Below are 46217 nucleotides of genomic sequence, written 5' to 3' on the forward strand. Positions count from 1 at the left end.
GTTCAAAAAATCACCGCCTCTATATCATTAGGGTGTGTCATTATTTTAACCTTTATCCATATAAAATTCTATATTAATATGATAAAAAAATTATGAGTATAATGCATTTGAACTGAGCGATAGAGAGAGTTGACAAATAAAAAGCGATGCCTCGCCTGAAAGCTACAACGGTTGGAATATGTTAATCGCCTCAATTCCACCATGCTCAGTCAACGAAGCATCGCTAATTATTTTATTGTTTTGTTGTTCGACGGAGCCACCAACGATAAACGATCGCACCGAAGATACCTAATACCGTGATGAAGCTTAAAATACGCCAATAAGGGAGTGCATAAGTCAATGTCACTTCACGATCGCCTTTTTCTACTGGCACGATGGTCATTAATCCATTGCCTTGTAGAACAGGGCGTGCCTCTCCATTGACTTCAGCGTTCAATCCTTTTCTGTAAGGTGTTGGTAATACGAGATATTGGTCTTTCTCTGATTTAAAATGTGCAGTCAATTGGCGGTTGTCTGTTTCAACCTTTACAGGTGTCACTTTTGAGGCTGCACGTTTCAGTGTACTGTAATCTTCTCCGTATATGCCTTTCAGTTGAAAACGGTAATCGCCTTGTTTTAGCTTCAGTTGGACCTTATCACGAGCGGGTACACGTACTGTAATCGGTGTGACGTAACGACGATAAGCGTAATCCAGTTTCGTTCGTCTTTGATAAAAGTCATCCAGTTTTAAATAATGTGGTTGATTCGGTGATAACAATTCGATGTCCATTTCCACATAATAATCGTGATAACGTTGCTGTACATCTTTAGGCAATTGAATATCCACGCCGCCATCTTGTTGACGCACTTTTAACATTTTTCCTTTCATCGATGCGTCGCGTGGTGTCACTGTCGCTTTTGATAATAGGTTTGGATTCGCTTGAAATGATTGGTTTGCTTGTTGATGATCGAGCACGACACCTTGTAACATCGCTTGTTCACGGTCTAACGGTGACTTTAAATCGTTTTTATCATAGACACGAGACGTTAAATGCGCACTCGGATAATCCATCGTTTGTTTGGAATGGGTCCAGGTATGGTTTTGGTCTTCAATCGTTTGTACTTTTTTCATTCCATACGGCAAATTGCGGTCCGGCGCATCTTTAATACGGTCCGTGATGCCCCACAATGCGTATAAGTTTTCGCGATCACCTAATAAGCGATATGTACTATTGCTATCATATTCCATGTTGATTTGCATTTGGCGTTCATAATAATCATAAATCGTGCCATCGAAAATACTGGAATACAATGCGACCCCATTAAAGTCGTATATCATACTGGAATTCACCGCATAAGTACTCATATAATCTATGCGTTGTAATGGCGACTGGTCCTGCTTGATCGTATCAATGTGCTGTTGCAACGTGTCGCTATGATAATTCGGTGCTTTCAAATCGTCCATGGTCGACTGATACGGTGCAATATTGTTGTGATGATAGTTGAGCAATAAGACAAATTGTTGCACGACAAACAGCATGAGCACGACACCACGCATCCAATCTGATAGCGGGCGACGTTGGTATATCAGATAGCCCACTACGATTAAAATGATCACACTAACAATCATCCACCACATGGCACCGCGTGAAAAGCATACTGTTGCTATCGTGAGTATCACAATCGGAACCAGTGATTGTAAAAATGATTTCATAGTCAGCTCGGTCAAATATTTGAGCCATAATGCGATTAAAGCACTTGTTGTTAATGCAAGGATATACACCCAACGACGCTGTGGAAATGAAAACCCATTAAACGCACTATCAAAATAAGGCGAAAACGAGCCGATGAGCAGTATCCAAGTGAAAATCGCGACCATTTTATAATGATAATGGCGATAAAGTTTGAACGAAAACAGTGCAACGAGCGCTATAAACGTGACTGTAATGTAAAAACCATTTGTGAAGATATGGTACTTTTGCGAAAAATCGATAATCGGTGAAATAAAGACATCATTCGTTTGACGATCATTATTTAAAAACGAGCGTACGCCGGTCACAAAGCCCAGCGCTGCGATACATAAGCTACACAGAACTGCTGGAATGAGTAAATACAATTTTTGCCAACGACCGACCTGATCTTCAGGATGCGGCCAAATCATGCGGTAAACGAGGTAAACGGTTAAAATCAGTGCTTCATAATAACTAAAGTAAAAGTTTGAAAATAGCGTTAAAGCAATTGCAATGATGAATAATCCAATACGTCGTTTTCTAAAAAAGCGTTCGATGCCCCAAATGGAAAGGGGTAAATAAATTAAAATATCGCCAAAAAATGACCATGTAAAATTGAAATAATAGACGACAGTAGAAGTGGCATAAAGCATAGCGCCTAAGTAACGATAAAAACGTTCGAGTTTAAATTCACGAAACATACCATAGGCGGCAAGAAATGTGATGACACAACGTAAATAAGCCGTAAAGATTTGGTTGCCTGGCCAAAATTCAATGTCACTCGGATTGAGATGGAATAGCCATTGCCCGAGACCTACAAAGATGAAGTTCAAATACATCATCGGTGAGGTCGTATAATAGTAGGCGAGGTCAGTAAAATAATCGCCACCGAGCCCAAAACCACTGTCATAAAGCGCATGATGTTGTGAAAAATGGTCATACAAAAAGCGTTGGAAAGGCATCATTTGTTTAAATCCATCGCCATTTCCACTGTATATGATGCCATCTTGTATGAAACGGAAAGCGACAGGCACGTACACGATACATCCGATGAGACATGCGACGATAAAGACGGTTAAAAAGTGTGATAAATGAATTTTTTGTTGCTGTTTTTTCAATATTTTTCACTCTTTCTTGATTGTTTATGTTGATACCATCGACTATAAAAGACACTGCAGATGATACTGATCAGTGACAAGACGACCATCGTAATGAAATAAGGTGGACGATAGTGAATGTCGATTTGTTTTGCATTTGGTCCTACTTTGACACCTGTCATCATGCCGTTGACGCTCTGCGGTGTGACTGGCTCCCCATCAACAAAAGCAGTCATGCCTTTACGATAAGGGATGTTGATGACTGCCATCCCCCCTGAATGATCGGCGAAATGGACTTTAATTTTACCTTGATGTTCTTCATAACGGTGTGGTGCACTATTTTGATATGCCCGTTTTAATGGATCATAATCTTCGCCATACACACCTTGAATGTTGAATTGGTACGTGCCTGTGGGTGAGATGCTGAGATGTATTTGTCCGTTGTTGTCAGGTTGCACGCGGTACAGTAATGTATTTTGGCCTGTACGATATTTGGACGCGTTAAATAAACGATGATTTTCATAGCCGTTGACATCGAGTGTACTGTTACTATCTGGCGCTTTCCGCTTAAAATAGACAACGACGTAAAAGTCTTCATACTGTTCTCGCAATGATTTTGGAAGTTGTAGGGTCACGCCGCCATTTGGTTCAGTGACGGTAAATGCATCCGAGTGCGTCCGTTTTGCATCGCGGGTGGTCATTTCAATATCATGTACGAGATTTCGAGCTTGATGTGGGTAAGCTTGTCCTTGGTGCTCCAAGACGACGCCATCTAACATCGCATGTTCACGGTCAATCGGTGTCGTTAAATCCTCAGCACGATAATATTGACGGCTGACACGTACGGCAGGTAAAGGATATTGATTTTCATAGATGATATACTGACCATTTTGCTGCACTTTTTTAAAATTGGCAGGTTGTCGGTGTTGATAATCTTTTTCCATCAGGTAACGTACGGACAAAAGACTCGCAATATTTGAACGCGCCCCTGTAGATTGATAACGACTGACAGATTCTTCTTTTAAGTTAATCATTAAGTAGCGATAATAAAATTCAATGAGTTGTTGATCGAAAATGCTCGAATACAAACTCAGTCCTTTAAAATGTTGATACATCGGTGTATTATCTTGCTCGTTCACACGCCAATCGATCCGTTCGTCTGCTTGTTTATCCGCATTCATTTGGTCGACGAGTGATTGCTGTAAAGGCGTATGGTACAAACTGGCATTCGCATAAAATGTATTGGCGCGCTTTTCGTGATCCGTATGGAAAATTTGATTTTTAATAAAAACTGTAGATATGGCAAACTGTAAAATAATGAGTGCACATGCAAAACTCAATGATACGAAAATGTGGCGCTTGTTATCATGACGTGCAATCGTTAGGACCAGTAATCCAATAAGACAGACGAGCGGTACGAGATAGACCCACCAGACGACGCGATCGTATATGTAGGCACTGATGAAAACAACGGCCATCGCAGGGATTGCAGTCATGAGATATGTAAGACGTGATAATGATTTGAAATATTGTACATAAGTCGCAACTAAACCACTCGTCACAAAGGCTAATAAATAGTGCGAACGTTTTTGTGGCGCTGAAAAGCCATTGAAAATACTGTCCACATAAGGGATAAATGCTGCGATGATGGTCATGATGCTGAGTATTGCGAACAGTCTGTAGTAGAAGTGACGGTACAATTTAAATGTAAGTAATGCTTGAATCACAACAAATGAAATCACGATTAAATAGTTGTCATAGAAAAGATTCGTATTTTCATTGAAAGATTCCACTAACGGTATGTCACCATCAAATGGAATACGTTGATTGTTGAAAAAACTGCGTACCCCATGAAAGAAAAAGAATAAACTTGAACCTACACCTAAAACTGCTGCAACACCTAATGGCAAAACAGTGCCAATGCCTCGTTTTTGATCATCAGGATGTGCGTGAAATACTCTCAGACTATAATAAATGAGTCCCATCAGTACTTGGTAATAGGCAAAGTAAAAATTATTCGCAAATGAAACCGCTGTAATGATAATGAATAGTCCTAGCTTGCCCGATTTCAAAAAGCGTTCAATACTGAGAAAGAGCAATGGTAATAAAATCAATACATCACTAAAAAAAGGTCAGTACACGGTAAAACGAAAATAAAGCGGTGACATGGCGAATAACACTGCAAAGACGACCGATGCGACGTGATGGAATCTCAACTGACGAGCATAATAATACGTGGCGAGCATGATGCCGGTACATTTCAAAATCGAAACGACCCATGCTTGAGTAAACCAATACATCATGTCTTTAGGATCCACGAGATGTATGAGGGATAATAACCAAGTAACGCCTGCAGTTAAAATAAATATGAAGTTGGTCGAAAAATAATATGATAAATCAGTAAAGAAATCACCACCAAGACCAAAATCAGTGGCATAAAAAAAGGTACCTTCAGACCATTTTTCGTATAAAAACATCTGAATAGGTACCATTTGTTCCATACCATCATTTGGACCTGTAAATAACAGACCGTCTGTGAAAAAACGATATAGAATATAAGCATGCCCTAGAAGCGACATACATAAAAATAAAACAATAAAGCTCAGTGGTTGCAAGTAACGTCTCATAATTCGAACCTCACTTTGATTATCGATCTTTAAGAATATATTTAGATAACATATAAGTAATCGGTATCGTAACGATGAGTCCGACAAATGGTGCAAAAGTTGCGTCGAATTGCATGAGATCCACAAAGATAAAGATGAGCAATGTCTGTGTCCCCATATTGACCACTTGAGTGAGTGGAAAAGCTAAAAATTTCTTTAATGTTGGTCGTACTTTATAAACAAAATAACAATTTAAATAGTAAGAAACGACGAACGAAACTATAAAACCTATGATATGACTCACAAGATAATGGACATCAAATAAGCGCAATAATATTAAATAGACGATATAATAATTGAGCGTATTCATGCCACCTACTAATATAAAGCGAAAAATTTCAAAAAAACGTGCTGAGTTCACCATTCAATAGACCTACCTTTGTTCAACGATATGTGATTGTAAATAGCTATTGACGATAAAGTTGATTATACTTAAAGTGGTGTATATCAAATTTTGTTATACAATTCATGATGCGGATGCTTTAATTCGTCATTCAATTTCGTATGTTTATATCTTTAAAACTAACAATTAATATAACATATAACATTTAAAAAAACGATTGTAAGAATATTTAAGAGGAGTTAAAACTATGGTAATTCAATGGTATCCAGGTCATATGGCCAAAGCAAAACGAGAAGTGACTGAACAACTAAAGAAAGTGGATGTGGTCTTTGAATTGGTCGATGCGCGCATTCCTTTTAGTTCGAGAAATCCAATGATAGATGAGGTGATTCAACAAAAACCACGCGTCGTCATTTTCAATAAAAAAGATATGGCCAATTTAAAAGAAATGGAAAAATGGTATGCCTTTTTTAGAGATAAAGGGGCGTATCCTGTAGCTGTAGATGCCAAACATGGTAAAGGCTTGAAAAATGTGGAGGCGGCTGCGATAGAAGCAACACGTGAAAAATTTGAACGTGAGAAAGCAAAAGGATTAAAACCGAGAGCCATACGTGCCATGATTGTGGGTATCCCGAATGTCGGTAAATCAACGTTAATTAACAAACTTGCAAACCGTGCGATCGCGCAAACAGGAAATAAACCAGGTGTGACGAAACAACAGCAATGGATTAAAGTAGGCAAATCATTACAGTTATTAGATACACCAGGGATTTTATGGCCAAAGTTTGAAGACCAACTGATCGGTAAAAAGTTAAGTTTAACGGGTGCAATTAAAGATAGCATTGTGCATTTAGATGAAGTGGCGATTTATGGGTTAGAATTTCTCATTGAACATGATTATGAAGCATTATTAGCACACTTTAAAATCGATGTGCCACGTGATGCGGAAATGTTGACATGGTTTGATGCGATAGGACGTAAGCGTGGTCTGTTACAACGTGGAAATGAGGTCGATTACGAAGCGGTAATTGAAGCATTGATCTATGACATTAGAAATGCGAAAATCGGGACATATTGTTTTGACTTATATTCCGAATGGCAGGCTGAAACAGATGCGTAAAGGTAAAACGATACAAGCGATTAAGGAAGAATTACAATTAGTAACAACCCTGGAAGACTTAGCACAGCATCCTGACTTTCAAGATGCACGTAAAGGGGTGCAACAAGCGTTCTTGCAGCGTCAACGTCAACTTGAAAAAATAGTGTTACAAAAACAAAAGTATCGTGACATGTGTCAATACGAGACAGAGATTTTAAATGCAAATCCAGAAGCGCTGATTTGTGGCGTGGATGAGGTAGGACGTGGACCTCTGGCTGGACCAGTTGTCGCAAGTGCAGTGGTTTTACAGCCTGAGCATGATTTTGTGGGTATCAATGACTCCAAACAATTGTCTGCCACGCAACGAGATTTGTTGAACACAGCGTTAAAAGCGCAAGTACGTGCGTGGGCAGTGGGCATTGCAACACCGGAAGAAATTGACGCACATAATATTTATGTGGCAACACAAATCGCCATGTATCGGGCTATTGAAAATTTGGCAGTGACACCGACACACTATCTCATTGATGCGATGAAGCTCGATCAACTGACGGCATCACAACAAGCGATCATTAAAGGTGATGCCAAAAGTGTATCTATCGCTGCCGCCAGTATTATTGCAAAAGTGTATCGGGATGACTTGATGGCTGAATATGCCGAGCGCTATCCGGGTTACGATTTTGCACAAAATGCTGGATATGGCACACAAAAACATTTAGATGGTTTGAAACAATATGGTGTGACCCCGATTCATAGAAAATCTTTCGAGCCCATTAAATCAATGGTTTCAAAGCTTTAAGTGATATGAATGGGGAGATAATAAGTTTTCAAAAAGTTAGAATTATGTTTTACTAGTAGTAATTTCTAAATAAAGAAAGGAAATGAAACCCATGGATGAAACATTACGAAAATTATATAAAGTTTTAGTACATTTTGAAGAAAAAGAAGTAGAAATTACTGAAGACGAAAAGAAGTTGAAAAAGATTAAAGAAGAAATTGAAGAGAATTTGAATGTTTCAATTGAAGATGAACAGCAGGCGGATTTGATTCGTTTGTTGAAGGAACATCAGTTTGTCGTGGAGTCCACTGAGGAAGAGCAGAAGATTGTGAATGTGCCAATGGATGAGGATACGCAAATTTCGTTCCAGGTAACTGAAGAGAATTAGTTTGATGTATGTATGGTTGTGCTAGGATGAAGCGGGAGTGTTTCCGTTTTGTCCTAGTTTTTTGTTTGTGGACAGTCCGGACATATTTACTTTTGGGAGTGCGAATTGCCAGATTGCTTAAATCGCGCTGCGCTTTCCTAGGGACTGGCCCTTCAACTCAATTCGGCTTGATTGAAATAGACACTTGTTTGAAGCCGAATTGGATTTTGGGAGCAGTACAGAAATCTCATGTATAACAAAGATTTCGTCGTACTGCCCCCGCAAGGCTGACTAGACTTCTCAAAAGCATGCGTATTGAGAAGTCAGACAGCTACTGCGTTAACCAGTAACCACTATCAAAGTTAAATGCCGACATTTTGTTTTCAACTTTATCCCTCAGGAGTCTTGCGCGATTTTTGCAATCTGAGTGTGGCACTTAAACTGAGATGGGGAGGAATTCGAGATGTGCTAAAACAAAAGCTTCTTCACAATATTCTTCTTTATAGAGAGGAGAGGGAGTAATGATATATAGTACTTTCTTCTTTAAAAGGAGATGCAGGTGAATGCGTGACATGTTAATAAATCTTCCTTCTATCAGTTTTCTTTATAGTTTATAGAGTGAATAACATAGCGATTTGTTATTTGTTCTAAATCGGATGCAAAAAATAATTTTTATAATTTGATATTGGCTGAAACAATGTATTGCATGTGTTCTATGGGGATAGGTGCGATAAAACATTTGGATACTAGAGGGAATCTGTTTACAATAGCGCTTACATTTTCTATAATTGTACTTGAACTTAACCTTAAGAAACAGGAGGATGGAGTATGAATATCCATGAGTATCAAGGAAAAGAAATTTTTCGCTCAATGGGCGTAGCAGTACCAGAAGGGCGTGTGGCTTTTTCTGCTGAAGAAGCTGTTGAGAAAGCGAAAGAGTTAGACACAGATGTATATGTTGTTAAAGCGCAAATCCATGCGGGGGGACGTGGTAAAGCTGGTGGTGTTAAAATCGCTAAGTCTTTATCAGAAGTTGAAACATATGCAAATGAGTTGCTTGGAAAAGTTCTCGTAACACACCAAACTGGCCCTGAAGGTAAAGAAGTAAAGCGTCTTTACATCGAAGAAGGTGCAAACATCCAAAAAGAATATTATGTTGGATTTGTTATCGACCGTGCGACAGACCGTGTGACTTTAATGGCGTCTGAAGAGGGTGGAACTGAAATTGAAGAAGTTGCAGCGAAAAACCCTGAAAAAATCTTCAAAGAAACAATCGACCCAGTAGTTGGATTAGCGCCATACCAAGCACGTCGTATTGCGTTTAACATCAATATTCCTAAAGAATCAATTAACAAAGCGGTTAAATTTTTAATTGCTTTATATAATGTGTTCATTGAAAAAGATTGTTCAATCGTTGAAATTAACCCACTTGTATTAACAGGTGAAGGTGATGTTTTAGCGCTTGACTCTAAAATCAACTTTGATGACAACGCGTTATTCCGTCACAAAGATATCGTTGAATTACGTGATTTAGAAGAAGAAGATCCAAAAGAAATCGAAGCTTCTAAGTACGATTTATCATATATCGCGTTAGACGGTAATATCGGTTGTATGGTAAACGGTGCCGGTTTAGCGATGGCAACAATGGATACAATCAATCACTTTAATGGTAACCCAGCTAACTTCCTTGACGTAGGTGGCGGTGCAACTAAAGAAAAAGTTACTGAAGCGTTCAAAATCATCTTAGGTGACGAAAACGTTAAAGGTATTTTCGTTAATATCTTTGGTGGTATTATGCGTTGTGATATTATCGCTGAAGGTATCGTAGCGGCAGTAAAAGAAGTAGAATTAACGTTGCCATTAGTTGTACGTCTTGAAGGTACAAATGTTAAAGAAGGTAAACAAATCTTAAAAGACTCAGGTTTAGCAATTGAACCAGCGAATACAATGGCTGAAGGTGCACAAAAAATTGTTAAACTTGTAAACGAAGCGTAAGGAAAGGATGGGACAACTACAATGAGTGTATTTGTAGATAAAAATTCAAAAGTAATCGTACAAGGTATTACAGGGTCAACTGCCCTTTTCCATACTAAACAAATGTTAGAATATGGTACGCAAATTGTTGCAGGGGTAACACCAGGTAAAGGTGGACAAGTGGTTGAAGGCGTACCTGTATTCAATACAGTTGAAGAAGCAAAAAAAGAAACTGGCGGTAACGTATCTGTCATTTACGTGCCAGCACCATTTGCGGCAGATGCAATTTTAGAATGTATCGACGCAGAATTAGATTTAGCAATTTGTATTACTGAACATATTCCTGTTATCGATATGATTAAGGTTAAACGTTATCTCGAAGGTAAAAAGACACGCTTAATTGGACCAAACTGCCCAGGTGTCATTACTTCAGATGAAACGAAAATTGGTATTATGCCAGGATACATCCACAAAAAAGGCCATGTCGGCGTTGTTTCACGCTCTGGTACTTTAACATATGAAGCGGTACATCAATTAACTGAAGAAGGTATCGGTCAATCTACAGCTGTAGGTATCGGTGGTGACCCAGTTAACGGGACAAACTTTATCGATGTGTTAGAAGCATTTAACAATGACGATGAAACGAAAGCCGTTGTAATGATCGGTGAAATTGGTGGTACTGCAGAAGAAGAAGCTGCAGAATGGATTAAAGCGAACATGAAAAAACCTGTAGTTGGTTTCATTGGTGGTCAAACTGCGCCTCCAGGAAAACGTATGGGTCACGCAGGTGCGATTATTTCAGGTGGTAAAGGTACTGCTGCAGAAAAAATCAAAACATTAAATGAATGTGGCGTTAAAACAGCAGCGACACCTTCTGAAATTGGTTCAACTTTAATTGAAGCAGCAAAAGAAGCGGGCATTTACGAGTCATTACTTACAGTTAAGTAATCAATTGTAAACATATATGAGCGGTGTGTTGGCATAAGCTGCACATCGCGATTTGAAGCTATACAAGTATGGACTGATAGCACAATCAGGCGCTATCGGTCCATGATTTGATAGCTTGATTTTGATTCTCTTTTTTAATCCTTTCTTAAACATGCATTGATATTAACTTCGCAACAACTTTTCTCACTTTCACACAACACGCTTATTCTACATCTAGAGGTGATCCCAATTCATGAAACAATTTCTACTATTATTATTGTATGCAGGATTTTCCACGCAACAGATTCGTCCGTATTATCTTCAACTTTGCCATCAAGCAGGAAACTTACCGCAGTTGATTCAATCCTTCAAAAAGTTACAATCACTCACGGCACACTCTCATTTTCAACAAAAGCTAGAACGACTCGAAACGTTAAAAATTCACGCCATTGAAGCGTTATTACATGAACATCAAATTGTCCCAATAGCGATTGATGATCCCCTTTATCCACCGCTACTAAAAGAAATTTATGATCCCCCCTTGATGTTATTTTGTAAAGGACGCCTTGAACTTCTTCAACATGCAGCACAAAGTCTTGGTATTGTAGGCGCAAGACAACATACCACATACACCCCTCGCGCGCTCGAATGGCTATTCAACACATTTCAACATTATCCATTGACCATCGTTTCAGGACTCGCACACGGCACAGACGCACTCGCACATCAGTATGCCATCCAACATCAACTACCTACCATTGGGGTACTTGGCTTTGGTCATTTTCACCATTATCCAAGAGCGACACGACCATTACGCCAAACGATGGAGCAACACCATTTGACGATGAGTGAATATCCACCCCATACCCCGATTGCTAAGTTTAGATTTCCAGAACGTAATCGTATTATTAGTGGTTTGTCGAAAGGCATATTGATAACGGAAGCGAAAGAAAAAAGTGGCGCCCTCATTACGTTAGACCAAGCATTAGAACAAAATCGTAACGTCTATGTGTTGCCAGGTGACATGTTTAATGCGCATACAAAAGGCAATATGCTGCGTGTCAAAGAGGGCGCAGAAATTGTATTATGTGCCCAAGATATTTTGAAAGATTTTGGCGCTTCAAATGTTAAGGCTTTGTGAAATAAATACAAAAGATTGACAAATATAAAAATAACCGTTTATCATTTATCTTTGTAAACAGAAAAAGCAAGGGGGTAACTACTTTGGCAGATAATCTTGTCATTGTTGAATCGCCTGCAAAAGCGAAAACTATAGAAAAATATTTAGGCAAAAAATACAAAGTCATCGCATCAATGGGTCATGTGAGAGATTTACCACGTAGTCAAATGGGCGTGGATGTTGAGCATGATTATGAACCTAAATATATTACTATCCGAGGTAAGGGGCCAGTTGTTAAAGATTTAAAGAGACATGCGAAAAAAGCGAAAAAAGTTTTTCTCGCAAGTGACCCCGATCGTGAAGGTGAAGCAATTGCATGGCACTTGGCAAACATTTTAGAACTAGAAGATAGTAAAGAAAATCGCGTTGTGTTTAATGAAATTACGAAAGACGCTGTAAAAGAAAGCTTTAAACATCCACGCGGTATTGAAATGGATTTAGTCGATGCACAACAGGCGCGACGTGTATTAGACCGTTTAGTGGGATATAATATTTCACCGGTACTTTGGAAAAAGGTAAAAAAAGGTTTGTCAGCGGGACGTGTACAATCAGTTGCATTGCGTCTTGTGATCGACCGTGAAAATGAAATTCGTAACTTTAAACCTGAGGAATATTGGTCAATTGAAGGCGAATTTCGATATGGAAAATCAAAGTTTAATGCCAAGTTTCTTCATTATAAAGATAAACCGTTCAAGTTAGCGACGAAAGATGATGTGACAGTCATTACGAAAGCATTAGACGGTAATCAATTCACAGTAACGAATGTGACCAAAAAAGAAAAGACACGTAAACCTGCCAACCCATTTACGACTTCCACTTTGCAACAAGAAGCGGCTCGAAAATTGAATTTCAAGGCACGTAAAACGATGATGGTGGCACAACAACTTTACGAAGGTATTGACTTAAAGCGTAAAGGTACCATTGGACTCATCACATATATGAGAACGGATTCGACACGTATTTCAAAAGATGCACAAAATGAAGCGAAACAATATATTGAGTCTGAATACGGTAGTGAATATTTATCTAAAGTGACGAGAAAAGGTAAGCAAGGTGATCAAGACGCCCATGAAGCGATTCGTCCAACAAGCACATTAAGAACACCGGCTGAGATGAAAGACTTTTTAACACGCGATCAATATCGTTTATACAAATTGATTTGGGAACGTTTTGTTGCGAGTCAAATGGCACCAGCAATTTTAGATACGGTTGCTGTCGATTTAACGCAAAATGATGTGAAGTTTAGAGCGAATGGTCAGACGATTAAGTTTAAAGGTTTTATGACGCTTTATGTCGAAACAGATGATGACAAAGGTAAAGAAAAAGAAAACCGTTTGCCGAAGCTTGAAGTTGGCAATGAAGTGTTGGCAACAAAAATTGATCCGGCACAACACTTTACACAACCACCACCGCGTTATACAGAAGCACGTCTCGTTAAAACATTAGAAGAGCTTAAAATCGGACGTCCTTCAACTTATGCACCAACGATTGATACGATTCAGAAGCGGAATTATGTGAAAAATGAAAGTAAACGTTTCGTCCCAACTGAATTAGGTGAAATCGTCCATGAACAAGTGAAAGAGTACTTCCCTGAGATTATCGATGTGGACTTCACTGTGAACATGGAAACGTTACTTGATAAAATTGCTGACGGAGAAGTGGCGTGGAAAAAAGTAGTAGGTGACTTTTTCAATAGTTTCAAACAAGATGTTGAGCGTGCGGAAGAAGAAATGGAAAAAGTTGAAATTAAGGATGAACCTGCTGGCGAAGACTGTGAAGTATGTGGCAATCCAATGGTCATTAAAATGGGACGCTATGGTAAGTTTATGGCATGTTCTAATTTCCCTGATTGCCGTAACACGAAAGCGATTACGAAGCCGATTGGTGTGACTTGTCCGAAATGTAAAAAAGGCGATGTCGTTGAACGTAAATCCAAGAAAAACCGTATCTTCTATGGCTGTTCGAATTATCCAGAATGTGATTTTGTGACATGGGATAAACCGATTGGACGTGACTGTCCGAAATGTCAACATTACTTGGCAGAGAGTAAGAAAGGACGTACAACACAAGTCGTATGTTCAAATTGTGATTATAAAGAAGCAGCTCAAAAATAATATGAGTATTAAAGTGAGGTAAAAACCATGACATCTGTTAATATTGTCGGCGCTGGTTTAGCAGGGTCTGAAGCAGCATTTCAACTGGCGGAACGAGGCATTCACGTGAATCTTTATGAAATGCGACCAGTGAAACAAACACCGGCGCACCATACGAATCAATTTGCTGAGCTCGTATGTTCCAATTCATTAAGAGGAAATGCGCTCACGAATGCGGTCGGTGTATTGAAAGAAGAAATGCGCCGTCTGGATTCATTAATTATTGCAGCAGCAGATCATGCCCGTGTACCTGCTGGCGGTGCGTTAGCGGTAGATAGACATGACTTCGCAGGATACATTACTGAAAAGTTAAGAAATAATCCGAATGTTACTGTAAGCAATGAAGAAGTGACGATGATTCCAGAAGGGCCAACCATTATTGCAACCGGTCCATTAACAACGGAACCACTTGCAAAAGAAATCGTTGCCTTAACAGGAGAAGACCAACTGTATTTCTATGATGCAGCTGCACCAATTATTGAAAAAGATTCTATCGATATGGATAAAGTGTATTTAAAATCACGTTACGATAAAGGTGAAGCCGCTTATTTAAACTGTCCGATGACAAAAGAGGAATTTGATCGTTTTTATGAAGCCGCACTTGCAGCTGAAGTCGCGCCGATGAATGACTTCGAAAAAGAAAAGTATTTTGAAGGGTGCATGCCGTTTGAAGTGATGGCAGGCAGAGGCGAAAAGACGTTATTGTTCGGACCAATGAAACCAGTTGGATTAGAAGATCCAAAAACTGGTAAACGTCCATATGCGGTCGTTCAATTAAGACAAGATGATGCTGCAGGCACGCTTTACAACATTGTAGGGTTCCAAACGCGTTTAAAATGGGGCGCACAAAAAGAAGTGATTCGTCTCATACCGGGTCTTGAAAATGTGGATATTGTGAGATATGGCGTGATGCATCGTAATACGTTTATCAACTCTCCTGAAGTGTTAAGCGAAATTTATGAATTTAAAAATCGCAAAAACTTATTCTTTGCAGGTCAAATGACGGGTGTAGAAGGCTATGTAGAAAGCGCAGCAAGTGGGATGATTGCAGGGATTAACTTAGCACATCGTATGTTAGGTAAAGCAGATGTCGTATTTCCCCGTGAAACGATGCTCGGAAGTATGGCTTACTACATTTCACATGCGTCGAACAATAAAAACTTCCAACCGATGAATGCGAACTTCGGATTGGTACCGGCACTTGAACAACGTATCAAAGATAAAAAAGAGCGATATGAGACTTTAGCGCATCGTGCTTTAGACCATTTGGATCATTTTAAACAAACGTTGTAATGAAACTGTAAATAATGGCAAAATAAGCAAAATTTTGATAAATATAAAAATTCAATGTATAATCAATGCAGTTCCCCTCATCATTATGCTACAATGCTAATGATGGAGGGGTTTTTGAATTGAAACAAATCCAAGAACAATTTTTAGAAATGTTAAAAAGGGAACGTTTTTTCTCAGATCACACGTTGAAAGCCTATCATGATGATCTCGTTCAATTTAATCGATTTCTTGCGCAAGAGCAACTCGAACTCACAGATTTTAAATATCTGGACGCAAGAAATTATTTACAGACACTTTATGATATGGGACTGCAACGGACTACAGTTTCGCGTAAAATATCTACATTACGAAGTTTTTATGCATTTTGGATGACCCAAGACCATGAGATCGTAAATCCATTTGTACAGCTCGTCCACCCGAAAAAGGAACGCTATTTACCGACATTTTTTTATACCGAAGAGATGGAAGCTTTGTTTCAAACTGTGATGCAAGACGCGCACAAGGGATTGAGAGATCGAGTCATCCTAGAGTTGTTTTATGCAACGGGTATTCGTGTCTCTGAATTAGTGTCTTTAAAGGTAGAAGACGTTGACCTTGAAATGTGTTGGATCAAAGTGTTAGGTAAGGGTGGCAAAGAACGTATCGTACCTTTTGGAGAATTTTGTAGACAAAGCATCGAACAGTATTTGGCAGAGTTTACTCCGATTCAAAATGTACAACACCCTTATTTGATTACGAATTTAAAAGGTCAACCGATAACAGAACGAGGCGTACGATATGTTTTAAATGATATTGTCAAACGTACGGCGGGTGTGACATCGATTCACCCTCATAAATTGCGACATACATTTGCGACACATTTGCTGAATGAAGGGGCAGACCTTAGAACTGTTCAAAGTCTACTGGGTCATGTTAATTTATCAACAACCGGACGTTATACCCACGTGACGAATCAGCAATTAAGAAATGTTTATTTAAAGGCACATCCACGTGCGAAAAAAGGAGAGTAATCATACATGAGTTCATCAATACATGCAACAACGATTTATGCCGTGAGACATAATGGCGGCGCAGCAATGGCAGGTGATGGCCAAGTCACTTTAGGTGAAAAAGTGATTATGAAACAAACAGCTAAAAAAGTAAGAAAGTTATATCACGGTAAGGTCATTGCTGGTTTTGCAGGTAGTGTGGCAGATGCATTTACACTTTTTGAAAAATTCGAAGCCAAACTACAACAATATAGTGGCAACCTTGAAAGAGCCGCTGTAGAACTTGCGAAAGAATGGCGAGGAGATAAACAATTACGTCAACTTGAAGCCATGCTTATTGTGATGGATAAAGACAATATCCTTGTAGTGAGTGGGACAGGTGAAGTCATTGCGCCAGATGATGATTTGATTGCAATCGGTTCAGGTGGTCATTTTGCATTAAGTGCAGGTCGTGCATTGAAAAGACATGCGTCAAATTTAAGTGCACGTGAAATGGCATATGAAAGCTTGAAAGTCGCTTCAGAAATATGTGTATTCACGAATGACCATATCACAGTGGAAGAACTTTAATGGAGGTATCGTGCATGGAACGTAATGCGATTAAATTTACACCGAAAGATATTGTAGATCGATTAAATGAATATATTGTAGGCCAAGAAGAAGCTAAGAAGAAGGTTGCGATAGCGTTAAGAAATAGATATCGTCGTAGCTTACTCGATGATGAAGTGAAACAAGAAATTGCGCCTAAAAATATTTTGATGATGGGGCCTACAGGTGTCGGGAAAACTGAAATTGCCCGTCGTATGGCTAAAATTGTCGGGGCACCATTTTTAAAAGTAGAAGCAACGAAGTTCACTGAAGTCGGCTATGTCGGTCGCGATGTCGAAAGCATGGTGCGAGACCTTGTAGATGTTGCTGTTCGCTTAGTAAAAGATCAGAAAAAAGCGAATGTTGTTGAGGAAGCAACACAAAAAGCGAACGAAAAATTAGTGAAATTACTTGTACCGAGTCTGAAGAAAAAAGCAAGTCAAAATACCAACAATCCATTAGAATCTTTATTTGGTGGTGCCATCCCTAACTTTGGCCAACACAATGAAGAAGAGGAAGAAGAGCCACCAACTGAAGATATTAAAACAAAGCGCTCTGAAATTCGTGCACAGTTACTTAACGGACAGCTTGAAGAAGAGAAAGTTAAAGTCAAAGTAGAACAAGACCCGGGTGCGCTCGGTATGCTTGGCACGAACCAAAATGAGCAAATGCAAGAAATGATGAATCAATTAATGCCAAAGAAAAAGGTTGAAAAAGAAGTGCCGGTAAAAACTGCACGTAAAATCTTAGTCGACCAATTTGCGGATGAGATGATTGATCACGAAACAGCGAATCAGGAAGCACTAGATTTGGCAGAGCAAATGGGAATCATTTTCATTGATGAAATTGATAAAGTTGCAACGTCACATCAAAATGGTGGTCAAGATGTTTCGAGACAAGGGGTACAGCGCGATATTCTGCCTATTCTTGAGGGTAGCGTTGTTAAGACGAAATATGGTACTGTTAGTACGGAACATATGCTTTTTATTGGTGCTGGCGCATTTCATGTATCAAAGCCAAGTGACTTAATTCCAGAGTTACAAGGACGTTTTCCGATTCGCGTAGAATTACAAGACTTATCAGTGGATGATTTTGTGCGTATTCTTAAGGAACCTAAACTGTCCTTAATCAAGCAATATGAAATGTTATTAAAAACAGAAGAGGTTGTTGTGAACTTTACAGATGAAGCGATTTATCGTCTTGCAGAAATGGCTTATCATGTTAACCAAGAAACGGATAATATCGGTGCGCGTCGTTTGCATACCATCTTAGAGAAAATGTTAGAAGATTTGTCATACGAAGCGCCTAATATGCCGCATGCACAAGTGGACATCACACCACAATATGTTGATGATAAATTAAAAACGATTTCGACAAACAAAGATTTAAGCGAATTTATTTTATAAGAAAAAAAGGAGTAATGACATGAGCTTATTATCGAAAACAAGAGAATTGAGTAGTTTGTTACAAAAACATAAAGGCATCTCAGTAGATTTCAAAGATGTTGCACAGACAATTAGTAAAGTGACTGTAACTAATGTGTTCATCGTTTCTCGTCGCGGTAAAATATTAGGTTCTAGTTTAAATGAATTACTTAAGAACGAACGTATTATTAAAATGTTAGAAGACCGACATATCCCGGAAGAATATACAGAAAAGTTAATGCATGTTTATGAAACATTATCTAACATTTCAATTGATAACGAATTATCTGTATTCCCACCAGAAAATGAAGATGTATTTAAAAACTCAAAAACGACCGTTTTCCCAATTATCGGTGGTGGTGAGCGTCTAGGTACACTCGTTTTAGGCCGTGTGTCAGACGAGTTTGAAGATAATGACCTTGTCTTAGGTGAATATGCAGCAACAGTGATCGGAATGGAAATCTTGCGTGAGAAACATTCAGAAATTGAATCTGAAGCACGTGATAAAGCTGCAATTTCTATGGCAATTAATTCGTTGTCATATTCAGAAAAAGAAGCGATTGATCATATTTTTGAAGAGCTTGGTGGCAAAGAAGGATTACTCATTGCTTCTAAAGTGGCTGACCGCGTTGGTATTACACGTTCAGTGATTGTTAACGCATTAAGAAAATTAGAAAGTGCCGGCGTCATCGAGTCTCGTTCGTTAGGAATGAAAGGGACATTTATTAAAGTTAAAAAAGAAGCATTTTTAGACGAGTTATCACGCACAGAATAAATGGCTTGACTAGTTGCAATTTGTCACATGTTGTGATATATTAATATGCGGCTGAAAAAGTCAAAACACACACGTGCATCAAAGTATAAAAGGGTGCGATAAACTGATTTATCGTTTTTATATGAGTGGACGTGGCGGATGTAAACCAATAGGAGGAATTTATATTATGGCAGTAATTTCAATGAAACAATTATTAGAAGCTGGTGTTCACTTCGGTCACCAAACACGCCGTTGGAACCCAAAAATGAAAAAGTACATTTTCACTGAAAGAAATGGTATTTATATCATCGACTTACAAAAAACAGTGAAAAAAGTTGAAGAAGCTTACAACTTTGTTAAGCAAGTTTCTGAAGAAGGCGGTAAAGTTTTATTCGTAGGTACGAAAAAACAAGCGCAAGAATCAGTGAAAGCTGAAGCAGAACGTGCTGGCCACTACTATGTCAACCAAAGATGGTTAGGTGGTATCTTAACAAACTACAAAACAATTTCTAAACGTGTTCAACGCATTAATGAAATTGAAAAAATGGAAGAAGACGGTACTTTCGACGTACTTCCTAAAAAAGAAGTTATTGAACTTAAAAAAGAATATGACCGTTTAATTAAATTCTTAGGCGGTATTCGTGATATGAAATCAATGCCACAAGCATTATTCGTTGTTGACCCACGTAAAGAGCGTAATGCAATTGCAGAAGCGCGCAAATTAAACATTCCTATCGTAGGTATTGTTGATACAAACTGTGATCCAGACGAAATTGACTACGTTATTCCAGCGAACGATGACGCAATCCGTGCGGTTAAATTATTAACTGGTAAAATGGCAGACGCAATCTTAGAAGGTCAACAAGGTGTATCAAACGAAGAAGTGGCTGCTGAACAAGACATCGACTTAACAGAAGATGAATCAGCAGAAAGCGAATCAACTGAAGCGACAGAAAACACTGAAGCAACTGTTGAGTCTAACTAAGACGCATCTTGAAATGGGTGATAAGATAAATATGCTTATCACCTTTTTTTAAAATAAATCTAGCATTTTTAAATATTGGAGGAATTATGAATGGCAATTTCAGCTAAACTTGTTAAAGAATTACGCGAAAAAACTGGCGCGGGTATGATGGACTGTAAAAAAGCTTTAGAAGCTACTGATGGAGATATTGATAAAGCGATTGACTACCTTCGTGAAAAAGGTATTGCAAAAGCAGCTAAAAAAGCTGACCGTATTGCAGCTGAAGGTATTACACACGTTGAAGTAAAAGGTAATGAAGCAGTTATCGTTGAAATCAACTCTGAAACGGACTTCGTTGCTCGTAACGAAGGTTTCCAACAACTTGTAAAAGAAATTGCTAACCAAATTCTTGATACAAAAGTTGCAACTGTAGAAGAATTAAATGAAACAACATTACCAAATGGTAAAAAAGTTTCTGAACATATGACTGAAGCAATTTCAACAATCGGTGAAAAATTAAGCTTACGTCGTTTCGAAATCAAAACTAAAACTGATAACGATGCATTCGGTGCTTATTTACACATGGGTGGTCGTATTGCAGTACTTTCTGTTGTTGAAGGTACAACTGATGAAGAAGCAGCTAAAGACGTTGCAATGCACATCGCAGCAATCAACCCTAAATATGTATCTTCTGAACAAGTAAGTGAAGAAGAACTTAACCACGAAAGAGAAGTTTTAAAACAACAAGCTTTAAATGAAGGTAAACCAGAAAACATCGTTGAAAAAATGGTTGAAGGTCGTTTACGTAAATATTTACAAGAAATTTGTGCAGTGGATCAAAACTTCGTTAAAAATCCTGATCAAACAGTTGAAGCATTCCTTAAATCTAAAGGTGGCAAACTTGTTGACTTCGTACGTTACGAAGTAGGTGAAGGCATTGAAAAACGCCAAGAAAACTTTGCTGATGAAGTTAAAGGACAAATGAAATAATCAACACGGTTTTGTATAAGAAAGAAGACACCTTTCGTGTCCTCCTTTGCATGACTTCAATGCATGATTGAAGCCGTGTGCAAGGAAGATACTTATTGTGTCTTCTTTACTTGTATTGTTTTACATATTACGAATAGAGAGGTTAAAATAATGACTGAAACTTCAAAATATAAGCGAGTAGTTTTGAAATTAAGCGGAGAAGCATTAGCAGGTGACAAAGGTTTTGGTATCAATCCAATGATTATCAAGAGCATCGCAGAACAAGTGGCAGAAGTTGCTAAAATGGACACTGAAATTGCTGTTATCGTAGGCGGTGGCAACATTTGGCGTGGCAAAACAGGTAGCGATTTAGGTATGGATCGTGGTACAGCTGACTATATGGGGATGTTAGCAACTGTTATGAACGCCTTAGCTTTACAAGATAGTCTTGAACAATTGGATTGTGATACACGTGTATTAACATCTATCGAAATGAAACAAGTTGCCGAACCATACATTCGTCGTCGTGCAATTCGTCACTTAGAGAAAAACCGTGTCGTTATTTTTGCAGCAGGTATTGGAAACCCTTATTTCTCAACAGACACAACAGCAGCATTACGTGCAGCTGAAGTGGAAGCAGATGTGATTTTAATGGGTAAAAATAATGTGGATGGTGTCTATTCAGCAGACCCTAAAGTTGACCCGAATGCTAAAAAGTATGATCGCTTAACTTACATTCAATTATTACAAGAAGGTTTACAAGTAATGGATTCAACAGCCTCTTCATTCTGTATGGACAACAATATACCGTTAAAAGTCTTCTCTATCATGGAAGAAGGCAATATTAAACGTGCTGTTCAAGGTGAAGATATCGGTACAATCATTACAAAATAATATAGAGGTGCGAACAAATGAAAGAAATTATCCAAGATGCAAAAACACGTATGAAAAAATCAACTGAGAATTTATCTCGTGAATTAGCTCAAATCAATGCGGGACGTGCGAACTCTAACTTACTTGCTGGTGTTCAAGTCGACTATTATGGTGCACCAACACCTGTACAACAACTTGCAAGTATTAACGTTCCTGAAGCACGTTTACTCGTTGTATCTCCTTATGACAAAACTTCTTTAGCTGACATTGAAAAAGCAATCATTGCGGCAAACTTAGGTGTTAACCCTTCAAGTGACGGTGATGTCATTCGTATTATGGTACCTGCTTTAACTGAAGAACGTCGTAAAGAGATTGTTAAAGAAGTGAAGAAAACAGGTGAAAATGCCAAAGTATCTATTCGTAATATTCGTCGTGATGCAAACGATACATTAAAGAGACAAGAAAAAGATGGCGAAATTTCTGAAGATGAGTTACGTAACGGGTCTGACGAAGTGCAAAAATTGACTGACAGCGCTATTAAAGAAATCGATCAGTTAGTGGCAGACAAAGAAAAAGATATCATGTCAGTCTAAATCATGCTGTCATCTCCCTTATGATGTTGTTCAAAGCATATAAGGAAGAAGAACTCAGTCCAATTTAATAGGAAGACTGTAGAAAAAGTTTGTCTACTTTTAAGCTGTACCGAATACGACTTTGGTACAGTTTTTTTCTTTGTTTATTCAATGCAGGTATTGAGTGTGATAAAATGGTAGATAATTGTACGCTTATGAGATTATAATATTTTAAGAGACGAAATAGGCTCGGAGGAACGCGCATGTTTAAGAAATTTAAGAAAAATAATGACACTCAAAACCATATCGAAGCGCTCGATTTACATAATATGCCTGAACACATTGCAATTATTATGGATGGCAATGGACGTTGGGCGAAACAGCGTAAAATGCCAAGAATTAAAGGGCATTATCAAGGCATGCAAACGATCAAGACCATTACGCGTGCGGCAAGTGACTTAGGAATTAAGTATTTGACCCTTTATGCTTTTTCAACAGAGAATTGGTCGCGACCAGATGAAGAAGTAAATTACATCATGGGCTTACCTGTTAACTTTTTAAATACGTTTTTACCAGAATTAATTGAAAAGAATGTGAGAGTCGAAACAATTGGCTTTATTGATGAATTGCCTGATAAAACGATTCAAGCAATTGAAGAAGCAAAAATTAAAACGGCAGATAATACAGGATTGACCTTAATATTCGCGATTAACTATGGGGGACGTGCAGAGATAATTCATGGTATTCAAACAATGATGAAAGAGATGCGCCATGCGTCTGAACAAGATATTGATGCGTTAACAGAACAACATTTTCAAAAGTATCTCATGACGCGTGATTATCCGGATCCAGAATTATTGATTCGTACGTCTGGTGAACAACGCATTAGTAATTTTCTGATTTGGCAATTATCATACAGTGAATTTATTTTTAATTCTAAATTTTGGCCGGATTTTGATGAGGCAGAGTTAAAAGCATGTATTAAAACATATCAATCGCGACAAAGACGATTTGGAGGATTGTAGATAGGAGAAGTGAGATGAAGGTTAGAACAATCACAACGATAGTAGCACTCATTGTTTTTTTACCTATTTTGCTCATTGGTGGATCAACATGGATGTATTTTACATTTTTACTAGCATTAATCGCTTTAAAAGAGCTTTTAAACATGAATAGAATCCAATTATTGTCAATACCTGGTGTTTTGAGTGCATTGGGATTAATCATTATGATGCTCCCGCAAGATTTTGGAGACTGGGTCATCGTGTTGCAACAAAAATCACTGATTGCAATGAGTTTTATTATTTTAAGTTATACCGTGATGTCAAAAAACAGATTTAGTTTTATGGACTCCGCATTTTGTTTGATGTCTGTCGCATACGTAGGTATTGGTTTTATGTATTTTTATGTTACGCGTGAAGCAGGATTAGAGTTTATCCTATTTGGTTTACTCATCGTATGGTTGACAGATACTGGGGCATACATATTTGGACGCCTTCTAGGAAAAAGGAAATTATGGCCGACGATTAGTCCCAATAAAACGATTGAAGGCTTCATCGGCGGGTTAATTTGTAGCTTGATTGTACCAATAGTATTTATGTTATTCGTTGATTTTGATTATCCAATGGTAGGACTGTTACTCATCACAGTCGTATTGAGTATGTTTGGACAATTGGGTGACCTAGTCGAATCAGGGTTTAAACGTCATTTTGGTGTCAAAGATTCAGGTCGTTTACTACCAGGACATGGTGGGATTTTAGACCGTTTTGACAGCTTTATGTTCGTATTACCATTAATGAATATTTTCTTAATTCAAATGTAAAGAGAAGTGAGAAATGATGAAAAATATCGCCATTTTAGGGGCGTCTGGCTCAATTGGTCAACAGGCGATTGATGTCATTGAACGCCATCCTGAAAACTTTAATTTAATTGCGTTCACTGTAGGAAAAAATATTGATTTTGCGATTGACGTAATTCAAAAATTTAATCCTGACATCGTCGCAGTACAAGAAGAAAGTGCAGTAGCACAATTAAAACCTTATCACAGTCATATCGTTAGTGGTCGCGAAGGCTTAATCGAAGTTGCAACTTATGATAAAAACGATTTAGTATTGAATTCATTGCTCGGTAGTGTTGGGCTCGAACCGACAATGAAAGCCATTGAAGCAGGGAAGGATATCGCATTAGCCAACAAAGAAACGTTAGTCGTTGCAGGTGAATTGGTGATGGCACATGCACGTCAACATGGTGTCAATATTTTGCCGGTTGACTCTGAACATGCGGCCATCTTCCAATGTTTAAATGGTGAAGATATGCGTAAAGTGAAAAACGTCGTCATTACGGCAAGTGGCGGGTCATTCCGTGACTTAACTCGTGATCAATTGGCTTCCGTAACGGTAGAAGATGCACTGAATCATCCAAACTGGTCAATGGGCCATAAAATTACGATTGATTCTGCAACGATGATGAATAAAGGCTTTGAAGTTATTGAAGCGAAATGGCTTTTTGACTTAGATATTGATCAAATACAAACCATTTTGCACAAAGAAAGTATCATTCATTCAATGGTCGAATTTGTTGATACGAGTGTGATGGCGCAATTAGGAACACCAGATATGCGCATGCCGATTCAGTACGCGTTCACTTATCCTGAACGTATCGAACATCGAGCGCCATCATTAAACCTTGCTGAAGTGGCGCAGTTAAACTTTAAACCTATGGACTTTGATCGTTATCGCTGTTTACAATATGCCTACGATGCATTGCGTATCGGTGGCACGATGCCAGTTGTATTGAATGCGGTGAATGAAGTGGCTGTCGCTAAGTTCTTAAACCGTGAAATTGCATTTTTGGATATTGAGAAAATGATTGAACGTGAAATGGCAGCGCATGAAGTGATTCAAAATCCAACACTTGAACAAATTTTAGACTTAGATCATTACTATAAAACAAAAGAATATGAGGTGTAAGAAACTGTGCTCATAACCCTTATTGCATTTATTATTGTCTTTGGTGTCCTCGTATTTGTACACGAATTTGGTCACATGTATTTCGCAAAACGCGCTGGTATTATGTGTCCAGAGTTTGCGATTGGTATGGGACCAAAGATTTTTAGTTTTCGTAAAAATGAAACGCTCTACACAATCCGCTTATTACCAGTGGGTGGTTATGTACGAATGGCGGGTGACGGGATGGAAGAATCCCCTGTGCAACCCGGAATGCACGTCAGAATTAAAACGAATGACGCGAATGAAGTGACACATATCATTTTAGATGATCAACATAAATTTCAACAAATTGAAGCTTTAGAAGTGAAACAAGTCGATTTAACTGAAGGCTTATTTATTGAAGGTGTGACTGCGGATGATGACACACGCCATCGCTTTAATATTGCTGAAAAAGCGTTCTTTGTACAAAATGGGAGTTTAATTCAAATTGCTCCACGTCATCGTCAATTCACACATAAAAAGCCTTATCAAAAGTTTTTAACCCTTTTTGCAGGTCCGCTATTCAATTTTATTTTAGCTTTAGTGTTACTGATCGGTTTGGCGTATTATGAAGGTGCCCCGGTACCTAAAATTGCGCAAGTTGCTGAAAATGCACCAGCACAACAAATTGGGTTACAAAAAGGTGACGAAATTAAAAAAATTGGTAATCATGATATTCATCATTTTAATGATGTGAAAAAGCAACTTGAAGCAACAGGAGGCAAACCGACAACCATCGTCATCGAACGTGACGGTAAAACGATTGAAAAAGAATTCTCACCGAAAAAAGTAGAAATTCAAACATCAAAAACGAGTAAACAAACAGATTATCAACTTGGTTTTATGCCAGAAAGAGAACGTTCACTGATTGAACCGCTATTATTTGGTGCTCAACAAACCATCGAATACGGGAAAATTATTTTCGTTGCTGTTGTGAGCATGATTGCAAGTATTTTTACAGGTGACTTTAGTTTTGATATGTTAAACGGTCCAGTCGGTATTTATAAAAATGTCGATACGGTCGTTAAAACGGGAATTATTAATTTAATAGGTTGGACGGCTGCATTGAGTGTCAACTTAGGGATTATGAATTTATTACCGATTCCTGCACTGGATGGCGGACGGATTTTATTCGTGATTTATGAAGCGATATTTAGAAAACCTGCCAATAAAAAAGCAGAAACTGTTATTATTGCAGCGGGTGCAGTATTTGTATTAATCATCATGGTGCTCGTCACTTGGAATGATATACAACGTTATTTCTTATGATAGGACAAGGAGGAACAATCTAGGATGAAGCAATCAAAAGTTTTTATTCCAACATTGAGAGAAGTGCCTGCTGAAGCTGAGGCGATTAGCCATCAATTGTTATTAAAAGCAGGCTTAATTAAACAAAATGCTGCGGGGGTATACAGTTATTTACCTGTAGCGACGCGCGTAATCCATAAAATTTCAGATATCATTCGTCAAGAAATGGAACGTATTGACGCAGTTGAAGTGGTGATGCCAGTATTGCAACAATCTGAACTGTGGAAAGAATCAGGACGTTGGGATGCGTACGGTATGGAGCTCATGCGTTTACGTGATCGCAATCAACGTGAATTTGCATTAGGACCAACACATGAAGAAGTGGTCACATCACTCGTGCGTGACGAATTACGTTCATACAAACAGCTTCCATTAACGTTGTTCCAAATTCAAACAAAATTCCGTGATGAAAAGCGTCCACGTTTCGGCTTATTACGTGGTCGAGAATTCATTATGAAAGATGCGTATTCATTCCATACTGATGAAGATTCACTCATGGAAACGTATCAAAATATGTATAACGCATACAGTACGATTTTCAAACGTGTCGGCTTAAATGTACGACCAGTTGTTGCGGATTCAGGTGCGATTGGTGGTAACCATACACATGAATTCCATGCATTAAGTGCGATTGGTGAAGATACAATTGTGTATAGCGACAACAGTGATTACGCGGCGAATATTGAAAAAGCAGAAGTGCCGTATTATGAAACAGCGAATACTGACGAACCGTTACAACCGATAGAAAAAGTGGCAACACCAAATGTAAAAACAGCCCAAGAGCTTGCAGACTTTTTAGGTCAACCATTAGATCATATCGTTAAAACAATGGTCTTTAAAGTAGACGGCGAATTTATTTTATTACTCGTTCGTGGTCATCATGAAGTGAATGACGTGAAAATTAAAGATTACTTCAAAACAGATGATGTCACAATGGCAACAGATGACGAAATTCGTAATCTGTTAGGTGCCTCACCAGGTTCGTTAGGCCCGGTAACTGATAGAGATGTCAAAGTGTATGCGGATCAATTCGTTCAATCATTGCGTAATTTAGCGATTGGTGCGAATGAAGATGGTTACCATTTCATCAATGCAAATGTTGAACGTGACTTCCAAATTGATGGTTATGGTGATTTCCGCTTTATTCTTGAAGGTGAGCCCCTTGCAGATGGTTCTGGTCCAGCGAAGTTTGCTGAAGGGATTGAAGTCGGTCAAGTGTTCGTATTGGGCGAAAAATATTCTGAGGCGATGAAAGCAACAGTCTTGAATCAACAAGGCCGTGAACAAAACTTAACAATGGGTTGTTATGGTATTGGTGTCTCAAGAACGTTAAGTGCGATTATTGAACAACATCATGATGAGAATGGTATTATTTGGCCGAAATCAGTCACGCCATTTGATGTACATTTAATTACAGTGAATCCGAAAAAAGATGAACAACGTGAATGTGCAGATCAATTATACGACACATTGTTATCAAAATATGATGTGCTTTATGATGATCGAAATGAACGTGCAGGTGTGAAATTTAACGATGCTGACTTAATTGGTATTCCAGTACGTGTTGTAGTGGGTAAAAATGCAGCAGAAGGTATCGTAGAAGTGAAGCGTCGTGACACCGGCGATAGCGAAGATGTGCATGTCGAAGATTTAGTCGCACACCTTGAAAAGTTATACGAACAAATTTAGTAACAATAGCGACTGAATTTGTTATAATACGATTAATCGTTGAACAAAGTGAAGTATGATGGATGAACATTTGAAGTTTTGGCTTGCTTGTTTGTTCACTATAAAGATTAATATAAATTTTTCTGATTGCTAAACATGCCCTTGCTTTCCGAGGGGCTGGCGTCTCAACGCAATTTGGCTTGATAAGTGGAACCATTATATTGATACCAAATTGGATTTTCGGCACCCGCTGTTCCCTCAGACATCTCGGGTAGTTCATGCAAACATAGAGATTTGTTATTGAAATTCAAAAGTTGATAGGGTGAATGGATGCATTGTTAATAACTCGAACAGCCCTAGCATAGTATAAGACTCGAATTGATTTTAGAGGCTGGGACATTCAGTTTGTCCAGCCTTTTCTATTGGTTCATGTGCCCTTAAGTATCGGATAAGACATGGGACTGGGACATAAAATTTTTGATGCTATTAATACAGTATTTTGTTTACTTGCCCTCTCTATGAAATGTATGTTTGATTGCCTTCATGGCTTCGCGTTTCCTAGGGGCTGGCCCTTCGACTAACTAACGCATGGTTAAACTATTACATATGTTGAGGCGTTAGTGGATTCTGGGAGCAGTACAGAAATCTTATGTTCGACAAAGATTTCGTAGTACTGCCCCCGCAAGGCTGACTAGACTTCTCAAAAGCATCAGCAATGAGAAGTCAGACAGCTACTGCGATAAACATCATCCACTATTAAAGTAAAGAAGGAACTGTTAGCAGTATGTATGCATACCCTCAGGAGTCTCAGCCTTCAGGCAATCTCGTTCCAAATATAGGAACAGAGGGCAAGTCACTGAAATGAAGACAATCCATATCATCAATGTATTCTGTCCAATTCATTCTCGTTTTTCGACGATGTTATCATCAATAATGGAAATAAATCCGTCAATTGATATAGATTAGGATAACTCAATGTCCTACCCCGTTTTCATATTTATGTCAATCTCGATTTCCAAAGTATGATGTTATTTTTTGTTTTTGAAGTGAGATTGCTAAAATGAGCGAGACTCCTGAGGGATAAGACGCAGCCGAAAATCCAATTCGGCAATCATCACGTGGACACTTCAGTTAAGCCGAATTTAGTTGAGGCAAGTCCCCTAGGAACGCGAGCTCATGATAGCAATCGTGACAGTTCAAAATGGTGATTAAATGGACAAGTTTAGCAATTTGGAGTAAAAACACCCTAAAATGATCCAATAGTACTCATCAAAATTGTTCAACATTAACGTATATTATGCATACACGGCAATTCAAATAAGGTGGTTAGGAAAGTGACATTACAGAATCAAGAAAAATTTAAGATTCTTCTTAAACAAATGAATATGTTAGACCATTTTGATCAGGAATTCGTTGATCAAGGCCAATTGACACGTGTAGATGTATCTCAGAAATCTCGAAAGTGGACGTTTCATATCCAATTACCACGATTGTTAAAATATGAAGACTACGCTGTTTTTACCCATGCGATGAAAGAAAGTTTCCAACATATTGCAGATGTAGATTGGAAAATTACCGTCAATGATACATCCCAACAAGATGAATATTTGCTGAAATATTTTGGTGACTGTATTGAACAAACACAATTGTCGCCTAAAGTGAAAGGACAATTAAAACAAAAGCGTATGATTGTCTCAGGTGATGTCGTAAAAATTCTAGTCCAAAACGATATTGAAGGGAACCATTTCAATAAAGTATGCAATGGCAGCTTAGTGCGCGCGATGCAACGATGTGGTTTTAATGTGCAACAAGTGGTATTTGAAACGGACGAAAGCGGTCATGATGAAGATTTAGCCTCATTGGAAGCACACATTCAAGAAGAAGATGAACAAAGTGCGCGTGAAGCAACGGCTAAAATTGAAAAAATGAAAGAGCAACGTGCCCAACAAGATGATGGTGTGACTGTCGATCGTTGTCAAATTGGTAAACCGATTCAAGTTGAGCATGTTCGACCGATCGAATCGATTATTGAAGAAGAATTTAAAGTGGCCATTGAAGGTGTCATTTTCGATATCAATTTAAAAGAACTGAAAAGTGGCCGTCACATTGTCGAATTAAAAGTGACAGACTATACCGATTCCTTGGTGCTTAAAATGTTTACACGCAAAAACAAAGATGATTTAGAGCATTTTAAATCATTAAAAGAAGGGCAATGGATTCGTGCGCAAGGTCGTATTGAAGAGGACATGTTCATTCGTGACCTTGTGATGATGATGTCTGATATTGAAGCGATTAAACGAACACCAAAAACGGATAAAGCGCCAGAAAAACGTGTGGAATTCCATTTGCATACGTCTATGAGCCAAATGGATGGTGTGACACACATTGGTGACTATGTCGCGCAAGCTGCACAATGGGGTCATGATGCGATTGCGGTGACGGACCATAACGTTGTACAGGCTTATCCTGATGCGCATGCTGCAGCCGAAAAACACGGCATTAAAATGATTTATGGTATGGAAGGGATGCTCGTTGATGACGGTGTACCGATTGCTTATAAACCGAGTGACATCATGCTGCAAGATGCGACCTATGTTGTATTTGACGTCGAGACAACGGGTTTATCCAATCAATACGATAAAATTATTGAGTTAGCCGCGGTGAAAGTGAAAAATGGCGAAATTATTGATAAATTCGAGCGTTTTAGTAATCCACATGAAAAGTTAACTGAGACAATTAAAAACTTGACGCACATTTCAGATGATATGTTAAAAAATGCACCTGAAATTGAAGAAGTGCTCACTGAATTTAAAGAATGGGTGGGCGATGCGATTTTCGTTGCACATAACGCATCATTCGACATGGGCTTTATTGATACTGGATACGAACGTCTTGGTTTCGGTCCATCGACAAATGCTGTCATTGATACGCTTGAGCTCTCTCGTACGATTAATACGAGTTACGGTAAACATGGCTTGAACTTTTTAGCGAAAAAATATGGTGTTGAACTCACACAACATCACCGTGCAATTTACGATACAGAAGCAACGGCATATATATTCGTGAAAATGTTAGCGCAATTAAAAGCGTTAGATGTGCATAACCATCAAGATATTAATAAAAAGTTATCAAACGAAGATGCCTATAAACGTGCGCGTCCACAACACGTTACGTTAATTGTACAAAATCAAACAGGTCTTAAAAACTTGTTCAAAATTGTCAGTGCGTCACTCGTTCAATACTATTACCGTACACCACGTATCCCGCGGTCATTACTTGATGAACATCGAGAAGGTTTGTTAGTCGGGACGGCTTGTGATGAAGGTGAAGTATTTACTGCAGTGATGCAACGGGATCAGTCAGAAGTGGAACGAATCGCGAAGTACTATGATTATATTGAAGTACAACCGCCTGCGTTATATCAAGATTTACTCGATCGTGACTTGATTCGTGATAATGAAACGCTTGTTGAAATTTATGAACGGATTTTAAAAGTAGGGGAAACGAATCAAATTCCTGTCATCGCAACGGGAAATGCCCACTACTTACACGAACATGATGCGATTGCACGTCGTATTTTAATTGCAGCACAGCCTGGTAACCCACTGAACCGTTCGACGTTACCAGAAGCTCATTTTAGAACGACGGATGAAATGTTAGATGCATTCCATTTCTTAGGAGAGGAACGTGCACATCAAATCGTCGTTGAAAATACACGTGCGTTGGCAGAGCGAATCGAAAAAGTCGTTCCAATTAAAGATAAACTGTATACGCCAAACATGGACGGGGCCAATGAAGAAATCCGTGAAATGAGTTACCGTAATGCGAAGAAACTGTATGGTGAAGATTTGCCACAGATTGTTATCGATCGTTTAGAAAAAGAGCTAGAAAGTATTATCGGTAATGGATTTGCGGTCATTTATTTAATTTCACAACGTCTCGTTAAAAAATCATTAGAAGATGGCTATTTAGTTGGTTCTCGTGGTTCGGTCGGTTCGAGCTTTGTGGCGACGATGACTGAAATTACAGAAGTGAATCCATTGCCACCGCATTACATTTGCCCAAGCTGTAAAAAAAGCGAGTTTTTCGATGATGGTTCGGTCGGTTCCGGCTTTGACCTGCCAGATAAAACGTGTGAATGCGGTACAGCGATGATTAAAGAGGGACAAGATATTCCGTTCGAAACGTTCTTAGGTTTTAAAGGAGATAAAGTTCCCGATATCGACTTGAACTTCAGTGGTGAATATCAACCGAAAGCCCATAACTACACGAAAGTCTTGTTCGGTGAGGAGTATGTCTACCGTGCAGGAACAATTGGTACAGTCGCTGAAAAAACAGCATTTGGTTTCGTTAAAGGTTACTTAAATGATCAAGGCATTCATAAGCGTGGTGCAGAAGTAGATCGTCTCGTAAAAGGGTGTACAGGTGTGAAACGGACAACAGGTCAACACCCGGGTGGGATTATCGTTGTTCCAGATTATATGGATATTTTTGACTTTACACCGATTCAATATCCCGCAGATGATCAAAGCTCAAGTTGGATGACGACGCACTTTGACTTCCATTCGATTCATGATAATGTTCTGAAGCTCGATATTCTCGGGCACGATGATCCAACCATGATTCGGATGTTGCAAGACTTGTCAGGTATTGATCCGAAGACAATTCCAGTGGACGATCAACAAACGATGGGGATTTTTAGTTCTCCTGAAGCGCTCGGTGTGACAGAAGAGGAAATTTTGGCGAAAACCGGCACGTTCGGTGTGCCAGAATTTGGGACAGGCTTCGTACGTCAAATGTTAGAAGATACGAAACCAACAACTTTCTCAGAGCTCGTACAAATTTCTGGACTTTCACACGGAACAGACGTATGGCTTGGAAATGCGCAAGAACTGATTCGCAGTGGGACTTGTACGCTATCAAGCTGTATCGGTTGTCGTGACGACATTATGGTGTACTTGATGTATGCTGGTTTAGAGCCGTCACTTGCCTTTAAAATTATGGAAGCCGTACGTAAAGGTAAAGGTTTAACTGAAGAATTTGAACAAGTGATGAGAGAAAACAATGTGCCGGATTGGTATATGGATTCTTGTAAAAAAATTAAATACATGTTCCCAAAAGCCCACGCCGCAGCTTATGTATTAATGGCTGTACGTATTGCTTATTTCAAAGTCCATCATCCGCTTTATTATTATGCAAGTTACTTTACTGTACGTGCATCAGACTTTGATTTGATTACGATGGTGAAAGACAAAGATAGTATCCGCCAAACAGTCAAAGATATGTATGCACGATACATGGATTTGGGCAAAAAAGAAAAAGACGTATTAACCGTATTAGAAATTATGAATGAAATGGCGCATCGTGGTTATCGCATGCAGCCGGTTAACCTAGAAAAGAGTCAAGCATACGAATTCATTATTGAAGGTTATACATTAATTCCACCATTCGTTGCTGTACCAGGTCTTGGTGAAAACGTGGCGAAACGTATAGTTGAAGCACGTAACGAAGGGCCATTCTTATCGAAAGAAGATTTAAACAAAAAAGCCGGCGTATCGCAAAAAATCATTGAATACCTTGATAGTTTAGGTTCATTACCGAACATGCCAGACAAAGCACAGTTGTCAATCTTTGATATGTAGAGATAAATTTGTCGGGAAAAGCAATCTATGGTATAATGATGTTGCTTATAAAATTAGACTCAAGTAGGAAGAGTGGGTATTACCCGCTCTTTTCTATTTGTTTGTCAGTCATAAGGGGGCTCGTATGAGTAAAGTTACAGAGCAAGTTGAAACCATAATACAACCTGTCCTTGACGAATTAAACTTTGAATTAGTAGACATTGAGTTTGCTAAAGAAGGTCGCGATCATTATTTACGTATCGCAATTGATAAACCAGGCGGCGTCGATTTAAATGATTGCACACTCGCATCAGAACGCATTAGTGAAGTGATGGACGAACAAGATCCGATTTCACAAGCGTATTATTTAGACGTCTCATCACCAGGTGCAGAACGTCCAATTAAAAATGAAAAAGGTTTTCAAAATGCGATTGAACAACCGATTTTTGTATCATTATATGCACCTATTGATGGTGACAAAGAATGGTTAGGTCATTTGAAGTCAGTTACTGAAGATACCATTACTATGGAAGTAAAAGTCAAAGCGAAGACAAAAACCATCACGATCCCACGTGATAAAATCGCTAAAGCACGTCATGCAGTGATGCTTTAAAGACGTAAGGAGGAAAATGAGTGGAAAGCAACGAATTATTATTAGCAACAGAATATTTAGAAAAAGAGAAGAAAATTCCTAGAGCAGTTTTAGTAGATGCAATTGAGGCAGCTTTAATTACGGCATATAAGAAAAACTATGACAGCGCACGTAATGTCCGTGTTGAATTGAATTTAGACAGTGGGACATTCCGCGTGATTTCTCGTAAAGAGGTTGTAGAAGAAGTATTTGATCACCGTGAAGAAATCGATTTATCGACAGCATTAGTGAAAAACCCAGCGTACGAAATTGGTGATATTTATGAAGAAGACGTGACACCAAAAGACTTTGGTCGTGTGGGTGCACAAGCGGCGAAACAAGCTGTCATGCAACGTTTACGTGATGCTGAACGTGAAATTTTATACGAAGAGTTCATTGATAAAGAAGATGACATTATGACTGGTGTCATTGACCGTGTGGACCATCGTTATGTTTACGTGAATTTAGGTCGTACGGAAGCGGTATTATCTGAAGCAGAACGTAGCCCGAATGAAACGTATCTTCCAAATGAACGCATCAAAGTGTATGTGAACAAAGTGGAACAAACGACAAAAGGGCCACAAATATTCGTATCACGTAGTCATCCAGGTTTATTGAAACGTCTTTTTGAACAAGAAGTCCCTGAAATTTTCGAAGGTACTGTTGAAGTGAAGTCTGTAGCGCGTGAAGCGGGAGACCGTTCAAAAATTAGTGTGTACTCAGAAAACCCAGATATCGATGCAGTCGGTGCATGTGTTGGCGCGAAAGGTGCTCGTGTAGAAGCGGTTGTTGCTGAATTAGGCGGCGAAAAAATCGATATCGTTCAATGGAGTGAAGATCCAAAAGTATTCGTACGTAATGCCTTGAGCCCTTCACAAGTCATTGATGTCATTGTAGACGAAGAAAATCAATCGACTACAGTGATCGTTCCAGATTATCAATTGTCATTAGCTATTGGTAAACGTGGACAAAACGCAAGACTTGCTGCGAAATTAACAGGCTGGAAAATCGATATTAAATCAGAAACAGATGCCAAAGCGCTAGGAATTGGTGAAGAAGAAGTGGCTACACCAGTTGCTGAAACAGAGCCAGAAGCGATGACGGCTGAAGATATTGATTTAGTAGCAATGACAGATGAACATATTGAAAACAATGCAAGCTTAGAGGATGAAAGTAAAGAGAACTAGGAGGGATTTTTATGAAAAAGAAAAAAATTCCTATGAGAAAATGTATTTTATCTAATGAGATGAAACCTAAAAAAGATATGATTCGTGTGGTCAAAAATAAAGAAGGCGAAATTTCAGCAGACGTATCAGGAAAAATGCCAGGACGTGGGGCTTACGTGTCTAAGGACATTGCTTTAATTGAAAAGGCACAACAAGCGCACAAATTAGAAGACTATTTTAAAGCGTCAGCAGAAACACTTGATCCTGTTTACAAAGAAATTATACGTCTCATTTATAGAGAAGAGATTCCGACAAAATGAATGAACAACAATTTTTGAATTTTTTAGGTTTGGCGATGCGTGCGGGCAAAGTGAAGACGGGCGAATCTGTCATCATTACTGAAGTGAAAAAGCGTCGTTTAAAGCTTGTATTGATTGCAAGTGACGCGTCAGAGAGTACGAAAAATAATATCATCAATAAATGTAACAGTTATCAAACACCTTATCGCATTGTCAGCAACCGTAACGATTTAGGAGATGCGTTAGGTAAAGGTACACGTGTCAATGTCGGTATTACTGATCAAGGGTTTGCTAAAAAGTTGATGTCAATGATAGATGAATAATGTTAGGAGTGGTTTAATGAGTAAACAAAGAATTTATGAGTATGCCAAAGCATTAAATGTTAAAAGTAAAGATGTAATTGATGAGTTAAAGAAAACGGGAATTGAAGTGTCCAACCACATGCAAACTTTAGAAGATGACCAAGTGAAAGCGTTGGATAAAGTATTCAAAAAAGACCAAGCTCCGAAACAACAAAAAGAGCAAAAAAATACTCAATCAAATCACAAAAACCAAAAACAAGGTAGTAACCAAAAGCAAAGTAACAACCAAAAACAAAGTAATAACCAAAAGCAAGGCAACAACAATCAGCAACAAAAGGGTAAAAACAACGCCCCTAAACAAAACAAGAAAAACAACAAAGGCAATAAAAAACAAAACAAGAAAAATGCACCACAACAACCAAGTGAACCTAAAGAACTTCCTTCAAAAATCACTTATACTGAAGGCATTACGGTTGGTGAATTATCAGACAAACTAGGTGTAGATTCATCAGAAATTATTAAAAAGTTATTCTTGCTTGGAATTATGGCAAACATCAACCAATCTTTAGATATTGAAGCACTTGAGTTAGTCGCATCAGATTACGGCGTTGAACTTGAAGAAGAAGTGGTCATTGACGATAACGACTTATCAATTTATTTTGATGATGTAGAAGAAGATGAAGATGCGATTGTGCGTCCAGCTGTTGTGACAATTATGGGACACGTTGACCATGGTAAAACGACATTGCTTGACTCAATCCGTAATACACGTGTGACTGAAGGAGAAGCAGGCGGTATCACGCAACATATCGGTGCTTACCAAATCACGAACAATGGCAAAAAAATCACGTTCTTGGATACACCAGGACATGCAGCATTCACAACAATGCGTGCGCGTGGTGCGCAAGTGACGGACATTACTATTTTAGTTGTAGCGGCTGATGATGGTGTGATGCCTCAAACAATTGAAGCGATTAATCATGCGAAAGAAGCAGACGTACCGATTATCGTAGCAGTCAATAAAATGGATAAACCAACAGCAAATCCTGACCGTGTGATGCAAGAATTGGCTGAATACAACCTCATCCCTGAAGACTGGGGTGGTGACACAATTTTCGTACCACTATCAGCATTAAACGGTGACGGTATTGATGATTTACTTGAAATGCTGATCTTAGTTTCTGAAGTGCAAGAATTGAAAGCGAACCCGAATAAAGCAGCAGTCGGTACAGTAATCGAGGCTGAATTAGACAAATCACGTGGTCCTGCCGCTTCATTACTTGTCCAAAACGGTACATTAAATGTCGGCGATGCACTTGTTGTCGGTAATACACATGGTAAAGTACGTGCGATGGTGAATGACCTCGGTAAACGTATTAAAACTGCAGGTCCATCAACACCGGTTGAAATTACTGGTTTAAGCGATGTACCACAAGCAGGTGACCGCTTCGTTGTATTCAAAGACGAGAAAAAAGCGCGTCGTATTGGTGAAGCACGTGAACAAGAAAACATTATCCAACAACGTCAAGAAAGCAAAAACGTGACATTGGATAACTTGTTCGAACAAATGAAACAAGGCGAAATGAAAGACTTGAATGTCATCATCAAAGGTGACGTACAAGGTTCAGTGGAAGCATTAGCTGCGTCATTAATGAAGATCGATGTTGAAGGTGTCAACGTGCGTATCATTCATACAGCAACTGGTGCCATCAACGAATCTGACGTAACATTAGCGCATGCGTCAAACGGTATCATTATCGGCTTTAACGTACGTCCAGATGCAGGGGCAAAACGGGCGGCAGATGCTGAAAATGTCGACATGCGTTTACACCGTGTCATTTACAACGTCATTGAAGAAATTGAATCTGCAATGAAAGGAATGCTTGATCCTGAATTTGAAGAAAAAGTCATCGGTCAAGCTGAAGTCCGTCAAACATTCAAAGTATCGAAAGTCGGTACAATTGCGGGTAGTTATGTGACTGAAGGTAAAATCACACGTGATGCCGGTGTACGTATCATCCGTGACGGTGTCGTATTATTTGAAGGTGAGTTAGATACATTGAAACGTTTCAAAGACGATGCGAAAGAAGTTGCGCAAGGTTACGAATGTGGTATCACAATCGCAAAATTCAATGATATCAAGGAAGGCGATATTATAGAAGCATTTGTGATGGTAGAAGTAGAAAGATAATGAACTGAATGAAACCTCCTTTAGTCTATTTTATGGATTGAAGGAGGATTTTTAATGGGGAACAAAAGGTTGAATTTAAATACGTGATATCAAAAGCGAGTGAAAGAGGATGGAAATTTTGATGGTATTGATACATTATTTTGTTTAACTTGCCCTTCCGCTATGAATTGTGTGTTTGATTGCCCTCATGGCTTCGCGTTCTTAGGGGCTGGCCCTTCAACTAACTAACGCTTGATTAATCTGTTACATTTGTTGAAGCGTTAGTGGATTTTAGGAGCAGTACAGAAATCTGATGTGCAACAAAGATTTCGTAGTACTGCCCCCGCAAGGCTGACTAGACTTCTCAAAAGTAAAACATTGAGAAGTCAGACAGCTGCTGCGATAAACAGTAGCCACTATCAAAGTTAATTGACGTTATTTTGTTTTTTACTTCATCCCTCAAGAGTCTCAGCCTTCTGGCAATCATACTCCAAATACTGAAACAGAGGGCAAGTTTCTGATGTGAAGACAATTCATATCATCCACTTTTTATGTCCAATTCTTCCTCTTTTTCGTCGTTATTATCATCAACTGTAGATATAGATCCACGATAAATAGGACCGGCATTTCATAATGTCCCACCCCCACTCACTTGTTTTTTTACTGTTAATTCAGCATTGAAATATGAATTTTTTTAAATTAGCAAAAAAACTAAAATGTTATTCCTATGAATTTTAAACTTTTGTATAATAAAGAAAAACAAAGGAGGAAATTTATGGGAAAGCTGATTAAGGATTTTGTCATTACATTTGCCATTGGTGTTGGCGTCGTATTATTGGTGTATTGGATCGGTTATGTGCCACCGAATCCGCGAATATTCAATGCGGTTGACAAAATTACGTTTACACATTTCTTTGAGAATCGTATATATGACAATTGGCTCATGATTGCATTTTTATTTGCCATAGTAGTGACTGTGATTGATGCAGGGAGTTCAAAGAAAGAGGAGAAGTAAACATAGAGCTGATTCCGATAATGATTTTACAAATTGAGACTGAGTTAGAAGTTATACAAATAAGTCTGTAATGATGCAAAACTGACAACGGTTTGAGGCTTGGATATTGAGTTATCCGAGTCTTTATATTTTTCTAGGTCTAAAAATTTGTTTGATACTTAGATACATATTGTCAGGTTATATTTAGAAATGATTTGTACCATGGTGCTTAATGTCAAAATAGTATTTAAAATTACATTATTGTTATCAATAAACTTTTAAAATGAATGAAATGCGCGTATAATACATCTATAAAAACATAGGAGCCTATGAGTCATATGTTTTCACCTACAGCTTGTTAAATTTGTAATAGTAGGGGGTGATACATATGGTGACGATCATTATACACTTAGATATATCTATCTGTTTAAGTATCATTGTCTATTTTTTGATAAGATATCATCATAAAAAGACAAAAAAATAACCCCCGTTATCCGCAAAATAACGAGGGTACCTAATCATAGGCTGTAATAGTAAAACATATGTCGAGCTGGAACTCACTCATATGTGCTATGTTTTTAGCTCCTAATCGCTCCTCAAAAGTTGGTTAGGAGTTTTTTCTGTTTTTAATCATAGCATGCGCTTGAAATAAATACAAGAATCACGCAGGTAAATTGACAATTGCTAACAATCAAATACAAATTCAACAGTGCCTTTTGAAAACGACTTAAATCAAATCATCTTTCCCACTCTGTTTCATTGACGCCTAATCCTACTCTCCTTTATAATGGTGTATTGAGGATAACGCTACGACACTATTGTGAAAGGAGGCACTCTTTATGAATATGCGTGCAGAACGTGTTGGCGAACAAATGAAAAAAGAATTAATGGATATTATTAATAACAAATTAAAAGATCCAAGAGTCGGTTTTCTAACGATTACAGATGTACAGCCAACGAACGATTTATCATTAGCAAAGGTTTATTTAACAGTACTTGGTAGTGATAAAGAACGCGAAAATACATTCAAAGGTCTTGAAAAAGCAAAAGGGTTCATTAAATCTGAAATTGGTCAGCGTATGCGACTCAGAATCGTCCCTGATTTGCAATTTGAATATGATGAATCGATTGAATATGGTAACCGTATCGAGCGATTGATTCAAGATTTAAATCATAACGACTAACAATGTGCGCTAGAGTGCGTGAGATGATCTGCAATTGTAGAGTCCACGTAGTCTAGCTTATTTTATGAAAAGGAGTGTTGGCGGATGTATCATGGTATTTTACCTGTTTATAAAGAACGAGGATTGACGAGTCATGATGTCGTTTTCAAATTGCGTAAAATTTTAAAGACGAAAAAAGTCGGACATACTGGGACGTTAGACCCTGAAGTAGATGGCGTGCTCCCCATTTGTATTGGTCAAGCGACAAAAGTGAGCGATTATGTAATGGAAATGGGGAAGACGTATCGTGCTGAAGTGACTTTAGGCGTATCGACAACGACGGAAGATCAAACAGGTGACATCCTTAAGCGACACATTGTTACAGCGGATGAACTAGACGCTGCGCAAGTAGACAACGTGTTAGAAACATTTAAAGGATGGACAACACAAATCCCACCGATGTATTCGTCTGTAAAAGTGAACGGTAAAAAACTGTATGAATACGCACGAAATGGTGAGACGGTAGAACGTCCGGAACGTCAAATCCACATTTCACATATTGCGCGTATTTCGGATCTGATTTTTGAAAATGATATTGCACGTTTTTCAATAGAGGTGACTTGTGGTAAAGGAACGTACATACGAACACTCGCAACGGATATTGGTCGTGCATTAAACGTACCTGCACATATGTCATTGCTCACGCGTACGATGAGTGGCGGCTTCAGTTTAGACCAGGCGCTCACATTAGCAGCGATTGAACAAGCACATCATGAGAACACACTCCAAAAGCAATTATTACCACTTGCATATGGCTTGAAAGGACTTCCATCTTTCCATGTTCAAAATGAAAGTGATAAAATAAAGATAAAGAATGGACAAAAGTTTGCTAAAGGCTATTTTAATGTTCCATTTGAGGATCAACTTGTCATGATGGATAATGACGATGTGCTTGCAATTTATGAAGTACATCCATCACGACAAGATGAAATTAAACCGAAAAAGGTATTCAATTAAAAGGAGACTGGGTTATGGAAGTTATCGAAATTACACATCCTATTCAAGCTGAACAATTTATTCAAGAGGATGTAGCGATGGCTCTAGGCTTTTTCGATGGGCTACATAGAGGGCATCAAGCTTTATTTGATGAATTAGATCGTGTGGCAAAAGAAAGGGATTTGAAGAAAGCGGTCATGACTTTTGATCCACATCCGTCCGTCGTTTTAAATCCTAAACAAAAACGCACGACTTATATTACGCCGTTAGATGACAAAATTGAATTATTAAGTGAACAAAATATTGATTACTGCCTTGTGGTGAACTTTTCTTCGCGTTTTTCGGAAGTGACGCCAGATGAATTTGTTCAAGATTATTTAGTGAGAAATCATGCACGTGTCATTATTGCTGGATTTGATTTTACATTTGGCAAATACGGCAAAGGGAATATGGCGATGCTTCAAGAATATCAAGATCAATTTGAAAGTATTACGATTGGCAAGCAAGATTTAAACCATGAAAAAATTTCAACGACTGCGATTCGTGAAGCATTGAAGTCAGGAAATCTTGCGAAAGCGAACGAACAATTAGGTTATCGTTATCATATGAAAGGGACTGTTGTACAAGGCGAAAAACGTGGGCGTACGATTGGTTTTCCGACAGCGAACATTGAACCGAGTGATGACTATGTGTGGCCAACGCTTGGTGTTTATGCGGTAAGTATGACAATTGGCTCAAGTGATCAGATTTATCGCGGCGTGGCTAATATTGGTGTGAAGCCGACATTTCATGATGACTTGCCGCAAGCAGTCATTGAGGTGAATATTTTTGATTTCGCGGAAAATATTTACGGTGAACGCGTCACGATTTATTGGCATCACTACATTCGACCTGAATTGAAATTTGACGGTATCGATCCACTGGTTGCCCAAATGAATGATGACAAAGCGCGCGCAAAACATTTATTAGCGGTTGATTTTGGTGACGATGTATCATATAATGTATAAGTCTAATAATGATTAGCACACGACCTTTGTCTTGGTAGGTTGAAACTCCGACGCCTCACTCAGATAAAGGCACGAAAAATTTAAAGGAGGAAATTGACAAATGGCAATTTCACAAGAACGTAAAAACGAATTAATTAAAGAATACCGTACACACGAAACAGACACTGGTTCACCAGAAGTTCAAATCGCTGTGTTAACTGCAGAAATTAATGCATTAAACGATCACTTACGTATTCACAAAAAAGACCACCATTCACGTCGTGGTTTATTAAAAATGGTAGGACGTCGTCGTCACTTATTAAACTACTTACGTGACAAAGACATCCAACGTTACCGTGAATTAATCAAGTCATTAGGTATCCGTCGTTAATTTTAACGATTGCATACGAGCTAGTGGCATTACAGGAAGGAGCTGGGACATTTATCGTATCCGGCTCCTTTTTTAACTACTAAAAGATGATTATGTAAGATATAATTGAAATGTAAAAAGCTAGGAAATGTTTAAAGAGGTAGGAGAGGAGATTTATAATGTCTCAAGAAAAAAAGGTTTTTAAAACGGAATGGGCGAACCAACCGTTAACGATAGAAACAGGGCAACTCGCTAAACAAGCGAATGGTGCTGTACTCGTACGCTACGGGGATACAGTTGTCTTATCTACAGCAACAGCATCTAAAGAACCACGTGATGGTGACTTTTTCCCATTAACGGTCAACTATGAAGAAAAAATGTATGCTGCGGGTAAAATTCCAGGTGGCTTTAAAAAACGTGAAGGACGTCCGGGTGATGAAGCGACTTTAACTGCACGTTTAATTGACCGTCCTATCCGTCCATTATTCCCAGATGGTTATCGACACGATGTCCAAATCATCAACACTGTATTGAGTGCAGATCCAAACTGTTCACCAGAAATGGCAGCGATGATCGGTTCATCAATGGCATTAAGTGTATCTGATATTCCTTTCCAAGGCCCAATTGCGGGTGTGAATGTGGGTTACGTTGATGGCGAATATGTGATTAATCCAAATTTAGAACAACGCGACAAATCACGTCTTGATTTAGAAGTCGCTGGCCATAAAGATGCGGTCAACATGGTTGAAGCGGGCGCTAGTGAAATTACTGAAGCTGAAATGTTAGAAGCGATTTTATTTGGACATGAAGAAATCAAACGTTTATGTGCTTTCCAAGAAGAAATCATTGCGCATTTACAGCCTGAAAAACGAGAATTTATTCCTGTTGAGAAAAATCAAACGCTCATCGATTCAGTGACGCAAATGACAAAAGATGAGAACTTAAATGGTGCGATTCAAACGTTCGATAAACAAGAGCGTGACGCGAACCTTGATGCGATTAAAGAACGTATTTTGGCGAACTTCGAAAATGAAGAAGATCCAGAAAATGAAGCTTTACTTAAAGAAGTCGGTCAAATCATTAATACGTTAATTAAAGATGAAGTACGCCGCTTGATTGCAGATGAAAAAATCCGTCCAGATGGTCGTAAACCAGACGAAATCCGTCCATTATCATCAGAAGTGGGCTTATTACCTCGTGCGCATGGTTCAGGTCTATTTACACGTGGACAAACACAAGCTTTATCAGTGTTAACTTTAGGCTCAATTTCTGAATATCAAATTATTGATGGTTTGGGCGAAGAAGAACACAAACGTTTCATGCACCACTACAACTTCCCTAACTTCTCAGTAGGTGAGACTGGTCCAGTTCGTGCACCAGGTCGTCGTGAAATCGGTCACGGGGCATTAGGTGAGCGTGCATTGAAATATATTATTCCAGATGAAAAGACATTCCCTTATACAGTACGTATTGTAAGTGAAGTGTTAGAGTCTAACGGTTCTTCATCTCAAGCATCTATCTGTGGTTCAACACTGGCGTTAATGGATGCGGGTGTACCAATTAAAGCACCAGTTGCTGGTATTGCGATGGGGCTTGTGACACGTGAAGAAAGCTACACGATTTTAACAGATATTCAAGGTATGGAAGATGCGCTTGGCGATATGGACTTTAAAGTTGCAGGTACAACTGAAGGGATTACTGCAATTCAAATGGACATTAAAATCGATGGCTTAACTAAAGAAGTCATTGAAGAAGCGTTAGAACAAGCGCGTAAAGGTCGTTTAGCGATTTTAGAACATATGATGCAAACGATTGATCAGCCAAGAAAAGAATTAAGTGCTTATGCGCCTAAAGTTGAAATTATGCAAATTAAACCTGAAAAAATCCGCGACGTGATTGGGCCAGGTGGAAAACAAATCAACGAAATTATCGATGCGACAGGTGTTAAACTCGATATCGAACAAGATGGTACGGTTTATATCGGTTCAACTGAACAAGATATGATCAATCAAGCGCGTGCATGGATTGAAAGTATCGTACGTGAAGCGGAAGTCGGTCAAGTGTATGATGCGAAAGTGAAACGTATCGAAAAATTCGGTGCTTTTGTTGAGTTATTCCCAGGTAAAGATGCATTAGTTCACATTTCACAAATTGCGAACGAACGCATTAATAAAGTGGAAGATGTATTGAACATTGGTGACACATTGAAAGTAAAAGTGACTGAGATCGATAAACAAGGTCGTGTGAACGCATCTCATAAAGTTTTGCTATAACAACAAGCATGACATTTAAATAGATGAACTCAAAAACAGAAGGAAATGTGACGTGTTGACATTGACTTCTGTTTTTTATTTAAAGCATGGGTTTAGGTGAATCACATCATTGAAGAGGTGGATAATAGTGAGGAAATATAACATGCTGTTTGGTTGTCTTATTTTGATGTTTCTACTAGGTGGAATTTTGTTAAGTTTAATACATATTTCTAATTCAATTTTGGTGATTTATCACATCGTTGCGATGAATATCATCGTATTGCTTTTTTGAATCACTTCTCGTCATTGATGTTTTTTTGTTGTAGCTGTTATGCTTATATTGCTAAATTTGAAGCCTTAATTAAAGATTTTATTATAGAGAATTTAGAACATTATACTTTAAAATATGTTGGAAAGATGGCAAATATTATTCGAATATTTAAAAGTTATTTTTGTATTTTGTTGTTTGATAGTTGAATTTTACATTATTTGGTTATATAATAGAATTATATTTATATTGTTATTATTTATCTTAATATTAATTTAAAGGGGTGATAAAAGTGCACGAATATGATGATATTATGT

The 46217-nt window shown here is 38.5% G+C and carries 35 protein-coding genes and 1 pseudogene; 33 read left to right on the top strand and 3 right to left on the bottom strand.

Annotated features, from left to right (window positions below):
* Positions 1 to 232: 232 nt before the first annotated feature.
* From CD138_RS07975 to CD138_RS07985, 3 genes and pseudogenes are all read right to left on the bottom strand, one after another.
* Positions 233 to 2827 (bottom strand): YfhO family protein, encoded by a 2595-nt coding sequence (locus tag CD138_RS07975; RefSeq protein WP_019167876.1) that lies wholly within the window; start codon positions 2825 to 2827, stop codon positions 233 to 235.
* Positions 2824 to 5433: pseudogene (locus CD138_RS07980) on the bottom strand (YfhO family protein). The gene CD138_RS07975 and the pseudogene CD138_RS07980 overlap by 4 nt, the downstream one beginning before the upstream one ends.
* Before the next feature lie 19 nt (positions 5434 to 5452).
* Positions 5453 to 5836, bottom strand: coding sequence for a GtrA family protein (locus CD138_RS07985; RefSeq protein WP_019167875.1), 384 nt, complete (start codon positions 5834 to 5836; stop codon positions 5453 to 5455).
* A gap of 226 nt (positions 5837 to 6062) precedes the next feature.
* Between CD138_RS07985 and ylqF the strand changes: the two genes are divergently transcribed.
* From ylqF to pnp, 33 genes are all read left to right on the top strand, one after another.
* A complete protein-coding gene (gene ylqF / locus CD138_RS07990) occupies positions 6063 to 6935 on the top strand; it encodes a ribosome biogenesis GTPase YlqF (protein ID WP_019167874.1) in 873 nt (290 codons plus the stop codon).
* Positions 6928 to 7713, top strand: a complete 786-nt coding sequence (gene rnhB, locus CD138_RS07995; protein ID WP_019167873.1) for a ribonuclease HII — start codon at positions 6928 to 6930, stop codon at positions 7711 to 7713. Before ylqF ends, rnhB begins: the two co-directional genes overlap by 8 nt.
* A 91-nt stretch (positions 7714 to 7804) precedes the next feature.
* Entirely contained in the window at positions 7805 to 8080 is a 276-nt protein-coding gene (locus CD138_RS08000; protein WP_019167872.1) for a hypothetical protein, read from the top strand.
* 807 nt (positions 8081 to 8887) lie between these two features.
* A complete protein-coding gene (gene sucC / locus CD138_RS08005) occupies positions 8888 to 10054 on the top strand; it encodes an ADP-forming succinate--CoA ligase subunit beta (protein ID WP_019167871.1) in 1167 nt (388 codons plus the stop codon).
* Positions 10055 to 10075: 21 nt separating this feature from the next.
* Positions 10076 to 10981, top strand: a complete 906-nt coding sequence (gene sucD / locus CD138_RS08010) for a succinate--CoA ligase subunit alpha (RefSeq protein ID WP_019167870.1) — start codon at positions 10076 to 10078, stop codon at positions 10979 to 10981.
* A gap of 232 nt (positions 10982 to 11213) precedes the next feature.
* Positions 11214 to 12101, top strand: coding sequence for a DNA-processing protein DprA (dprA, locus tag CD138_RS08015; protein WP_019167869.1), 888 nt, complete (start codon positions 11214 to 11216; stop codon positions 12099 to 12101).
* An 83-nt stretch (positions 12102 to 12184) separates the two neighbouring features.
* Positions 12185 to 14254, top strand: coding sequence for a type I DNA topoisomerase (gene topA, locus CD138_RS08020; protein ID WP_019167868.1), 2070 nt, complete (start codon positions 12185 to 12187; stop codon positions 14252 to 14254).
* 27 nt (positions 14255 to 14281) lie between these two features.
* Positions 14282 to 15586: an FADH(2)-oxidizing methylenetetrahydrofolate--tRNA-(uracil(54)-C(5))-methyltransferase TrmFO gene (gene trmFO, locus CD138_RS08025; protein ID WP_019167867.1), complete on the top strand. Its 1305-nt coding sequence runs from the start codon at positions 14282 to 14284 to the stop codon at positions 15584 to 15586.
* Between the two features lie 119 nt (positions 15587 to 15705).
* Entirely contained in the window at positions 15706 to 16596 is an 891-nt protein-coding gene (gene xerC, locus CD138_RS08030) for a tyrosine recombinase XerC (RefSeq protein ID WP_026066808.1), read from the top strand.
* 6 nt (positions 16597 to 16602) lie between these two features.
* Positions 16603 to 17145: an ATP-dependent protease subunit HslV gene (gene hslV / locus CD138_RS08035; protein ID WP_019167865.1), complete on the top strand. Its 543-nt coding sequence runs from the start codon at positions 16603 to 16605 to the stop codon at positions 17143 to 17145.
* Positions 17146 to 17159: 14 nt separating this feature from the next.
* A complete protein-coding gene (gene hslU, locus CD138_RS08040; RefSeq protein WP_019167864.1) occupies positions 17160 to 18569 on the top strand; it encodes an ATP-dependent protease ATPase subunit HslU in 1410 nt (469 codons plus the stop codon).
* Between the two features lie 19 nt (positions 18570 to 18588).
* Positions 18589 to 19362, top strand: coding sequence for a GTP-sensing pleiotropic transcriptional regulator CodY (gene codY, locus CD138_RS08045; protein WP_019167863.1), 774 nt, complete (start codon positions 18589 to 18591; stop codon positions 19360 to 19362).
* Positions 19363 to 19528: 166 nt separating this feature from the next.
* The gene (gene rpsB, locus CD138_RS08050; RefSeq protein ID WP_019167862.1) at positions 19529 to 20326 is read left to right on the top strand and encodes a 30S ribosomal protein S2; all 798 of its coding nucleotides are present in this window, start codon (positions 19529 to 19531) and stop codon (positions 20324 to 20326) included.
* A gap of 90 nt (positions 20327 to 20416) precedes the next feature.
* The gene (gene tsf, locus CD138_RS08055) at positions 20417 to 21295 is read left to right on the top strand and encodes a translation elongation factor Ts (protein ID WP_019167861.1); all 879 of its coding nucleotides are present in this window, start codon (positions 20417 to 20419) and stop codon (positions 21293 to 21295) included.
* Positions 21296 to 21445: 150 nt separating this feature from the next.
* Complete coding sequence (gene pyrH, locus CD138_RS08060; RefSeq protein WP_019165475.1) at positions 21446 to 22168, top strand: UMP kinase; 723 nt, start codon at positions 21446 to 21448, stop codon at positions 22166 to 22168.
* A gap of 17 nt (positions 22169 to 22185) precedes the next feature.
* Positions 22186 to 22740 (top strand): ribosome recycling factor, encoded by a 555-nt coding sequence (frr, locus tag CD138_RS08065; protein WP_019167860.1) that lies wholly within the window; start codon positions 22186 to 22188, stop codon positions 22738 to 22740.
* Between the two features lie 242 nt (positions 22741 to 22982).
* Positions 22983 to 23744 carry an undecaprenyl pyrophosphate synthase gene (gene uppS, locus CD138_RS08070; RefSeq protein WP_019167859.1) on the top strand — a complete coding sequence of 254 codons (762 nt, stop codon included), beginning with the start codon at positions 22983 to 22985 and terminating at the stop codon, positions 23742 to 23744.
* A 14-nt stretch (positions 23745 to 23758) separates the two neighbouring features.
* Positions 23759 to 24541 (top strand): phosphatidate cytidylyltransferase, encoded by a 783-nt coding sequence (locus CD138_RS08075; RefSeq protein ID WP_019167858.1) that lies wholly within the window; start codon positions 23759 to 23761, stop codon positions 24539 to 24541.
* A gap of 16 nt (positions 24542 to 24557) precedes the next feature.
* Complete coding sequence (locus CD138_RS08080; protein ID WP_026066807.1) at positions 24558 to 25688, top strand: 1-deoxy-D-xylulose-5-phosphate reductoisomerase; 1131 nt, start codon at positions 24558 to 24560, stop codon at positions 25686 to 25688.
* Between the two features lie 6 nt (positions 25689 to 25694).
* A complete protein-coding gene (gene rseP / locus CD138_RS08085; RefSeq protein ID WP_019167856.1) occupies positions 25695 to 26975 on the top strand; it encodes an RIP metalloprotease RseP in 1281 nt (426 codons plus the stop codon).
* Between the two features lie 24 nt (positions 26976 to 26999).
* Entirely contained in the window at positions 27000 to 28703 is a 1704-nt protein-coding gene (locus tag CD138_RS08090) for a proline--tRNA ligase (protein ID WP_019167855.1), read from the top strand.
* Between the two features lie 1313 nt (positions 28704 to 30016).
* Positions 30017 to 34324 carry a PolC-type DNA polymerase III gene (locus CD138_RS08095; protein ID WP_019169520.1) on the top strand — a complete coding sequence of 1436 codons (4308 nt, stop codon included), beginning with the start codon at positions 30017 to 30019 and terminating at the stop codon, positions 34322 to 34324.
* A gap of 124 nt (positions 34325 to 34448) precedes the next feature.
* Positions 34449 to 34916 (top strand): ribosome maturation factor RimP, encoded by a 468-nt coding sequence (gene rimP, locus CD138_RS08100; RefSeq protein ID WP_019169519.1) that lies wholly within the window; start codon positions 34449 to 34451, stop codon positions 34914 to 34916.
* 20 nt (positions 34917 to 34936) lie between these two features.
* Entirely contained in the window at positions 34937 to 36121 is a 1185-nt protein-coding gene (gene nusA / locus CD138_RS08105; RefSeq protein ID WP_019169518.1) for a transcription termination factor NusA, read from the top strand.
* Positions 36122 to 36132: 11 nt separating this feature from the next.
* The gene (rnpM, locus tag CD138_RS08110) at positions 36133 to 36420 is read left to right on the top strand and encodes an RNase P modulator RnpM (protein WP_019169517.1); all 288 of its coding nucleotides are present in this window, start codon (positions 36133 to 36135) and stop codon (positions 36418 to 36420) included.
* Positions 36417 to 36722 carry a YlxQ family RNA-binding protein gene (locus tag CD138_RS08115; protein ID WP_019169516.1) on the top strand — a complete coding sequence of 102 codons (306 nt, stop codon included), beginning with the start codon at positions 36417 to 36419 and terminating at the stop codon, positions 36720 to 36722. Before rnpM ends, CD138_RS08115 begins: the two co-directional genes overlap by 4 nt.
* Positions 36723 to 36738: 16 nt before the next feature.
* Positions 36739 to 38892, top strand: coding sequence for a translation initiation factor IF-2 (gene infB, locus CD138_RS08120; protein ID WP_019169515.1), 2154 nt, complete (start codon positions 36739 to 36741; stop codon positions 38890 to 38892).
* 754 nt (positions 38893 to 39646) lie between these two features.
* Positions 39647 to 39886, top strand: coding sequence for a hypothetical protein (locus CD138_RS08125; protein ID WP_019167816.1), 240 nt, complete (start codon positions 39647 to 39649; stop codon positions 39884 to 39886).
* Between the two features lie 818 nt (positions 39887 to 40704).
* Positions 40705 to 41049, top strand: a complete 345-nt coding sequence (gene rbfA, locus CD138_RS08130) for a 30S ribosome-binding factor RbfA (RefSeq protein ID WP_014614065.1) — start codon at positions 40705 to 40707, stop codon at positions 41047 to 41049.
* A gap of 84 nt (positions 41050 to 41133) precedes the next feature.
* Positions 41134 to 42045 (top strand): tRNA pseudouridine(55) synthase TruB, encoded by a 912-nt coding sequence (gene truB, locus CD138_RS08135; protein WP_019167815.1) that lies wholly within the window; start codon positions 41134 to 41136, stop codon positions 42043 to 42045.
* A gap of 14 nt (positions 42046 to 42059) precedes the next feature.
* Positions 42060 to 43031, top strand: coding sequence for a riboflavin biosynthesis protein RibF (ribF, locus tag CD138_RS08140; protein ID WP_019167814.1), 972 nt, complete (start codon positions 42060 to 42062; stop codon positions 43029 to 43031).
* Between the two features lie 100 nt (positions 43032 to 43131).
* On the top strand, positions 43132 to 43401 hold the full coding sequence (gene rpsO, locus CD138_RS08145) for a 30S ribosomal protein S15 (protein WP_019167813.1): 270 nt from the start codon (positions 43132 to 43134) through the stop codon (positions 43399 to 43401).
* A gap of 158 nt (positions 43402 to 43559) precedes the next feature.
* Positions 43560 to 45653, top strand: a complete 2094-nt coding sequence (pnp, locus tag CD138_RS08150; RefSeq protein WP_019167812.1) for a polyribonucleotide nucleotidyltransferase — start codon at positions 43560 to 43562, stop codon at positions 45651 to 45653.
* Positions 45654 to 46217: the final 564 nt, after the last annotated feature.

This window comes from Staphylococcus intermedius NCTC 11048 (assembly GCF_002902385.1).
Taxonomy (GTDB): domain Bacteria; phylum Bacillota; class Bacilli; order Staphylococcales; family Staphylococcaceae; genus Staphylococcus; species Staphylococcus intermedius.

Coding starts and splice junctions, on each gene's coding strand:
- sucD (WP_019167870.1), top strand. CDS start 10,076: ATGAGTGTATTTGTAGATAAAAATTCAAAAGTAATCGTACAAGGTATT.
- truB (WP_019167815.1), top strand. CDS start 41,134: ATGTATCATGGTATTTTACCTGTTTATAAAGAACGAGGATTGACGAGT.
- sucC (WP_019167871.1), top strand. CDS start 8,888: ATGAATATCCATGAGTATCAAGGAAAAGAAATTTTTCGCTCAATGGGC.
- ribF (WP_019167814.1), top strand. CDS start 42,060: ATGGAAGTTATCGAAATTACACATCCTATTCAAGCTGAACAATTTATT.
- ylqF (WP_019167874.1), top strand. CDS start 6,063: ATGGTAATTCAATGGTATCCAGGTCATATGGCCAAAGCAAAACGAGAA.
- tsf (WP_019167861.1), top strand. CDS start 20,417: ATGGCAATTTCAGCTAAACTTGTTAAAGAATTACGCGAAAAAACTGGC.
- infB (WP_019169515.1), top strand. CDS start 36,739: ATGAGTAAACAAAGAATTTATGAGTATGCCAAAGCATTAAATGTTAAA.
- pyrH (WP_019165475.1), top strand. CDS start 21,446: ATGACTGAAACTTCAAAATATAAGCGAGTAGTTTTGAAATTAAGCGGA.
- codY (WP_019167863.1), top strand. CDS start 18,589: ATGAGCTTATTATCGAAAACAAGAGAATTGAGTAGTTTGTTACAAAAA.
- rnpM (WP_019169517.1), top strand. CDS start 36,133: ATGAAAAAGAAAAAAATTCCTATGAGAAAATGTATTTTATCTAATGAG.
- trmFO (WP_019167867.1), top strand. CDS start 14,282: ATGACATCTGTTAATATTGTCGGCGCTGGTTTAGCAGGGTCTGAAGCA.
- rbfA (WP_014614065.1), top strand. CDS start 40,705: ATGAATATGCGTGCAGAACGTGTTGGCGAACAAATGAAAAAAGAATTA.
- frr (WP_019167860.1), top strand. CDS start 22,186: ATGAAAGAAATTATCCAAGATGCAAAAACACGTATGAAAAAATCAACT.
- rimP (WP_019169519.1), top strand. CDS start 34,449: ATGAGTAAAGTTACAGAGCAAGTTGAAACCATAATACAACCTGTCCTT.
- CD138_RS08090 (WP_019167855.1), top strand. CDS start 27,000: ATGAAGCAATCAAAAGTTTTTATTCCAACATTGAGAGAAGTGCCTGCT.
- pnp (WP_019167812.1), top strand. CDS start 43,560: ATGTCTCAAGAAAAAAAGGTTTTTAAAACGGAATGGGCGAACCAACCG.
- rnhB (WP_019167873.1), top strand. CDS start 6,928: ATGCGTAAAGGTAAAACGATACAAGCGATTAAGGAAGAATTACAATTA.
- rpsO (WP_019167813.1), top strand. CDS start 43,132: ATGGCAATTTCACAAGAACGTAAAAACGAATTAATTAAAGAATACCGT.
- dprA (WP_019167869.1), top strand. CDS start 11,214: ATGAAACAATTTCTACTATTATTATTGTATGCAGGATTTTCCACGCAA.
- uppS (WP_019167859.1), top strand. CDS start 22,983: ATGTTTAAGAAATTTAAGAAAAATAATGACACTCAAAACCATATCGAA.
- CD138_RS08125 (WP_019167816.1), top strand. CDS start 39,647: ATGGGAAAGCTGATTAAGGATTTTGTCATTACATTTGCCATTGGTGTT.
- hslV (WP_019167865.1), top strand. CDS start 16,603: ATGAGTTCATCAATACATGCAACAACGATTTATGCCGTGAGACATAAT.
- CD138_RS07985 (WP_019167875.1), bottom strand. CDS start 5,836: ATGGTGAACTCAGCACGTTTTTTTGAAATTTTTCGCTTTATATTAGTA.
- CD138_RS08000 (WP_019167872.1), top strand. CDS start 7,805: ATGGATGAAACATTACGAAAATTATATAAAGTTTTAGTACATTTTGAA.
- CD138_RS08115 (WP_019169516.1), top strand. CDS start 36,417: ATGAATGAACAACAATTTTTGAATTTTTTAGGTTTGGCGATGCGTGCG.
- CD138_RS08075 (WP_019167858.1), top strand. CDS start 23,759: ATGAAGGTTAGAACAATCACAACGATAGTAGCACTCATTGTTTTTTTA.
- CD138_RS08080 (WP_026066807.1), top strand. CDS start 24,558: ATGAAAAATATCGCCATTTTAGGGGCGTCTGGCTCAATTGGTCAACAG.
- rpsB (WP_019167862.1), top strand. CDS start 19,529: ATGGCAGTAATTTCAATGAAACAATTATTAGAAGCTGGTGTTCACTTC.
- hslU (WP_019167864.1), top strand. CDS start 17,160: ATGGAACGTAATGCGATTAAATTTACACCGAAAGATATTGTAGATCGA.